This window comes from Clostridium punense (assembly GCF_017874425.1).
GTDB lineage: Bacteria > Bacillota > Clostridia > Clostridiales > Clostridiaceae > Clostridium_J > Clostridium_J punense.
On sequence record NZ_JAGGLL010000027.1, the window covers coordinates 1 to 57,439 of the forward strand.

A 57,439-nucleotide genomic window follows, 5' to 3' on the forward strand; every position below is an offset into this window, starting at 1 on the left:
ATCGTCTAGGAGACAAGTATTTTTTTGATAGCAGGCTACGCCTAAGAGCTGGAGGCAAAAGAGAGAGCGTGCCGAGGCACGCCTTTTTTATTTTATTTGGAATTATACTATTACATTGATTTTAGAAAAAGGAAACATGCTAAATGGTTTATTGGATTTATTAAGAAATAGCTTACAAATAAAAATGGATAAAAAGTAATACATTGACAATTGCACACTTATCACTTACAGTTAGATTAGATGGAATTTTGAATTGAGTTTCAAATATTATCTAAATAGACATTCTTTATTTATACACCAATTATTGAGGGGATTGAAAGTATAAATGTGTTAAATTCTTATTATTAGCTAGGGGTGAGAAGCTATTGAAGGAAAATGATTTTTTAAAGAAAGTTATGGTAATTTCAAAAAATATAATGGAAAATGATAAAAAGTTTCATGATTTTGTTCATGTAAAAAATGTATATTTTAATATAGTAACATTATTAAAATATGAAGAGGGCGATAAAGCCGCATTATTGACGGCTGCACTTTTACATGACATAAAAAGAGAGTGCAAAGAACATGGAACAAAAGGGTCATTATATGCAAAAGAAATATTGGAAAGCATTGAAGGAATTTCTAAAGAGTTTAGTGATAAGGTATGTGGAATAATCTATTCCCATGATAAGAGAGGATTTCAAGATACACATGAGAAGAAAATCTTTTATGATGCTGACAAAATGGATGCTTTTGGTGAATTAGGGTTAATTAGATCTTTCATGATGTATGCCCTAGAGAATATAACAATTAAAGAGTCATGCAGTAGGTATATAGAATATATAGACTCAACATATAATAATTTATTTTTTCATATATCTAGGGAATTAGTTTATGATGATTATCTAAAAAATAAAAATAGAGCTTTAAAAATGCTAATGAACTACAATAAAATTGATTTAATTTATGAATAATTAGGGGGAGAAAAACATGGGATGGTCAGTTTTTCAATATGAAAATAACTTTATTTCAACTACAAGAGAGGAAGCAAATGGTATTCCATTTTTAAAATTTAGACCGAAGGGATATGAAGGAGCGCTGCCAACAGTGATATTTTATCATGGGTGGCATTCAAGTAAAGAATTTATAAGATTTAATGCGATGACAATTGCAACTTTTGGATATCAGATTATTGTTCCAGATGCTTTGCATCATGGCGAAAGGGATGTCATAGATTATGATAATCCAGGAACTATTGAAAAATATTTGTGGAAAATAATACTTCAAAGTATTAGGGAGTCTAGGCAGTTTATAGATACAATTGTAAATCACCACGAAGCAGATGCTACAAGACTTGGGATTATGGGAAGTTCCATGGGTGCCATTACTGCAGGCGGAATTCTTGTTGAAAATCCAGATGTGAAATGCCTTATTGGGCTTAATGGAACCTTCGCTTGGCAGGAAGCTATTAAAAGAAAGTATATGCCAGAACCCAGTGAGGTGGACAAGGAACTTATAAGATGTTATGATCCATTAAATAATAGGGATAAAATAAAAGAAAAAGCTATTTTAATATTGCATGGAGTAGGGGATACTTCAGTGCCAATTGAAACCCAAAGATTATTTTATAATGAAGTTAGGCCACTATATATAAAAAAGCCAAGCAATATTCAATTAATTGAGGTTTCAAATATAAATCATAAGATAACCATGGGAATGATGGAAGATGCAGTTACATGGCTTAAAGAACATCTTTAAGAATTCTCCTTTTGGTAGACACAAATATAATAAGTATAAGGATGGTAAAGGATGGAGATAATTTTTGAGCCCGAAGCTGGTAAGATTTATAGTATATTTACTAGTCTTTTTCTAGGATGGAATGTAAATATTCTTGAAAATCAACTAGAAATGTTTGGAGTAGATTTTAGGGAAGAGTTAAAAGAGGAATATTACTATATAAAAATGCTACAAAATAGTAAAAAAGAGCAAATGGATTTCTTTTTTAATAGTGAATCTGAGATTTTTAGGTTTTTTATAATTTTCGAAGAAATATGGGAATGTAAATCTATAGATAGATATGTTAACTTGATTGAAAATATGAGTAACTACTCTCTAAGAATAATGTTGGTGAAAACATTAATAGACAATAAATTGAAAAATGATGATAAGCATATTGAGGTTATTGCTAGTAGTGAAGAGAATATTTTAGATTTTATCAAAAAATTAGATATTAGTAAGTCATCAAAATGGGACCTTTACTGCTTTTTAGATGGTATTGAAAAATATAAAGGTGAATTTATTAACTTAATAAAAGATTATGTTCCCACATTCAACAAACTATTTAATAAACAAAAAGCGGTTATTAACAAAGTTAACAACACAATGATTAATGGAATTAATTCTAATGGAATTGATTTTGTCAAGGAATATACGAACAATTTTATCAGTTTAAATGGCTTTAAAAGAATATATATAACCAATTCTTATTTTGACAGTTATTTAATCTATTTTACTTTAAGAAACAATACTGAAGATTGCTATCTTGTGATAGGTCCATATTATAAAGAAGTGGTGAAGCAAAATGATTATATGGAAACATACTTAAAAATACTGAAAAATTTGTCTGAAAAAACCAGGTTCGGGATTATGAAGTATATTTTAGGGGAGGAAAGATATGGACAAGAAATAGCAGATAAATTTAATATATCAAATGCAAGCGTATCGTATCACATGAACAATTTGCTCATCTTAAATTTAGTGAAAATATCTAAAAAAGACAATAAGGTGTTTTACAAGTTTAATAAGGAAAAAATATTAGAAACCATAAAGTTTCTAGAAAAAGAATTAGAGTTATAAATGGTTTGAAAAATCTAAAGAATTACAATTCTTTCTTATCAGTGTTGGAAGCAATGCATTTATCAATAGAAAGCTTTAAATCATGAACAAGTTCACTTTGTTTAACGACTTTGGAAGGAGATTTAACTCTCACTAAAGATTAAGTTTTAGTAGAAACCTTCTACCCAAAGATGATGGAAAAGTTACCCTTTGAAAATGTCAGTAAACTGATGTAAACACTTATAAAAGAATCATGAAAATTTATAGATATGAAAAAAGGTGAAGGATAGACTATTTTAAGCTATCCTTCTACTTTATGCCAAAATTTAAAGAATATGAAGAATACAACAAGAAATGAATATTAATATTAGAGTTCGAGTTGGAGGATACCAAGTTACTTTGCAATAAAATAGATGGAATAGTCTTAAAAGTTAACAAATTGAAAATTGTCATTCATCACAGGTCATTTATGATTGATATCTTGCATAGTATATTATATAATAAAAGTATCACCAGTGGTAAAATATGACATAATCAACTTCAACCTATTTTAATAATTCTATGCTAAAGATGGACTTGGATATTACATAGCAAGAATTATATAAAAAAATTTAATAAATTAGGCATCTGAGAATAAATAAAAAGTCAAAGATGTGAAGGATATTTTGAGGTCACAAGCAAGCTTGTGCCGACAAGGAAACAGGTTCTAAAGATAGTGGAGCTATCTTGGGGTTCTGTTGACGCAGTATAACACAAAATAGACGAAGATACTGACTTATTTATTTTTTGAAGATGACTTATAGGGGGTAACAGTATTATGAAAGAAAATTTGAATCCATTTGAAAATGCTCAAAAAATGCTTAAGGAGGCTTGTGACAAACTAGGTTCTGAACCTGCAGTTTACGAAATCTTAAGTGAACCTTTAAGGGTAATTGAAGTGTCAATTCCAGTGAAAATGGATGATGGAAGTATTAAAGTTTTTAAAGGGTTTCGTTCACAGCATAATGATGCAGTTGGTCCAACAAAGGGTGGAATTAGGTTTGACAAGGATGTTACAAGAGATGAAGTAAAAGCTTTATCACTTTGGATGACTTTTAAGTGTGGTGTTACAGGAATACCTTATGGAGGTGGAAAGGGAGGAATTATAGTTGATCCTTCAACACTTTCCAAAGGAGAACTTGAACGATTGAGCAGAGGATATATTGATGGAATATATAAGTTAATTGGTGAGAAGGTTGATGTTCCAGCTCCAGATGTAAATACAAATGGACAAATAATGGCTTGGATGGTTGATGAATATAATAAACTTGTAGGTCATAGTGCTCTTGGAACATTAACAGGAAAGCCTGTAGAGTTTGGAGGTTCAAAAGGAAGAACAGCGGCTACAGGATTCGGGGTAGCAGTTACAATAAGAGAAGCATTAAATAAGCTAAATATTAATATAAATAGTGCTACAGTTGCTATTCAGGCATTTGGAAATGTTGGAAGTCATACAGCTACAATTATTGAAAAAATGGGAGCAAAAGTAGTTTCGATACTAGAATATGACAGAGTAGAAAAGAGAACCTATGGAATTTATAATGAAAATGGATTAGCTACTAAGGAATTAGCTGCATATTATGAAAAGAATCATACACTACTTGGTTTTCCAAATTCTAAAGAAATAAGTGCAGATGAGTTCTGGGCTTTAGCTGTGGATGTTCTAGTACCTGCAGCAAGAGAAAACCAAATTACTTTAGATAATGTAGATACAATAAAGGCAAAAATAATAGCTGAAGCTGCCAATGGACCGATTACTCCAGATGCTGACAAAATACTAAACGGTAAGGAGATATTAGTAATACCAGATATTTTAGCCAATGCTGGTGGTGTAACCGTTTCCTATTTTGAATGGGTTCAAAACCTTTATGGATATTATTGGAGTGAAGAAGAAGTTGAAGAGAAAGAAGAAAAAGCAATGATAAATGCCTTCAATGATATATGGAAGATAAAAGAAGAATATATGGTTTCTATGAGAAATGCTGCTTATATGCACTCAATAAAACGAGTAGCAACAACTATGAAGCTTAGAGGTTGGTACTAATAAAATAGTTATAAAGTAGTTATGTGACTTCTAAATTTAAAATGGATAGGAGTAAACAAAATGAATAATGAGAGCATTAAAGATTACAATGATAACTCATATTGCTTTGTATTTTCCAAAAGAGAAATTCTTCTTAAAAAGTATGAAGAAGAACCTAAATTTCTATCCCTAAATGAAGTTAAAAAGCTTGGAATTAGTAATACGGAAATCATATATGTAGGTACTGAAGAAGAGGCTGAGTATTATGCTGCAAGTTTGAATTCCAATGACAATATTGATGAGTATTATCTAAAAGATATAGGACAATTAAATGGAGAAGTTAATGAAAATATATTTTTACTTGCATTAAGGGGTTTACACTGCATAAATTGGTTAAAGAAAACTAAATACTGCAGCTGCTGTGGTGAAAAAGTGAAATTAGAGGTAAAGAAACCTTATATAGAGTGCTTACATTGTGGACATGAAATGCATCCCTTTGTAAATCCATGTATATTAGTTGCGGTTTTAAAGGAGGATAAAATTCTTTTAGCACGTTCGCCACACTTTCCTCCTAACCTATTTAGTCTTATAGCTGGCTTTGTTGAAGCAGGAGAGCATATTGAGAATGCAGTTAGAAGAGAAGTTAGGGAAGAGGTTGGAATTGAAATAAAGAATATTAAATATTTTGGCAGTCATCCATGGCCTTTTTCTAATTCACTTATGTTTGGTTTCATTGCTGAGCATTCTTCTGGAGAAATAAAAATAGATAATTATGAAATAGAAGCAGCTGATTGGTATTCATTAGATGATTTACCCCATATACCGGATTATAACTTCAGCTTCGCAAAGATCATAATTGACCATGTGCTAGAACTAAGACAAAAGTCACAATTGTAAACTGAATAAACACAGTAAAAGTTTAGGCAAGGGTGTAGCTTTTTATAAATAATAATACAAGGAAAAACTCTTATTCATCAATAGGATAAGAGTTTTTCATTTCTAGTTAAATGAAAATATCTAATATAAACCACCCACACATTTTTCTTTATGAAATAGAAAGACTTAAAAAAGTAAAGTAATGGTATTAGTTTATATGGTATAATCTTGAACATAGCAGTGAATTAAGTACTGCAATATTACTCTTAAGGAGAGAATCATATGAAAGTATCACGAGAATGTATTCACTGTCTTGCTAGACAAGCTGTTGAAATAGCTGAAGAAGCTACAAGTAATCTAGCAGTTCAGGAAGCAATAATAAAAAAGTCCTTGAAAGAATTAGGCGAAATGGACTTTAATGAAACTGCACCTGAAATAGCTTTTAGGATGCACCAACATGCGAAAAATATTACTGGTATAAATGATCCATATAAAAAACTGAAAAAGCAGTACAATGAAATTGCTAAAGAAATTTATGATAGAATTAATGAAGAAAAGTGGCTAAATAATGCGGAAGATTCTTTTGATATGGCTTGTAGACTAGCTATTGCTGGGAATATCATAGATTTTTCCGTTGGATTAAAGCTCAAACCATCAGATATACTTAAATCCGTTGAGGATAGCATTAATCATGACATTTTTGGGACAGGAACAGATGCTCTTAGAGAAGCTATAAAAAAATCAAAAAAGATTATGTATATTGCTGATAATTCAGGCGAGATTATATTTGATAAATTTTTACTAAAAAAGCTTCCTTTGGATAAGGTTACATATGTAGTGAAAGGTGGACCTATAGGTAATGATGCAACTATGGAAGATGCAATAAGTACTGGGGTTGTGGACTTAGTAAAAGTAATTGATAATGGACATTCAGCTCAAGGAACTATATTAAAGGATTGCTCAAGTGAATTTATTAATGAATTTAATGAGGCAGACCTTATTATAAGTAAAGGGCAAGCAAATTTTGAAACTTTGAGTGATATTGGGGATAAAAATATATTCTATTTGCTTAGAGCTAAATGCTCTTCAGTGGCAACTTCCATCGGCTGCAAGCATATGGATTATGTCCTTACTAATTATAATTGTAAGTAGTATTATAGATTTTTGTATTAAAATAACCATGGGTAATCATATCCATGGTTATTTTAATTTAGAAATTAATCTTTATACAGCATGAAAGTGTCATTGAATGAAGATATTGGTGATAAATTAAGTGAAAATTGCATTTGGTAATATACTTATAAATACTACGAAGGAAAGTGTAAGAGTAGTGGCTATAAATTTTTCAGCTGTATTGGTGGAATTATAACGCCATAGCCTATAGTGGTAGCAGTTATAATATTCAATAAAAGAACAAAGTTGAGAGAAGTAGGGTTATTACTAGGATAAAATAGAGATTGGAAAATACAAATCACATTCACAGTATTGTTTATTACATTTTGCATAATTTATATACTCAAATCTAAATTTCTCTCTTAAATCAAAATCAATTGTTGGCATCCAAGTATTAAATACATAATTAAAGATGTGGGATAATTTATTTGAGTTTATTTCTTCAGGACGGTGAAGTCCCATATAAGTAAAAACACCATATTTGTGTGGGACTACATTCTTAACCTTCATGTCATCTGGTACAATACTATTTTCATTTATTTGAATAGATGGCTGGTAGAGAGTGTGGGTAAGTATTTTATTTTGTATTGAGGTAAAACCAATATACACATCTTTTTCTATGGGGTTAAATACCCTTAGTCTATGATTATAGAAAAAATCCAAGCCGTATTTATTAGCTATTTCATTCTTTAAGTTTTCCTCAACACTAACCTCATATTCAAGCCCTGCAATTGAAAAGCCAGGAGATACTACAATAGAACGGAAAAAAACAAGCCCATCTCCACAACAATTCATAAAATCGGCATTGAATTTATCTAAAATTTTCAAAGGAAAGGGGTTCTTGCGCCATTTTGCGGGAGTAGTATTAAACTCTTCTTTGAAAACTCTGTTATAGGTCCTTTCGCAGCCAAAAGAGTACTTTGAAGAAATAAATTCGATACTATTTTGATAATGCAACAAATCACTTAAAGATAATGCGATTCTTCTTCTTCTGACATATTCCATCAACCCTGTGGAAGTAGCACCTTTCCAAATTCTAAGTAAATGAAATTTTGATATATTTACATTTTCTGATATGTTATCAAGGTTTAGAGGTTCTAAAATATTTAGCTCTATATATTCAGTTGTGTTTTTAATTATTTCTAATAAATAGTTATCCATATTTCTACACCCCAGCAATTTTTGTCCTGTATTGATAAAAGTATACAAGTATAATTATATCATAAGCAAAAGAACGAGAACAATTACTCCTTTATTAATGGAAAGAAAGGATTTGAGAATATGGAAGAATTATTGCAGAAAGATTTAAAAGAGCGTTATGATGCAGCTGTAGAGAGCTTTGTTAGTAAAGTTAAGAAGGATCCTAATGTTATAGCGGTTATTGTATGTGGCAGTGTAGCCTATGATGTTGTATGGGAAAATAGCGATATAGATATGACAGTGGTTCTTCGGGATCAAACTCTTAATAATACCTCTTATTGCATTGTGGAAGACGGCATAACTATTAATGTTGATCTTGTACTAAGAAGCGGTTTTGTAAGATGGATGGGAAAAAGCATTGGAGGTTCCTTTTCTCAATCATACCTAGCCAAAGGCAAAATTATTTATACCACAGATGATAGTTTATATGAATGTTTTGAGGATATGAAAAAAATAGGAAGCGATGACATTGCCTTAACAGTATTTTATAATGCTTGTGAACTTGTGAGTATATATGATAAGTGCCAAAAATGGCTATATGCAAGGAAAGATCCCCTTTATGCGCAGTACTATCTGTTAAAGGCAGCGGAAGTTATAGCTAGGATAGAACTTTGTATAAATGGAGAACCCATTTCCCGTGAATCCATTCAGAAGGCGCTTAAGCTAAATCCAGAGGTAATTACACCCTTCTACCAAGAGCCAATGTCTCATCACTTTAGTGAAGAAGAAGTTTCAAGGACTATAAAAGCTCTTGATGAGTACCTAGAAAATCGTCTTGATATTATTACAAAGCCAGTAATTGATTTTATGGCGGATGAACAAATAAAAACTAGCACGCTTATTTCTAAACACTTTCATATGGAGGGACATTTTATTGTTTCTATATTTGAATATCTAGCTGAGAAAGGCGTTATTGAAAAGGTATCACAAACAATTCGAATAACCCCTAAAGGTAAGATGTCTGTGGAAGAACTAGGCTTTTTATATATTCCATAAGTAGATTTTAATTACTATGATTAAGTGGCAACAACAGTATTAAAACTTCAAGTCAGAGATTTCTTATAAGTACTAGGTGATTAACTTAAGTAAATTTCATTGATAGAAGTGCAAATTTGAATTTGATGTTGTTAAGCAAAACCAGCTTATTCATTATTTTAAGAGGGGAGAGAATTATATGTCTATTAGAACAAATATTGAAATTTCAGGAGCTAAGCAAAATAACCTGAAGAATATATCTGTTGAGATTCCTAGGGATAAACTTACTGTTATTACTGGTGTATCTGGTTCAGGAAAATCCTCCTTAGCCTTTGATGTTATTTACGGAGAAGGGCAGAGAAGGTTTCTAGACTCCATATCAACCTTTGCTAAGAGTCGTATTAGCCAGTTAAAAAAAGCTAATGTAGATTATGTTAGAGGTTTATCTCCTGTTATAGCTATTGAACAGAAGAAAGGGAACAACAACCCTAGATCAACTGTAGGCACTGTTACAGACATCAATGATTATATGAGACTTTTATTTTCAACTGCAGGAATTGGAAAGTGCCCAGAATGTGGAGAACCGCTTAAACAATTGTCTGCAGCCCAAATTGCTGAAAGAATTACCACATTACCTGAAGGAGCAGTTGTAGAATTACGAGCACCGGTATATAAGATGTTTGGAGAAGACTATGAATATACCTTTCATATATTAAGAGAAAAAGGATATAAGAATTTACTGGTTGATGGAAAGCCTTTTTCTTTAGCAGAAAAAGAAGAGCTAGATGAGAGTAAGGATTATAAAATTGAACTAATAATTGACAAGTTTACTTTAAAGAAGGATACCTATATTCAGCTTACAAAATCTATTGAAGCAGCTATGGTTTCTTTAGATGAAGATATTATGATAAAAGTAGAGGTTATTGGGGGAGTAGACCCTTACTTTTATGCTAACTTTGGATGCAAAGAGCATCATTATTTTCTTTGTGAAATGCAACCCTTTCATTTCTCTTTTAATTCTCCTGCAAGTTCCTGCCATACTTGCTTAGGGGTAGGAATGTCCTATGTTGTAGAGCCACGATTTTTAATTGTGGCACCAGAAAAAAGTATAATGAAGGGGGCTCTAAAAAATTCAGTGTTTAATCCCTCTGGTAAGGATAGCTACAAGACTGTAATAATGTATAGCTTATCTCAGAAATATGACTTTAGTCTTGATACTCCTTTTAGAGACCTTCCAAAACACATTCATGAACTATTGTTTTATGGAACAAAGGGAGAGGCTGTAGAAATGCTGCAACCCCCATTTTCTCAGAAAAAGAATTGGTTAATTGGTAAGGCAAGGCCTTTTAAGGGATTCGTACATGAGTTAGAAAGCTGGTACAGATATTACATAAGAAAAACCTCTACAACAGAAACCTTCGAACCAACCTTTATAAAAGATTGTATGATAGAAAAGATATGTCCTGAATGTCACGGTGCTAGATTAAAAACTCAAAGACTTCAGATTACCGTTGGTGGAAAAAATATAGATCAGCTAAGTAGAATGCAGTTGCCAGAGCTATTAGATTTTTTAAATACTTTAACCTTTCATGAAGATATTAGAGAAGTAGCTAACACTATTGTTCGTGAAATAAATTCCAGATTAAAATTGTTAGTGGACATTGGCCTTCATTATATAAATCTTGGAAGGAGGAGTGATAGTATTTCTGGTGGTGAGATGCAGAGAATTAAAATGTCAACACAAATTAGCAGTGAACTTATGGGAATGCTATATGTAATGGATGAGCCAAGCATCGGACTTCATCCACGAGATTCTATGAAGGTTATAGATACAATGAAGAAACTTAGGGATATAGGAAACACTGTCATTGTTGTAGAGCATGATGTGGATACAATAAAGAGTGCAGACCATATCATTGAAATTGGCCCCGGACCTGGGGTTCATGGGGGGAATATAGTTGCAGCTGGTACTCTTGAAGATATAATTAGTGAACCTCAATCAGTAACAGGAAGATATCTATCTGGTAAAGCTGAAATAGCTGTACCCAAGAGGAGAAGAATGCTTGGAGATGATTTTTTATCTATACAAGGTGCAAGAGAAAATAACTTAAAAAATGTGGATATTGATATACCACTGGGAGTGTTTATCTGTGTAACCGGCGTATCAGGCTCAGGTAAGAGTTCATTGATTAACGAGATACTATATAAGCAGCTTAAGGTTAATAAAACAGGTGCAAGAATTGTTTCTGGAGACCATGATTTTGTTTTTGGAGCTGAGCTTTTAAACAATGTAATAAATATTGATCAAAGTCCTATTGGTAGAAACAGTAAGTCTAATCCAGCTACTTATATAGGTCTCTATGATAAGATACGTAAGATTTTTGCTCAGCAGCCTGAGGCTATTGCAAGGGGGTATAAAGAGATAGACTTTAGTTTAACCCATGCTAATGGAACAAGATGTGAGCATTGTGCTGGAGATGGAATTATTGTGACAAATCTTCAGTTCATGGCAGATATTGAAACTATTTGTCCTGTGTGTAAGGGAATGCGTTTTTCAGATGAAGGTCTTGAAATTAAATATAAGGAAAAAACCATTGCTGATGTACTAGAAATGACAGTTGAAGAGGCTCTTAGCTTCTTTAGTGATAATAGATATTTAAAGCATAAACTAGAAATTGTAAATGAACTTGGGCTTGGATATATGAGACTTGGACAAAGCTCAACAACACTTTCTGGTGGAGAAGCTCAAAGAGTTAAGCTTGCTTACGAGCTTTCAAAAATAAAGCGAGGGTCTCAGAACCTATATATACTAGATGAGCCAACTACAGGACTTCATCTTTCAGATATTCAAAAGCTAATAGATTGCTTAGGAAGACTTGTTGATCAGGGACATACAGTGCTTGTAATTGAGCATCATTTGGACGTGATAAAATCAGCGGACTATATCATTGACATGGGACCTGAAGGAGGTAGTGGTGGAGGATATGTTGTTGCGGAGGGAACTCCAGAGCAAGTGTCAAAGGTGAAGGGCTCTTATACAGGGGAATTTCTAAAGAGTGTACTTTAACAACATTTTGGAAGCTTCATGTCTGCCAGCTTATACAAGTGGAGATTGCTCAGTCTAGACAAATAACTTTGGAGGCAATTTAAATATGCTTTCAAAGTTGCTAGACCTAAATAGCTTGCTACTACTATAATGTAAGTATATTTCAATTATAGGTATTTAATTAACTAAATCTAATTTAGTGTAAAAAGTGCTACAGGAGGATATTATGGAGATTATAAGTGTAACAGAAAAAAATATTGATAAGGAACATATATGCTGCGTAGTCTCTGATAAAAAAGGGGAAAATTGTGTTGCTTCTAAGAAAGCTTGGATGAAAGAACAGTTAAAGAGTGGGTTAGTTTTCAAGAAGCTAGATGTAAGAGGCAAAGTTTTTATCGAATATATACCAGCGGAAAATGCTTGGTACCCTTTTGAAGCAGAAGGCTATATGGTTATTAATTGCTTTTGGGTATCTGGGCAATATAAAGGAAAAGGAATTTCAAATTTACTATTAGATGAGTGCATAAAAGATAGCAAAGAAAAAGGCAAAAAGGGCATAGTTGTATTATCATCAAAAAATAAAATGCCATTTCTAAGTGAAGGGAAATACTTAAAATATAAGGGCTTTAAAGTGGCAGATACTGCCAATCCTTATTATGAGCTTTTATACTTTCCATTTAATGAGGGTGAGGTTATACCTAAATTTAAGGACTGTGCTAAAGAAGGTAAAATAGAAGAAAAAGAGTTAACTTTATACTATACTAATCAATGCCCCTACACAGAGAAATATGTGAGTAAAATAAAAGAAATATCAGAAAACAGAGGATTAGAGTTAAAGGTGGAAAAGTATACAAGCAAAGAACAAGCGCAAAATGCTCCATCACCGTTTACAACTTACAGTTTGTTCTTTAATGGCAATTTTGTAACCAATGAAATTCTCACTGAAAAGAAGTTTACTAAATTTCTTGAGGAAAATAATTTGTAGTTTAAAGATTTATATAACAATAAAACCCTGAACATTTAAGTTCAGGGTTTTTAAAGTTCAACTGTTAATGTATTTTGTTTCTCCATAAAATTTATAATATCAGTCACTACGATAATAAGTCCAGTAATAATAGGATAGATCTGAGGCCGAAAGATTGATAAAATACTAGTTCCTAATACTAATGAAATTACTTCGAGATTAATATTTTGTTATGGAAATTGATTTATAATTATAGTTTTTCAATCTCTATTAGTATCAATATGAAGTTCCTGAGAAACTAGAAAAGTAAGGAAGCAACTCCAAAACCTGTAGCCACCTGAATAACACAACAAGCTCTAAAAAAGCTAACAACATGACTCTTCTTTTTCTCAAGGCCATACTGGATATAAAATAAACTCATAAGTACACCAATAAGAAGGCTAAAAATACCAGAAACTAGAAACCCACCTATTATACTTATACCAACAAACATCCATACCCACGAAGGCACACCATTCATTGGTTCGTAAGGTTTCTTAGTTCCTAGGAAAGTACCATTAACTGCTAAATCAGCCTTGTTTCCAAGAACAACTAATTTGCAATCTGTATCATCAAAAGGAATTTCATAATCAATTACATTGATGATTGGATTTGATGATTTTACTTTATGAGTTACTCCATCCACAATAATTTTTCTTACAAAGCCTTGTTTGTACTCAATGATATGAGTTACACCCTCAGCTTGGATTTCCCACTTTCTTGTTTTTCCCATTTTTCTCATCCCCTTAAGTTAATAATTTGCATACATATTATACCATAAAAAGTTGAATTTTGAACTAATTTAAATAAATTAATAAGTTGTAAAGGACAAGTCTTACAGAAAAAACTTCATTAAATTTCTTGATGAAAATAATTTGTAGTTTAAAGATTTATATAATAAAACCCTGAACATTTAAGTTCAGGGTTTTTAAAAGCATAAAAAAAAATTGACTCAAAATAAGGAAAATGATACTATAATATAATAATGATATTATAGTAAACACCTATTCATTTTAAGCATAACATATATAAATGCAAATGTCAATAGGAAATCTTTAAATTTAGGAGGTTAATTTGTGAAAAATTATTTTATGGTTATTCCAAATTCTATAGCAGTTAATCAAATACTTTCTGAAATAGAGCAAATTAACGAAGATACTTTAGAATATGGATTAAAACTTTCTGAGCAAGATGTAAAAGCAATTGTGGAAACAAGAGATCAGTCCTTAAGCTCAACGGGCAGAGTTGAATTCGGAGGAGGAATAATCACAAAGATTATCTCAACTTTTTGTGATTCACCTTATATTTTACAATCAAATTATGTAGAAATAATTAATGAACTCATAGAAAACTTTTATTACTTTAAAAATGAAACTTTGGAAGAAATAAGTGATGATGAGCTAATCGAATTTATGAAGGAGTATTTTGATAATAAATGCCAGGGGGATTTAGATTTACTTAGATATAGGTACTTAGATAAAGTAGCCCATAATGTGAAGTATGGAGTGAAGGATTACTTAAATGTAGATGATTATATGGATGAGGAGGTAGAGGAAGAATGGTAATGAAAAAATATATTATTAACAAAGAGGAAATTATAGAAGGATTAATAAGCAAAGAGCATTATTTTCAATCGCTGTTGCAAGCTTCCTATTCCAATGGATTGTTAAATATAAGTGATATTCAAAAGATTCAACTTCAATTATTAAGTGTTATGACGGAAATTGTTGGTTACTTTACAAAAGGCGCAAGTTCTTCTGTTAGAGAGGAAGTAGCAGAGCAACTTATTTTATCTATTTATTACACCTTAGGGCTATCTTTAAAACATCAAAAAACAATAAAAGAAAGTATAGATTTAATTAAGGAAAAAGATATGAAATTGTTGTTTGCTGAAGGAGAGAAAATACTACAAGAAAAAGTGGATAAATGCAAGGGATTACTTGAAATCATAAATAGAACTAAATTAAACACTGAAAACTATGCTTATATTGACACCATTGATTATGGAGTACAACTATTCTTTGAAAAGTACGATAGAAGGTTTGCAAGTCATGAAACTCCAGGTTCTATAGATTACCCTCTAGCTATTGAGGAAATACATTTAGTAGGAATTGAATATATAGAAGATTATTTAAATAAGTTAGTTCTTGAAAATAAATTCTGTGAATACTTTGATGTTTTAGAGATTGAAGCTTTACTAGAAGGCTTTTGCAATAACTCAAAGCATATGTTGATAAATATTTTCAAGCTAGTTCTTACTAACTACTTAGGATGCATTCTAGTTGGAAACAAGGGGAGAGCCTTAGATATAACTAAGTGGAATAGAGAATATTTAAAGAGAACTATAGAAGATTTATCTACAGCAGAACTAGAAAGACTATTTTTTGACGCAGTAGAAAAGCTTTGTCATGAATTTTCTATTAAGGATAAAAAACTCATTGAGTATATACACAAGGTGATAGCTGAAGTCATACCAGAAGTAAGAAAAAATATGGAGAATAATACCTTGGATAGGGTATTTATTACTTTAAGTAAAAAAGATGAAAATTTAATTAAATATGAAGATGGTAAGATGTTAGATAATAATAAGTTTAGAGAGGTAACTGAAGAAATTAGAGTTTGTAGTAGCATAGAAGGTAAAATAAGGCTTATTAGAGAAGAAATTCATAGCCTAGAGGATTTATTAGATGTATTAGGAGCAGATTGTATATTTGAGGATGAATATATAGATATTTTTAAAGCACTAGATGCTTTTGAGAGGGCATTAATTGCAAAAAATATTTATAATGACGAAGAATTTAAGACTGATTATAGGATAGAAAACGAGAAGGAGTGGAATATAAAATTTAAGGAGTATTTTGAGAGTTTAAATGCTATAGAAAGAGAAAATGTAGTAGCTTTAGCTAAGAGTATTGAGTTATAGATTGTGTTCAAATTGTTGTGAACAATCTCTTCTTGTTAATTACCAAAGTAATCATGTTATTACGAAACTGAAAAATCTAAATTAATGTGGTGTATTTTATTCCTATGTTTTATAAGAATGTAGAAATATTAATATAAAAATAATTTTAGGGGGCAAAATTATGGATTGTGTTAAAGTCTCAACTAAGGAAGAATTACGAGAGCTAGAATTTGCTTATGAACTTCATGAATTTCAAATGAATAGATTGGAAAGAATTATCACTTCTTTAAGAGATAGATATGGTGATGAGGTCTTTGAAGTCTATAAAGAAATTAAGGTAAGTTACAATGAACTGCTTAGATGGTATTTAATTCATACATTTGATATAGTAAGTGCAATGAAGACTAGATTTGGTGGGGAAGTACTTAACGTTATTCATGATGCGGAGATTGAAGATGTAGTTCGAGAAGGAAAAAGCTTCGCAAAAAACTGTGGACAAAATACCTTAAATAACATTATTCCATTGTTTGGAGAACACAACTTAGTAAAAGAAGAAAGCTGTGAGAAGGCCTTATTATTTAGACAAGAAAATGGATGCCCAATGAGTAGAATATCCAAAGAGGAAGGCTTAGAAGAAGTAATGTGTAGACTTCATTGTAGTGTAGATCCTTATTTGGTAAAGGGGTTTAACGAAAATATTATATGTGAAGTTAGAAAGTCGCACCTTCTAGGTGATGAGATTTGTGAGTGGTACATTTACGAAAAATAGGTTGCTTAGAATTATAGAACAGGTTTATTAAGTACTGGTGTAGAGATTTGAAAAATAAGTATTAAATAGGTTGGTTGAAGTTATGACCTACAGAATATTTTAGAATTTCACAAAAAATTAACTAAAAATCCCTGTAAATATATTGATATATTGGAAAGAAGACTATATAATATGGGCGAAATGTATAGGTACAATGATATGTGTACCGATACAAAATAGCAATTATACATTTAGGGGGATTAACATGAATACGGTACATTCTAAGGAAAATAAAATTTCAACCCGTTCAATAGTTTTTATAGGACTGTTTGCTGCACTTTGCTATGTAGCTCTTTACTTTAAAATTCCTATTCCATCGCCAGTAGGAAAGCCATTTTTACACATGGGTAATATGTTTGTAATACTGGCAGCATTGCTTTTTAATGGAGTAGTTGGAGGGGCTTCAGGGTCCATAGGTATGGGTTTATTTGATATTATGAATGGTTATGGCTCAAGTGCACCTAAAACTTTTATTCTTAAGTTTGGTATAGGCATATTTACTGGCAAGGTGGCATCAAAGGGAAGAAAAGCTGAAGCTAAATCACCAGTAAAGTGGATTTTTATTGCTTCTATAGTGTTTACATTAATAGGAATACTTTTACTTATAGCTTCTATAACAAATGGAAATCAAATTGCTGTTGCGGGTATTGAAAAGAAGCTGGTTATTAATCCAGTTTTGTATATTTTCTCACTTATACTTGGAATTTCTTTAGGAGGGGCAGCAATATCAGCTAAGAAATACTCTGTTGATGTCCAGTACGCAATAATGGGAGCAGTGTCAGGTATAGTATTTAACTTAGTAGGAGAATTCTTATTTGGAGTATTTAACCTGCTAATTGCAGGTAGTGGTTTTTATCCAGCTGTGTTAACTTCAGCAGTAAGTCTTCCTGCTACGTTAATTAATGGAACCTTCTCAATAGTTGTGGCTGTAATTTTATATGTGCCACTTTCAAGAGTAGTTACGAGATCCAATATAAAAATTGAAGCCTAAAATATAATTTATCCATAAATTGGGCATCTGAAAATAAATGACAAGTCAAAGATGTGAAGGCTATTTTGTGTTCACAAGCAAACTTGTGCTGACAAGGAAACAGGTTCCGCAGGTGGGGTATCAGAGGATTATGTTGACGCAGTATAGCACAAAATAGACGAGCAGACTGACTTATTTATTTTTTGAAGATGCCTTAAAGCTATTCAGCAGAAAACTTTTAATAGGTTTCTGGCTGGATAGCTTTTGTTATATAATTTCAATGTGTACAGATTATGGTATAATATGTATAAGTAATACCATAAAGAAAGCAATGAAGGGGTTAATTATGAAGGAACAAATTAAAATTTTAATAGTTGAAGATGATAACAACATTAACAAACTGGTGGCAATCCTTATGAAAAAAAGTGGGTATGAGGTAGTACAAGCATTTTCTGGAACAGAGGCTATGATATATTTGAAAAGTAATAACTTTCACCTAGTGTTAATGGATTTAATGCTACCTGGAATGTCAGGAGAAGAGTTAATAAAAAATATACGAAAAACTAAGACCATGCCAGTTATAGTGATTTCAGCAAAACTTGATAAACAAGTAAAACTTGAACTCTTTAAGCTAGGAGCCGATGATTATATTACTAAACCCTTTGATATTGAAGAACTATCTGCAAGAATTGAGGCAAATATTAGAAGATATATTGAGTTTAGCAGTCATAATTCAGTAGAGCAGATTTTAACTTATAAAGATGTAACTTTAAATAAAGAAACTAAAGAAGTTAGGGTAAATGATATAGCCTTAAATCTAACAGCAAGGGAATATAATATCCTTGAGCTACTTTTGACACATCCTAAGAAGGTATTTAGCAAGGCAAACATCTTTGAAAGTGTATGGGAAGAGGAATATCTTTGCGATGAAAACACAGTAAATGTTCATATGAGTAATTTAAGAAATAAGCTACAAAAGGCAAATCCAAAGGAAGAATACATAGAGACTATATGGGGTATGGGTTATAAACTTAAAGGATAAACTTAAGATTTTCTTAAGGATTCCTTTAAGTTTTTTTATATTTCACTTTATAGAATAATCTCATAGGAGAAAACAAAGAGATATTATTTTGAAATGAGAAAAGCTTAACTAAAAACTTCTTAACAATAAGGAAAGTTTTCATTCTTAGTTTAAGTTATTCCGTAATGGAAAAAAGAAAAATAAGATTTTGAATTTTGGAGGAGATCATTTATGAGTGAAATTTTAAAGGTTAATAATGTTACTAAGTTTTATGGAAAACAAAGGGTATTAAATGGTGTTGATTTATCAATAAATCAAGGAGAAATTATTGGACTTGTTGGACCAAATGGAGCGGGAAAAACTACCTTAATGAAGATAATCACAGGACTTATTCCTAAATATGAGGGGCAGGTTTTTATAGATAGTAGAAATATAAAGGATAGAAAACACTTAAAAACAAAGGAAATTGGTTGCGTAATTGAAGTACCAGGGTTTTATCCAGAACTCACTGGTTATGAAAATTTACTATTCTTCGCAGAAATATCAGGTTTAAAGGATAAAAGTGAAATTAATGAAATAGTTAAAAGTTTAGGCATTGAAGATTATGTAAATAAAAAAGTAAAAAAATATTCTTTAGGAATGAAGCAAAGACTTGGTGTTGCACAAGCTGTGCTAACCTATCCGCCAGTTTTAATCCTAGATGAACCAACCAATGGATTGGACCCAGCTATAGTTCCACAGCTTAGAAAGTTTATAAAGCATATAGCAAAGGAAAAAAACACTGCAGTTTTAATCTCAAGCCACATTCTTTCAGAAATTGAACTTATGTGTGATAAGGTAGTGTTCATACAAAAGGGAGAAATTATTAAGGTTGAAAACTTGGAGCAGGAAGGAAAGTCCTCATCAAAGGTAGCTTTTGTAACTAGTAAGTTAGATAAGTTAGAACAGTTCTTTAACACTAAAAATATAAGTCACCAAGTTACATCTAAAGAGGAACTTCAAGCAGAAGTTGATATCAAAGAGTTAGAAGATTTAATTTTAAGTATTAGTAAGGCTGATATACCACTTAGAAGTGTGCATGAGGTAAAAGAGTCCTTAGAAGAGAAATACTTAAAAACTATGGGGGAATAGGAAAATGGATAAGTTAGCAAAGATATCTTATTTAAATGTAAAAAATATAGTAAGGTCTAAGGAAATGTTAATAGGAATTATTGCAGCCTATGGTTATTCAATGCTCTGGATTCTTTTTGTCCATCCACCCAAATATGGACTTAATGAATATGGATTTGAATTTTCAAGATTTTTATATGTGATAATATTATATGCATCAGTGTCTATCTTAAGAAATGATATAAGATGGAATACAACAAAAACTATTTTTACAGGGATATATAGCAGAGTAGAAATAATGGTTTCAAAAGCAATATCTTTAATTCTACTAGGTGGTGTTTTTTATATACTTGCAGAAATAAATAATGTTTTAGCTACAATGGTTTTATTTAATAAAATTGGGTTTTCTAGTTTTTTAACCTTTAATCATCTACAATTATTTATTTCTTATATTTCTATAACTCTTGCCATGGGAAGCCTTATGCTTTTAATAGTTTCCCTAAAGTTCAATGATAAAAAATCTATATTATTTTATATTTTATTTTTAAGCATGGTGAACTTTTACACCGCTGCCATTGTAGTTTTAACAACTACCAAGCCAGAACTTGTAGAAACTTTTTCTTCATACATGAAAACACCATTTTATAATGTGGTGGCTATGTCTCAGGGGATAATTACCCTAGAAAGTGTAGTAATAAATTTCTTGTGGTCAGTAGGTTTTCTTGTAATATCTTTCTTCGTAATTAGTAAAAGAGAAATTAAATAATCAGGGGGTGAGAATAGTGGATAGAGCTTTAAAAGTTATAACCTTGGAGCTTAAGAGAAAAAAGTTTATAAAGGATATAATATTTTCTTTAACTGGATTAACTGTATTATCTTTCTTTAGTTATTTACTCATAAAAACTCTTCAAGAAGCTGAGTTTTCTGTGGTTCCAATGACCTTCTTACAGTTGGTTCCATATATAATTTTAGTTATTTGTAGCTTTTCCTTAACTCAAGAATTTGCAAATAAAACAGATAAAGTTGTTTTTACAGGAATTTTTACTAGAAATGAAATAGTATTTTCTAAGCTTATAAGCTTTTTAACAACCTCCTTAATATGCTATGTATGGTATCAACTTTTGAATTGGATTGCAGGTGGGGTTAAATTAGAGTTACTGTTAGTTAATTTAATAACCTTTTTAATTTATTCTTTTACTTTAGGCTCATTTATACTATTAGTTTCCATTGTAAGTTCAAATTTTATTGTTACTGGAATTGTAACCTATGTACTCTATTTTGATTTGATTTTGGCAATCTTTAAGCAAGTCTTAGAATCTGACAGAAGTGAAGAAGTAAAACAATTTATAGTAAATTTACCTTTTTATATAGCTAACACTGGGTTTTCAATAGGTAGCTATACTGCTAAAGAAACTATAATTATGCTTATGTGTGGAAGCTTATTTTTAACGTTAGCTTGTGTTATAATTAATAGAAAAAACATGTAAAGGGATAAAATTATGGGAAATGATATATTAAAGTTAATAGGCATTTCAAAAAAATATAAGAATTTAAAGGTTTTAGATAGTGTTAGCATGACAATAAAAAAAGGCGAAATATATGGACTCATAGGATTAAATGGGGCTGGGAAGAGTACCCTACTTAGAATAATAACTGGACTTTCTATTGCTGATAAGGGAACTATTCAGCTTTTTGGAGAAAGTGAGCAGGATAAACTTCAATATGAAAGAAGAAGAGTTGGCGCTGTTGTGGAAGCACCAGCTCTTTATGACAATAAAACTGTATATGAAAATATGCATATTAATAGATTACAAAAAGGAATACCAGGAGAGTTAGCCATTGAAAAACTACTTAGATCATTGGAATTAATAGGTGAAAAGAATAAAAAGGTAAAAACCTTATCTTTAGGAGGAAAGCAACGATTAGCGATTGCAATGGCACTGCTAGGAGATCCTGAACTTATTATTTTAGATGAACCTATTAATGGACTTGATCCGGTTAAAGTTATAGAACTTAGGGAACTACTTAAAAAGTTAAATAGAGAATACGGTATTACTATCCTTATTTCTAGTCATATACTAGGGGAAGTTTATCATTTAGCAACTAGGTTTGGAGTAATTCATAAGGGTAAGATTGTAGAGGAACTGCCCCTTGAGGAACTCAATAGTAAATGTAAAAAATATGTTCATATTAAGGTAGATAACGCAGCGAGTGCAGCAGTTGTAATAAATAAGGAGTTAGGAACTTTAAATTATAATATTTTGCCTAATGAAGTTATAAATTTATATGATTATGTAGATGAAACTGAGTTAGTTACAGAGGTTCTTGTTAAGGCTGGAATAAAAGTTAAGGAGATTATGCCAAAAGGAGAAGAACTTGAAGCATACTTTAGTAAGATAGTAGGAGGAGAACAGAGTGTTTAACTTACTTAAAATAGAGTTTTATAAACTAAGAAAATCAAAACTATTTTACTTTTTTGTATTTTTATCTCTACTTCAAGCACTTGTAATCTATTCTTTCTCTGAGAGTTTAAAAGTTGATGGAGGAAAAGATGCACTAATGTATATGCTTTTTATGCAAAGTAGTTTGGCTTCAAATATAATTGGTGGAGTTTTTGCGGCAGATTTTATAGTGACAGAATTCACTTCTGGCTATATAAAGAACTTAATATCCTATGGACACAAGAGAAGTCATATATTTTTATCTAAATCCATAGCTTATTATGTTAGTATCCTTGCCTTTAACTTTAGTCCACCTTTAGTAGTTTTCCTTATAGCAACAATAAAGCGGGGCTATGGAGAGGTATTTACCTTTAGAGCCTTCTTATCTTTACTAGGAATGCTTCTTTTTACAGCAATTGCTCAGGGTGCAATAGCTAGTATTAATGTTTTGATTGCTTTTGTCACAAAGAATATGAATCTTACTATAGGTATAGTAGTCGGGATTGATTTTGCATATAGAATTATAAGCTTTATGTCTATTCGTAATTCTTCAATAAGATGGGTTTTCCAAAAACTTGCAATATCACAGCCATATGTTATTGCTGCAAAAGAATCAGGCGTTTATGAAGTACTTCAAATCCTTGCTATATCTTTATTAACTATAGCTTTATGTATAGTTATAAGTAATCATATATTTAAGAAAGCAGATATAAAATAAGAAGATATTGAGAGGTAGAAAGGCAAATGGCATATTTAGTTGTATTCTTATTAATTATAGTATTTTTACTAGGTTTTCGATTATTTTATATGGGAAACCAAATTAAGAGCTTATCAAATCAACTTGCATATATTAATGCAAGCAAAACAAATAAGAAGATTACCATAGGGCTTTTAAACAAAAACATAGAAAAGCTGGCAGAAAAAATAAACAAAACTATAGAAATAAAGCTACAAAGTGAAGCTAATAGGATAAAAGTTGAAAATGATTTAAGGCAAACCATTGCCAATATGTCTCATGACTTAAGGACCCCTTTAACATCAATTATTGGGTATATTCAATTTTTAAAGCTAGAGGGTATTAGTGAGGAAGAAAAAGCTGAATATTTAGAAGTTGCTGAGCATAGGGCAAAGTCCTTAGAGATTTTACTTAATGATTTTTATGAACTGTCCTTAATTGATTCCTTAGATTATGAGTTAAAAATGGAAAAATTAAATATAAATAAAGTATTAGAGCAGGTTGTTTTAGATAGATATGCAGATTTTATGGGAAGAAACATTAACCCAAGCATTAATATACCAAGCGAAGACTTGTATATCATAGGAGAAAAGAAATCTGTAGAACGGATAATTGATAACCTGCTAAGCAATGCAATAAAATATGCAAAGGATGCTATAGACATTTCTCTTCAGGTTAAAAAGGATAGTACTATACTTAAAATTAGTAATACCTTTACAAATTTGACCCAACAGGACTTAGAGAGTGTCTTTGATAGGTTTTATATGGCTGACAAGACACGGTCAGGAAAAGGAACAGGTCTTGGGCTTGCTATAACTAAGGGTTTAGTAGAAAAAATGGGTGGGAGTATAAACTGCCATATTGAAGGAGATATGTTTATTATTTATTGCAAATTTGGACTTATGAATAGTTAGGTTAAGTTTTAAACTAGGTAAACTTCACTTAAATGTGATAATAGGAGAGATGATAAAATGGGGATTCGTATAGGGCTAATTGAAGAAATGCAAGAGCTATGGGAAAATAGTAATTCACCTACATGTAGATATTTTACTAAAGGAATGCAGCAGGGAAATATTGAGTTTTGGACAGTTGAAGATGAAAATAGTAAAGAGCTAGTTGGTGAGCTTTATATATTTTGGGACTCTGAAGATAAAGATGAGGCAAATGGAAAAGGTAGAGCCTATCTTTGTGCATTTAGAATACATAAGGATTATAGGGGCTTAGGCTATGGGAAAAAACTTATGATGAGGGTGTTAGACAGAGTGAGAGAACGTGGATTCAATGAAGTTACAATTGGGGTTGATAATGATGATGTAGAAAGATTAACTTCAATGTATAGTTGTTGGGGATTTTCAGAGCTTATTAAGTATCAATATACAGATTATCATTATATTGGTAAGGATGGCAAACCAGTAACTTATGAAGTTCCCTTCGGACTTTATTTAAATAAATTAGGTAAAGGTGAAAAGTAAATATATAATAACTGTAAATAAAATTAAAGCTAAGCTTATTATAAAAAGTTTAGCTTTAATTTTTTCTGAAGTTTTTATTACAAAATCGTAAGAAAGATGTAAGGATTATGCTATATCAAATATTCCATCAAGGGATTATAATTAGTTCATAAGATAAATCAAAGGAGCTGATTTTTATGAAAAAGTTTGTTGAAGTAATAAAGGTTATTGTATTAGTTTTATTTGCAGGATGTAATGAAGAAAACTTTGAAATAGTACAAGGATAATTTTTTAGTGTTTATATAAATTATAAGTAGTCTCTAAATAGCTAAATTTATAGCCGACCCACTTGCTAACATTTATAGCAGGAGTATTGTCAGGATGATGACATACAAGGGCTTTTTCAAAATTAACAGTTTCAAATAGTCTTTTATACATGGAAGCATAAAGCCACTTCCCTAGATTCCTTCCTCTATAAGGTCTTTTTACACCAATCATAAATTGATAGGGGAAGCGAGGATCATTATTGTTTATAGACACATTTGATTTAGCAACTAGCTCATTATTTGAGTTGAAAATCATATAGCAAAAGTGAGAAAGATTCCTTTTTTTATTAGATTCATTAATTTGTCTTTGCTTTTCAGGAGTTATAACATATTGAACATAACCATCTTCCTTAACATCTGTCATGTCTTTCATAGTTTCCATAAATAAATTACAATATGCTTCAATTAAATCCTCAGAAATAATATCTGTGAATCTAATGGATAAATCTGAGTTTTTAATTTCTTGTTCTGCTATATATTTACTTAGAAAAGACACATCAATTTCACTCTTATTTAAAGTATAATAGTTACCTCGTAAAGCTACCTTATGAGTATATTTTTCTATTGTTTGTTGAAGCTCATTATTATAAGTAACTACTGAAAGTTCATTGTACTTATCTAGCTTATTCTTAATTATTTCGTCAATAAAACTTACTAAAGTTTCATCAATTAGAAGCTCACATAAAGATATTGTTAACTTATGCTGTTCATTACCATTCCAATCAAAGGTTTTAATTAAAGTCAAAATTCCACATATTCTAGAATCTTTTTCTATAAGAAGTAGTTGATTATCAATGTTTGTAAAGGATGACAAAAATATATTCTTATAATCATTAACATTATTTAAACGGTGTAGAAAGTTATATTTGTGCTCTAAAATGCAATTTATAGAATATAGATTGTTAAATTCACTTTCTGTTAAATCATTTGGATTAATTTCATAAATTCTATACATAATGTTTACCCCCTAAAAAGTTCCTATAGTTATTCATATGGTATAAATTATACCATTTTTAGGATGAAAAGCCATTAAGTTAATCATTATCTGAACATTAAATATTAAAGCTTATACATATTACTAAAAGTTATGAAAAGTTCTAAGGATTTAATTGTATAAACTTTTGAGAGGGACTTATAAACTAAAAGAAAAAAATTATATTAGAGTAGGTAGAGGGACTTTACAATTGATAATACATACTTTAGGCAGGGTGTACCTAAATAGGGAACCAAAGTAGGGTTTCATTTAATATGAACTACATCGATTCCCTGGAATCTCATTAAGGTAATATATTATTATTATTATTTTAGTGTATTAGCAATCTATTTTTTCTTCCCACCATGAAAAATTAACTGTAGCACTGGCAGCCTCATTAGGTGCTTCGGGATTGGATAGGAATATTAAAATGAGCTACAAAGAGGGAAATAAATTTTCCAACGTCCACAGTTAAGATAATAAGAGCTAAGGCAGAAACGGTAATCTGTACAAGTCAAACAATATAGTCTGAAAAGGTACCCCAATTTTCTACTTTATTGTATTTAGCAATAGAAGAACTAAAAAATACTATTATCGGCACAGTATCAAGTTCCTTATTGGCATTAAAAAATTTCTGATCGCCATATCTGATAGCTTGTAGAGCCAGGGGCAATTCTCTTCTAAATATAGTATCTCTAATAGCAGCCGTGGTTTCATTAAATTTACCGTCTACAAGTAAGTATACATTATAATTATAGCTTGATTCTTTTTGTATCCACTCACCGAGAACTTCATCCCGCATAGAATAATTTATTTTGTTAAAGGCATAATCACTACCAATTGTCAGAAAAAGTTCTGCTGTTGAATCAGTATGAGTAAGGGTATAACGCCTAGGAATAATAGGCTCAGTTTCAGTAACTCCCTGTGTAAATTCTATAAATAATTTTTCAGGATTAAATTTGCTCATAATTCACTCCTATATAGGATTTTTAATAACAATAGTATATGAGATAAGATAATATCAGGTGCACATTTTTGAAACTTCGTATTAACACGTATGATGCTGAGGAGTATCTATATTATATATATTAATTTTTACACTTTCAGTAAGTATAACTAGAAAAAAATATTAGGCAGAGTTTAATAAGAAATAGAGATATAAATATCTTGCAGTCATTATAGTTGAGGAAACACAAAAAGGATGGCCGTGGGCGCATCCTTTTTAAACTACTTAATTGGAATATATATGTCAAATTCTCCATTGTTCATAAATCTCTCATCATAAACTTCTAGTTGAGGTCTATAATCCATTTCACATTGTGAAGCAGGAAACCACTTTGAAAATATGTTGTCATAAAACTCCCCAAGGTCTTTTATTGCACCACTATAAGTATATACAAGGTATTTGCCTCCTGGAATGACTTTAGTAACCATACCTTCAGGTACATCAGCAAAGGACTCTACTTCTACACAAGCTGAGTAGTGGAAATTACCTTCTGAATCCATATCACTATCACAGATACCATAGCATAGCATTGATTCACTCTTCTGCTTAATATCGCCATAACGAGAATTAAATACCTGCCAAAGTGCTGGGATTTCTCCATTAGCATTGTTTCCAAAGTAACTTAAACCTACAGCCTTAAATTCTTTTGTAGTTATAATTTTTTCATTCATGATTATTAACTCCCCTCATTGATTTTATATATTAATTATAACAAGTAATCCTTGCCAACATTATGTCAGGAATTTATTTGCATTTAGGCATTTTCAAAAAATAAATAAGTCAGTATGTTTGTCTATTTTTAGTTATACTGCGTCAACTGAACCCTTAGATAGCTCTACTATCTGCGGAACCTGTTTCCTAGTCGCACAAGCTTGCTTGTGAACTCAAAATATCCTTCACATCTTTGACTTGTTATTTATTTTCAAATGCCTTATATAAATTTAATATTTTGGCACTTTTTTCTACTATAAATTTTTGTAGTTCTAGAGGCTCTAAAACTTCTATTCTATCACTTAGGGGGAAAACCATATTACTGGCTGTTGTAAAACTAATCATATCAATAGTAAGAATCCAGTTATCTTCTTTTTTAAATGAAGAGGCTATTTTAAAGCCATCTAGGAGTTTTATGTTTTCTTCAATGAGTTTAACTTTAACAGGGTATATAATAGTTGGTGTATGAGAGGTAGCTTTTTTTACAAACTGTTCTTTGCTATTTTCCCAAAATTCTTCAAGAGAAAAGTTTTCAGCCATGGTGAAGCCGTCAGAAAGAACTTCAATAGAATCAATTCTACTACATTTAAAAACTCTAATTTCATTTTTTTTCTCACAAAAAGCTGCTACATACCACTGAGAGTTTTTTCTCACTGCACCATAGGGTCTTATTACTCTTTGAGAAACCTGTCCACCATATTTCTTATAATTAATTTTAAGCTTTTTTAAATCTAGTATAGCTTTTTTTATGATATCTATATTTTCATCTTCTATTATTTTGCCCCACCATGGAGAAGCATCAACAAAAAACCTATCCTTTGCCTTAAGAATTTCTTGTCTATGTTCTTCAGATAAACTGTTCTCAAGTTTTATAACAGCATTTTTAAGCTGTGCAGATGTTTCAGTATTTTTTTCAGGATTAATACCCATGGTTGAAAGTAGAATAGTAAAAACATCATCACTTTTTAATCCCTCAGCAGATGAATTTATTTTATACCCCTCCATGAAAGAATAACCTCCATTAGGGCCAGGAATTGACATAATAGGGAGACCAGCCTCACATAGTATATCAATGTCTCTATAAATAGTTCTTTCTGAAGTCTCTAATATTTTTGCTAAATTTACAGCTTTCATGATTCCACGAGAATCAAGAAGCATTATAATTCCTATAAGTCTATGAAGTCGCATAAAAACACACCCTTATCTTAATTTACATAGTATAAATGTATAGGGAACTAGACTAAATATTTAAAGTATACATCACCGCTATATTGATCCCCTTAAGGTTTTGGGAAATTGCCAAATTACATTTTCCTTAAACAAGCTTATAATTTTATAACTTTAAGGAATTTCAATTATAAATAGCACATATAAATGCTTTAATATCTAAAATATAAAAACTGTATCTGTAATTATTATAGGGAATTACATGAAGTAATTGAAGAGTTTTTTGTGATTATAAATCTTTTAATTTTTAACTCAATGTGGAAAGAAATGTGATTGCTTCTAAGAGCACTTCAGTTATTTAGAAAATCTAATTAGAATATTGCGAACAATTATATGGTATGAGGTATATTATTACAGTAATTATATGGTAAAATAATTAGTAAACAATATTGGAAAAAATATAAGTGAATTTATGGAGGTAATTATGAATTATCCAGTACATATAGTATCAGTGGGTGGATTAATAGAGAATAATGAAGGGAAAATTCTTCTTATAAAAAGCCCAGAGAGAGGTTGGGAAATTCCAGGGGGACAAGTTGAACCAGGTGAAGGACTCACAGATGCCTTAAAAAGGGAAATTAAAGAAGAAACAGGAATAGATATTGAAGTTGGTGAGTTGAAGGCAGTGCATTCTAATATAACCAAGAGAGTTCAACCAGACGGGATTACTCCTATTGGAAGCATTGTAAGTTTTGAATTTACTGGAAAGGCAATTTCGAGAGATTTAACAACTAGTGAAGAAAGCCTCGAAGTAAATTGGTTTCGAAAGGATGAAATACTAGCTGTAATTGATGAAGAATTTACTAGAGATAAGGTAAAGCATATGCTAAGTAGTGAGAAAAAAGTTGCTTATGTTGTGTTTTCTCGTAATCCATATCAGATTCATTCAGAGGAGTTACTTTAGCCCTATGACTTACTTATATGAAAGCATCAAATTAATAAAAAGGAGTTAATAAAAAATGGACAAGGTCTTAGTTTATGTTACAGGAAATGAAATTAAGTTTAATGTCGCCTCTAAAACTTTTAAAAATACTGGAATTACTCTTTTGCAAAAGAAATTGGATACACCAGAAATTCAAAGCAAAAGTGTACAAGAGGTTGCAAAATATTCTGCTAGTTGGGCGAGTGAAAAGCTAGGAAAAGCAGTTATAGTAACAGATGCAGGTTTTTTAATAGAAGCTTTAAATGGCTTTCCAGGACCTTTTATTAAGTTTATAAATCAATGGTTTTCTGCAGAAGATTATATGAATTTAATGAAAGGAAAGACCAATAGAAGAATTATTATTCAGGATTGCTTGGCATACTGCTATCCAAATAAAGAGCCTATTGTTTTTACTGGTTCTTATATAGGAGAGTTAGCAATGGAGCCTAGTGCAAAGCCAGGAACTCCAATAGATAGACTCTTCATACCACAAGGTTTCAGTGTACCTATTGCAGAAATTCCTGAGGAGGAAATGACAGCTTATTGGAGTAGTGGGGTGATAATGAGTAAATTCAAGGAGTACATTTTAAAAAAATAAAAGAAAAATGTATGAGAAAGAGAGATATAAAATGAAAAATGAAATATATTTAAAAAAGTTTTCTTGTGAAGTTGATTTTGAGTACTTTTTCAAGTTAGTTTCTAATAAAGAGATTATGGTGATGAACTATGGCAGAGTATTCACTTTGGAAGAAGCTAAAAAATACTATGAAAAAGTATTAAGTAGTAATGGAAAGCATAAAGACCTTGGGCAATTTAAGGTCTTTGAAGCTATTACCAATAATTTTATTGGATTAGGTGCTATTGTAGCCAATGAGGAAGTAACAGAAGCAGAAATTGAGTACTTATTACTTCCAGATTATTGGGGAAAAGGGTATGGAAGTAGCATTGCAGAAACTTTGATAAGTATGGCAGAAGGCATAAAGAGCATAAAGAAAGTTACTGCAACAGCAGATCCAAATAACGTTGGATCTAAGAAGATACTGCTCAAAAACGGTTTTGTATCTAGTAAGGTATATGAAATTGATGATGGTTCATTGGCAGAAATGTTTAATAAAACAATTAATGATATAAATTAAAGCAAATTTCAAAGTTTGTTAAGATATGTCAGCTTGAGTGTAGAAAGCTTATATAGTTAATGAAAAATGAAGGTAAAAGTCTGAATGTTGACGATATATGGATTTTACAAATGGGGGGAGAGTTATGGGGAAACTCATAGTAGTTAGACACGGAGAAACAGATTTTAATGTAGAGGGCAGATATACAGGAAGAGTAGATGTAAGTTTAAATATAAAAGGATTAGAACAGGCAAGGGTAACAGCAGCAAAGCTTAAGGATATGTCTATAGATATTATAATTTCTTCAACTTTAAAAAGGGCAAAGGAAACAGCTGAAATTATTAGTAGGGAATTACAAGTGCCAGTTATAGAAATGGAGGAATTCGTTGAAAAATATGTAGGGGTTTATGAAGGACTAACAAGAGAAGAAGCTAAAACTAAATATCCCCACATGTGGGAAGCTAATGCACCTGAGGGAGCAGAAACTTTAGAAGAAGTTAAGGAAAGAGTGTACAAGGGGCTAAATACAATTCAATGTAAGTATTTACATAATAAAAATGTTCTTCTAGTCACTCACGGTTATGTGTCTAAGGTCATCAATAGATACTTTGATAACTCTACTAATGAGGAATTTGCTAAATATGTTCTTAGAAATTGTGATTATCACGAATATTCTATATGTGTTAAAGAAAATATTTTTAAAGAATTAGAAGCTTTAGGGTTAAAAAGTAAGGAATATATAACGCTTGATGAAATTCGAAATAAAGATGGAATTTATTTATATAGAGTTAAATACAAAGATGAGAATTTTGTTCTAAAGTACTTCTTAAATCATGATTATAAGAGAGAAATAAGTAACTACAGTTTACTAGAACGACTCGAAGTACCAACAATTAAAGTGCTTAGCACTACTGATAATAGTTTGCTTCTTGAGGATATTGACAAAAGTTATGAGTATAGACTAGGAAGAGAAGAAGATTTATCTGATACTGAAGTGGCAAGAGCTATTGCAAAGTGGTATAAGAAGCTACACGAGAAAGGTTTGGAAAGACCAATTAAGGATAATGAAAGGTTTTATAGAGAAATAGACTGCATTACTAAAGAAAATCTACTGGTTGTAAAAAACAAATCTAATACTAAAAATAATAGCCTATGGAATTTAATAGAAGATAATTGGAACTTATTTTTAAGCACAATAAAAGGCTTAGAAGAAACTTTAAATTACAATGATTTTTATTGGACAAACCTTGTGGTGAGCAAGGACAAAAAAGAAGCTCTAATGTTTGATTATAACTTTTTAGGGATTGGAAGTAGATATAACGATATTAGAAACGTAACTGTTTCCTTATCAGAAGTTGCAAAAAATGCATTTATGGATGAGTATGGTGGTTTTAGCAAAAAGGAGAAAGTTATTGATGGTGTAACTTCACCACTTATAACCTTGATAAGTGCATACAAAAAAGATACATTTCCTAAATGGGCAGAGGAAGCACAAAAGTCTATTAATGATGGAACTTTAGAGAAAAACATAAGAAATTTGTTGGAATTAAACGGTTAATAAGCAATAAGGCTTAGTAAATAAAAGGAGTAGTAATATACAATTTGCTAACTATATAAGGTAATAATATTTTTGGAGTGTTTAAGTGGACCTTCTTCTATAAGGAGCTTTTATACAGCTTGCAGTTCTAAGCCTTAAGTAAATTATTTTCGAGGCTTTTTTAATATGCTTCTAAAGTTGTACTATAAAATGAGCTTGTTTAGTATTCAATAAATGATATGAATATATAGTTTATAAATAAGGGAGAGAAACAAATGTTAAAAGTAAATTTTTATGATTTAAATTCTGTGGAGGAAGATAAGCTGAAATTTGCTGTTATTGCAGCAGAATATAAAGATAAATGGATACTTGTAAAGCATAAAGAGAGAGAAACCTGGGAAATTCCAGGAGGACATAGAGAAGAAAGAGAAAATATATGTGTTACTGCATCAAGGGAACTCATTGAGGAAACTGGAGCAAAAGACTTTTCAATGATACCAATATGTATTTATTCAGTAGATAGGGGAGAAGGAGAGTCATACGGACAATTATTTTACTCAAAAGTTCATCACCTGGGTAAATTGCCAGAATTCGAAATTGATGAAATTAAATTATTTGATAACATACCTGAAAACTTAACGTATCCTCTTATACAGCCACACTTATTAAAAAAAGCAGAAGAATACAAAAGTAAAAAAATGAATGTTGAAACTATTGATAGGTTTAGTAACATACAAAAGGACATATTTGATAATAAGGTGCAAAAGGGGTTCAACATTACTAATGTTGAATTAGAGTTTTGCTTAACTAATGGAGAACTTGCAGAAGCCTTTGAGGCTTATATAAAAAAGTTACCCACAGTTGGTGAGGAATTGGCTGATGTTGCAATTTATTTATATGGAATTGCCGAAATCTTAGGCTATGATTTAAAGGAAGAAATCTTAAACAAGGTAACAAAAAATAAGAACCGTATATACAAAGATATCAATGGGGTAACCACTAGAATCAGTGAAGGCTAGCAACTAGAATTTTTATGGAGGAATTGGGATGATATATAGACAAGCAGTAGAAAAAGATTTAATGGAGCTTGCAGAGATTAGATGGGACTTTCAACATGAAAGTTATGATGTTTCTACATGTATTTCAAAAGATGAGTTTTTAGAACAGTGTGTTGACTTTCTAAAGGATGGATTGATTAAAGAAGAGTGGGTTTATTGGATAGCTGAAGACAATAACTTAATAGTATCCCAAATTTTTGTTCGAAGAATTAGAAAGATACCCAAGCCCCAACATTTGTATGATGAGTACGGCTATGTTACAAATGTTTACACAAGGCCAAATTACCGAAATAAAGGCATTGGCAAAAAATTAATGGAAGAGGTTAAGCAATGGGCAGTGAACTGTGACTTAGAAATATTAATTGTTTGGCCAAGTAAGGAAGCAGTTCAATTCTACGAAAGAGCAGAATTTAAAGGAGAAAATGATATCATGGAGTTAGTGATTAGAGAGGATTATTAAAGGTTAGCAGTGATCATTATTATGATACTGATTTAAGGTATAGTTTAAGAATTTTAAAGTACGGATAAAAAAATTAGAACATCATTGATAACAATGCTTATTCTAAAGGGATATATAAAATGCATATTAGCATGGAGGAGTTATGAGAGAAGTTAGTTTTGGTATGCCAACACTTATAGAGACTTACAGTATTGAGCAGTGTGTTGGTTTATGCAAGGAGCTAGGTTTGAGCTTTATTGAATTAAATATGAACTTACCGGAGTATCAAATTGATGCGATGGATATTCCTTATCTAAAATCAATTTGTGAAAAAGAGGATATCTACTTTACTATACATATTGATGAAGATAGCAATGTTTGTGATTTTAATAATGATGTAGCAAGTGCCTACACAAAAACCATATTGTCAACTATAAAGGCTGCTAAGGAGTTAAAAGTTCCTGTACTTAACATGCATATGCCAAATGGAGTTTACTTTACTTTGCCTAATAAAAAAGTATTTCTTTTTGATAAATATAAGGACATTTATATGGCAAAGTTAAGAGAATTTATGCATGAATGTGAAAAGGCTATAGGAGATAAGAATATAAAAATATGTGTTGAAAATTGCAATGAATTTAAAGGACTATAGCCAATAACAAAAGCTGCAAAAAATTATTTTAACTCGATTGTAGCTCCTGAAAAAGAATTTATATTGTATTTAGAACCAGCACACTATCCACAATTTGAGAAAGAAGAAAAATTTGATCAGTGGCTTGTGGAAAAGTTTTCAAGTTCTGTGATAAAACATCGAGATTAACCCAGTATAACATTCCATTTTGCAATAAGAAAAAATATATTGCAAAATGGAATGTTAATAATTATATTTTTGATTTTTATTAAGTTAATTTCTATAAAAGTAATATATTTGACTTTTCACACTCTAGGATCATATCCTCTGGCCATATTGCAGCGTGAACCTCACCTATATGTGCTTTTCTTAAAAAGAACATACATATTCTTGATTGACCTATTCCTCCACCTACAGTATATGGAAGGTTGCCTTGAAGTAGTAGATTATGATACTCTAGTTCCTTACGATCTTCACATCCCGCAATTTCAAGTTGTTTTATGAGTGCTTCTTCATCGACTCTTATACCCATTGAAGAAAGCTCAACAGCCCTATTAAGTATTGGGTACCAGAAGATTATATCTCCATTGAGTTCCCAATCATCGTAATCAGGGGATCTTCCATCATGTTTCTCTCCTGATTTTAATGTGCCGCCGATTTTCATAATAAATACTGCACCCTTTTCCTTAGCAATAGCATTTTCTCTTTCCTTTCCTGTAAAGCTTGGATATTTATCCTCAAGTTCCTGAGAGGTGATAAAATAAATATCCTGTGGAAGTATTTTACCTATATGTGGATAAATGTCACATATATACTCTTCACTATCCTTGAAAACTCTGTATATCCCTTGTACTATATTTTTTAACACCTCTTCATTTCTTTCATTCTTATCAATGACTCTTTCCCAATCCCACTGATCAACATACATAGAGTGAAGATTATCGAGGTCCTCATCTCTTCTTATAGCATTCATATCAGTATAAAGACCTTCGCCAGTTTGAAATCCATATCTTTTTAGAGCTATTCTCTTCCATTTTGCTAAGGACTGTACTATTTCAAAGTCATAACCTTTAATAAACTTTGAGTCAAATGTCACAGGTCTTTCTACACCGTTAAGATTGTCATTGATGCCTGTATCTTTTCTAACAAAAAGTGGAGCAGATACTCTTGTAAGATTAAGTTCCTTTGCAAGTTTTGTTTCAAAATAGTCCTTAAGCTTCTTTATGGCTATCTCTGTTTCTCTAATATTTAGTTCAGTTTTATAGCCTGATGGTATTGTTAATAATGATTTGTAGGTTTGTTTCATGACAACCCTTCCTTTCAACTAGATGATGTAGTGTGTGTACAATTGTACTGATAAAATTACTATATTAAGGCATCTTGAAAAAATAAATAAGTCAGTATCCTTGTTTATTGTGCATTATACTGTGTCAACAGAACACTTAGATTTAAGAATCAGTATCCTTGTTTAACCCAAAATATCCTTCACATCTTTGACTTGATATTTGTTTTTTTGTGCCTAATATAGAAAAATAGGTAAATAAAAAAGCCTTTCATCCCTGTAAGGGACGAAAGACTAAACTTCCGCGGTACCACCCAAATTAGCAAAATGCTCTTCTCAATCAGTACGGAATAATGCTTCGATACTGTCCAATCTATAACGGTTTGGCTCCGTCTAAGCCTACTCTCCAGAAGGATTTTGGTTAGAAACTCCGAGATGTTCTTCATTACAATCATCATATCAGGATTCCACCATCCCTGACTCTCTAAAAATCTTCTTGTAATTACTCTTCTCATCATAGTTTTTGCTTTAAATTATTAATTATTATAAATCCCTTGAAAGAATAAGTCAATATATTTTTGGGGAATTTTGCAATTTAATATTTATAAAGTTTCATTTTTCAAAAGTATCTTAAAAAGTGGAAGGGAGTTAGTTAAGGTATTTTCAAGGATGATATATTAAGAAATAAATTATTTTGAAAAGATACCATCATCATATTGCAATATAAAGCATTATTTAATGTGAAATCTGGGAATATAAGAGAACTTATTGATATTATTACAGTGAATATATGGTAAAATAGATAGGAGATTGTAAAAGATTCCATTATAAAGATAAGTATCAATCCTTATAAAAAGTTTGGGTTTGAAGAGTTTAGTTTATAAATTTTATAAAGGAATCATTAGATAGCTGAATAACGAAGGTATGCGAAAGTTGCAATAAAAATTATTGGAGGATACAAAATGAAATTTTGCCCCGACTGTGGATCTCTATTAAAGGAACATTTAGAAAATAAACAAGTTGTAAAGAAATGCAATTGTGGCTTTATTGATTGGGACAATTGGGTAAATGTTGCAGTAGTTGTGACTTGTTATAATAGTAAAAATGAATTTGTAATGGTTAGATTAAAGGGCAATGAAAATGGAAAAGTAACTTTTCCAGGTGGGTATCGGGATTTGGGTGAAACTCTAGAAGAAGCAGCAAAACGAGAGTTTTTTGAGGAAACAGGGTATGCAATAGATAACTTAAGTTTATTTAAGGTTTATACACGAGATGATTTAAGGCTTGTTTGGGTAGTATTTACAGCCCAATTAGGATGTGGAGAGTTTATTGAGAATTCAGAAACTGATGAAATGTTACTTTTTTCGAAACAAAACCTGCCGAGGATAGCTTACTTCAAAATTATTGCAAGATTTATTAGTGTGTAACAATGGAATATAGAAATTTTAAAGAATTATATTTTATGGGAGGGAATACAGATGGAGGTTTTTGCTAAACCAGCTGTGGGAGCAATTATTGAGAAAGAAATTAATGGAGTTTTACACATTTTAATTCAAGAAAGGTGTAAAGAAGAACACTCTGAAGATAATGGATTAATTGAAGTTCCAGCAGGAAAGATAAGAGAATATGAGAATATTTTTGATAGTTTACGTAGAGAAGTATGGGAAGAAACAGGATTAAAACTAACAGAAATACAGGGTGAAGAAGAGACTATAGTTACTAACTGTAATGGATATAAAGTAATGAGTTTTAATCCCTTTTATTCATCACAAAACATAAGTGGTACTTACTCTATAATGCTTCAGACTTTTATATGTAAAGCAACAGGAGAATTACTAGAGAACTCTGATGAATCAATAAATCTAAGGTGGATTTCACTTGAAGAGCTAAAAACTATCATGGAAGAAAATGAAGGTGCTTTTTACCCAATGCATATCAATGCTTTGAAAAAATATCTAAATGAAAAACTAAATTAGAAATTAAGTAGCTATAGACATTGAAAGTAACTTTAGTTTATTTGTTTTAGGATATTTTCATAGACATAATTATTAAAAAGTGAGAGTGAAAAGGATGTGGTAAGACCACATCCTTTTATATTGAATAATTTATTGAATTATCATATGGTAATTAAGATTTTCACCATAACTTACTAAGCACCAAGAATTAAGGTGTATTTTTACAGTAAACATATGGTAAAATTAAAAGGTGAGTTATAAAAATATTATGTAAATAGTATTGGGTTGCAAATCAGGTATTAGTTTTATAGAGTTTATTATGGGGGAAAAAGAATGAGATTTAGGATTAATAAAGATGAGTTTTTTCAGGGTATACAGGAAGCTCAGAGGGTTATATATTTAAAAGGTGGGTTTACAACACTTCAAGGAGTTTTAATTAAAGCAAAAAAAGATTATCTGTTGATTGCAGGAGGAGATAAAAACTTATACCTGGAAACAGAAGTAAAAGCAGAGGTTTATGAGGAAGGCTCCATTGTAGTAGAGTCTAAATTGTTAGGAGATATAATAAGAAAGTTACCCAATGCACCAATAGAAGTAAGTACTGTCAGTGATAGAAATATTAAAATTATTTGTGATAAAAATATAATAAATTTAGTTTATCAAGATGAAGATAGTTTTCCGAAGATGCCAGAAATTAAAGAAGATATTAAAGTATCAATACCACAAAAGGTAATGAAAAGGATGATTAAGGGAACTACATTCGCAACAGATCAAAGTGGACTAAGGCCAATATATTCAGGAGTTCTTTTCCATTTAAAAGATACTAGGCTCAATATGGTGGCATTAGATGGTATTAGAGCAGCTATATGCTATTACTTGAATGGAAGTAGTGGAACTGTTAGTGCTGTAATACCAGGACGTACACTAAATGAAGTAGCTAAAATAAGCGAAATTGAGAATCATGATATTAAGATTACATTTACTTCAAATCAAATATTATTTACTATTGGTAAAACCAAAGTAATATCTACCTTACTAGATGGTGAGTTCGGAAAATATGAAACTTTTATACCAAATGAATACACTTTAAAGGTTACAGTAAACAAACAAAGTTTAATTGATAACTTAGAAAGAGCATCAATAATTGGAAGAGAGGGAAGTTTTAGTGCAGTTCTATTAGATATACTAGAGGATAAGATGCACATTACTTCGAATTCACAAATTGGAGATATAAAAGGCGAGATAGATGTATTAGCACAAGGACTGCCAATGCGTATAAAAGTAAATTCCAAGTTTTTATTAGAGGCACTAAATGCCATAGAAGATGAGGAAATTATGCTTAAGTTTACATCTAGTCTATCTGTTTTTGTAATTACGGGAAAAAGTAATGATAATTCTACATATTTAATATCACCCGTGAGAATGTAATTTTCATTAAGAATCGCTGAAACCCGCATGAATGCTATATCTTCTTATCTTTTTATAAAGATAAAAACACTACAATATATCAATAAATATTTATATCAATACTTATTGATATAAATATTTATTGATAAGAATATGTATTTTTGTATTGATATTGCCTAGGAAATTTGTACATTGGAGGCTAATAACTATTTATGTATTAGCTCTTAGGCTAAGGAGTTTAAGTAAAGACCTATAAAATCTTATCTTAGATCATAACAATAAGTTTATTAAATAATGAAGGAAATGATAACATGAATAAAAAGCAAATTGTTTTTGTTACTTCTAATTCAGGAAAAGTGAAGTCAGCTGAGAGAGAGCTAAAGAATGTAGAAGTTATAAGATATGAGGCGGAACTAATTGAACCTAGAAGTGATAATATTAAAGAAATTTCAAAGATTAAGGTAATGCAAGCATATAAAATAGTGGGTAAACCTTGTATTGCTATGGATGCAGGCTTCTTTATAGAAGAACTAAAGGGGTTTCCTAGAGCCTATGTAAATCATGCATTAGATACAATAGGTATTGAAGGAATTCTAAAGTTGATGGAAGGCATGGAAAATAGAAACTGTAAGTTCCAAGAGTGCTTAGCTTATTATGATGGGAACAGTATGAGATTTTTTGAAGCCGAAACAAAAGGAACTTTATCGAGAGAAATTAGAGGAAATGACAACGAAGAAAATTGGTCAAAACTTAGTTATATCTTTGAAGTTGAAGGAGCAGGAAAGACTATTGCTGAATTAAATAAGGAAGATAGAGAAAAACATTTGAGCAGTGAAGAACAATCCTGTTTTAAAAAGTTTGTTAAGTGGTATTTAAATGATGAAAATTGAGAGGAAAAAATAAGCATATAAAAGTTAATGGGGTGAGGATTTGAGAAGTGAAAAGGAAATCATGGATTTAATAATAAGGATAGCTAAGGAAGATGAGCGTATTAGGGCAGTTTATATGGGTGGATCTAGGACAAACCCTATGATAGAAAAAGATATCTATCAGGATTATGACATAGTGTACGTGGTAACAGAAACAAAGCCTTTTTTAGAAGACAAGAATTGGATTTCTGTTTTTGGTGATATAGCGGTGATGCAGGAACCTGATTTGTTTGATATGGCTTATGGGAGAAAAAATAATTTTCATCAGTCCTACACCTGGTTAATGTTATTCAAAGATGGAAATAGAATTGACTTAGGAATAAAAACCAAACAAGAAATGTTAGAGGACTATTTAGGGGATAAACTTACTTTGCCTCTTTTAGATAAGGATAATTGCTTACCTAAAACACAGGCGCCAACTGATGAAGATTACTGGGTAAAAAAACCTACAGAGCTACAATATATTTGTTGTTGTAATGAATTCTGGTGGTGTTTAAATAATGTAGCAAAAGGAATTGCCAGGGATGAACTACCCTATGCCATGTGGATGTATAATGTAATCGTAAGAAATATGGTTGAAAAAATGATAGAGTGGCACATTGGAACAAACACAAACTTTTCTGTGTCACCAGGAAAGCAAGGTAAGAATTTTAAAAAGTATCTTACTAAGGAACTTTATGAAATGTATTCTAAAACCTATACGGATAGTAATTATGAGAACTTTTGGGCTGCAGTATTTACGGCTTGTGAGCTATTTAGAACTATAGCATTAGCTGTAGGGGAAGAGCTTGGGTACAAATACAATAAAGATGAAGATGAAAATATGACAGAATACTTACTAAAAGTAAAAAATAACTGCGTTGTTTAGGGGGGATTAGTCATGGAAAATTTAGAGTTTATAACTGGGGGCAGGGAACTATTAGATTTTGTAGAGCCCCTATGGGAAAAATTAAATAAGCACCATGGAGAGAATTCAAAACACTTTTCACATAAATTTAGTAACTTAAATTTTCAGGTTAGAAAAGCTAAGTTTATAAATGCTGAAAATATGCAAGTTAAAATTGATTTAATTAAAGATAAGGAACAAAAGAAATTTATTGGATATTGTATTAGCACAATTAGTTTAGATTTAACTGGAGAAATTGATTCATTGTTTGTAGATAAGGCATACCGTAAATATGGTATAGGGGATAAGCTAATGACAAGTGCATTACAATGGCTAGACGATAATAAAGTTAAGACAAAAATAATTGGTGTAGCAGAAGGAAACGAGAATGTATTGGAATTTTATAAAAAATATGGCTTTTATAAAAGGAGAATAATTCTAGAACAAATTGAGAAATAGAGATTAAGTTAGGTCATATTCAAGAGCAAAAACCTGCAGTTTGGACTAGGATAACAACAGAATGGATTACTTCATCTGGATACGAGAGGTCCACAAAATATGAAATTGAAGTTTATCCACCAGGAAATACAGATAGTGATGATTATATATGTGAAATATGGGTTCCTGTGAATAGAAAAAAATAAATTTTTGGAATATAAAATCATGGAGTATATAAACAATTTATGGTAGAATATTACCATGTCCAAATATGGTTTGAAGATTCTGATAAGTATTATAACTAATGTAAAAGTTAATATCTTTAATAGAAAATATAAGTTAAAAAACAATAGTATTGGATTCTAAAGTGATAATATAATTTATTCATACAGAGATTCAGGGAAACTAGGGTAGAAGCAGGTTATAAGCAAAATCTGATCCTATCTGACCATAACCCGATAAAAACCAGTTTAAAGAATAAAGGCTAGAGTTTGAAAGATTTATAATAAAACTCTAGCCTTTTGATAAAGTAAAATAATTAAGTTTATTAAATTAATAACTAGTTGTGAAGGAGAATAATTATGAAATTGATATATAAGTTATCCTTTGGATTACATCTATTTGTTGGAATAGGTGCCATGGCTGGGGGACTTGCAGCTATTACTAGCCCATTAGAGCCTTTAGGAATGCCACTTGAACCTCTAAAAAATTCACCGTTTACTAACTATTTAATACCTGGAATTATTTTGTTTACTGTTATAGGACTGGGCAATGTAATAAGCGCTCTCACACTTTGCTATAAAGCAAAATATCAGGGTTATATAAGTGGTACTTTAGGAGGAGCTTTGGTAATTTGGATAATAGTGCAGTGTATGATGCTAAGGGCAGTGGCTTTTTTACATGTTTTATTTTTTATTATAGGCGTAATTCAGGGCTTACTAGCAATTACTATTTTATTTCATAAGAGCTTATTTCCAACAAACATAGTAATGAAACTCTATAAAGAAATGAAAAAAGAAGTTTAGGCTAATATTAGAATAAATATTTTAGGAGAAGAATTAAATGGACACATGTTTAAGAAAAGCAGAGTTAGTAGATGCACAGAGTATTCATGAAATGCAGGTTAAAGCTTTTAAAAGCTTATTGGACGAATATAAAGACTATGAAACCAATCCTGGAAATGAACCTTTAGAAAAGGTAATTAGTAGAATCAATGAAGAAAAGAGTGACTACTACATTATTAATATGGACAAGGCTAATGTTGGGGCAATTAGAGTAGTAAAGATTGAAAACAGGATTTATCGTGTTAGCCCTATTTTTGTATTACCAGAATACCAAGGAAGAGGGATAGCTCAAAAGGTTTTTGAACTAATTGAGACTCTGTATAGTGATGCTATAGAGTGGCGATTGGACACCATATTACAAGAAAAAGGAAACTGCTACTTATATGAAAAGCTGGGCTATAGAAAAACAGGAGAAACAAAAGTAGTTAATGATAAATTAACTATAGTTTTTTACAGTAAGCAATGTTTGGCACTTGAATATAAATAATAAATCAAAGATGTTAAGGGTATTTTTAGTTCACAAGCAAGCAGATTATTTACAAAGTAGAGATATCTAAGGGGGTTGTTAACATAATATAACACAAAATAGATCAGCCTACTGACCTATTCATTATTTCAAGATGACTTAATGCATTGGGTTAAATTTTGGACAAGGAGTGATACCTATGAAAAACATAGAAATAAGCAGACCGAGGACTGAGGATATAGAAGAGATCAATAAGTTTTTTGAACTTGTGCTTAGAGATACCTTTGAGAAAAATGGAATTTTAGATTTAGTTGATACTTTTGAAAATGAAATTATTGATAAGAGAAGATGTTTAAATCAGGATATAGAAAGCCATGGTAAGAATCGGTTCTTTCTTATAGCAAAAGAGGGCGAGAAAATAGTTGGTTCAATTGAATATGGTCCTTCCAATGAACTAATAGATACCTGCACTAAGGGAGAATTAAAAGCTATAGTTGAAATAGGAACAGTGTTTGTTCACCCTGATTACCAAAAGCAAGGTGTTGGGAGCAAAATGCTAAAAGCCATATTCGAAGAGCTTCATAGAAAAGGAATAAGGGAATTTTGTTTTGACAGTGGTTATAAAAGTGCCCAGAAAATATGGATGAATAAGTTTGGAAAGCCTGAGTATCATTTAAAGGATTTTTGGGGTAAAGGTGAGGACCATATGGTATGGCGAATAAATATAGAAGATGTATTAAAATAGGTAAGTTACTTAAAAGTAACTATTCTGAAGCAATATACCTATGAAAATAAGAGAATATTAAGGTGAGAAGTACATGGAAATTGAGAAGATTTCAACTGAAAATCGTAAAGAAATTAATGATTTTATATTTAAGCAATGGTTCTCAACAGATATGGTAGTACGAGGAAAGATTATAGATATGACAACACTAGATGGTTTTGTTGTTTATAATAATGGAGAAATTCTAGGATTAATTACATACAAAATTGAAAGTGCTGAATGTGAAATAATGTCGTTGGACAGTTTGAAGGAAAAGAATGGTATTGGTACTTTACTAGTTGATAAGGTTATAGTATTAGCACGTAAAATTGAATGTACAAAGGTAAAGCTAATTACTACCAATGATAATCTCAACGCTATGGGGTTTTACCAAAAAAGAGGTTTTGACATGGTTAATATATATCACAATGCAGTTGAAGATGCGAGAAAGCTGAAGCCGTCGATTCCATTGATGGGGGAATATAATATACCTTTAAAACATGAAATTGAATTTGAAATGTACTTATAATATATAAATAATAGTAAAGTAAATTTAATATTGTTAGAAGCAAAGGAGTAATAATGAAAGAATTAGAATTAGCAATAGATTTAAAAAAACACGGAGATTTAAAGCAGGCGAGTGATATCTTGAATAATCTTGTGCAAAAATATCCAAATAACTCAATAATAAATTACCATTGTGCTTGTACTTTTGATTCAATGGGATTAGAAAATCAAGCTGTGCCTTATTATGAAAAAGCTATTGAAATAGGCTTACCAGATGAGGAGTTACAAGGTGCTTTTCTAGGATTAGGAAGTACTTTCAGAACTTTAGGTGAATATGAAAAATCAAAGAAAGTATTTGAATATGGATTAATAAGATTTCAAGATAATTACGCAATTAAAACCTTTTATGCTATGACTTTATATAACCTAGGGGAGCACTCAAAGGCTATGGAAATATTACTAACCAGTTTAGCTGAGACAGCTTCAGATGAGAATGTCAAAAGATATAAAAGAGCAATTTCTTTTTATGCTGATAAACTAGATCAAGTATGGTAAGCGGAAAATAAAAATGAAATTAACTAGCGTTAAATCTGCATAAATAACAAGTTTTACATTGTTGCATTTAGATATAGAGTTACCTCATGAGGTAGATTTTGGTTTATGTGGAATAAATTATTAATAAGAAAATTGAGCTTGAAAAAGTTGAAAATAGGGGATTAAATACATGAAAGAAAATTTAATGATTATAGTTTCAGGGGCTCCAGCTGCTGGAAAAACTACCTTGAGTAAGGATTTAGCTGAAAGATTTAATCTACCAGTGATTAATAAGGATGAGATTAAAGAATTACTTTTTGATACTATAGGAGTAAGAGACGAAGAATGGGGACTTAAGCTTGGAGGTGCAAGCTTTGATATTACCTATTTATTTGCTGAAAAACTTTTACAAACAGGGAAACCCTTTATTGTAGAAGGTAACTTTGATAATAGGTATTCAACAAAATCTTTCTTAGATATAAGAAAGAGGTATCCCTATAAAGTAATTCAATTATATTGTTACTGTGAAGCTCATATTCTCTATGAAAGATTCATAGATAGAAATAATTCAGGAGAAAGACATATAGGGCATATTAGACCCATAGAAAGTTTTGAGGAATATAATAAAAATATAAACAATAGAGAGTTTAAGCTAAGTATAGAAAATAGCATAACTATAGATATTGATACCACAGATTTTAATACAGTAGACTTTGAGGAAATTTATAAAATAGTGGAGAAAAGTTTAGCCTTGTATTAATTTTGAACTTATACTTTGGGGGGATAATATGTTAAATGGAAAAAATATTAGTCTTAGATTGATTCAAGACGAAGATATACCAGAAATGTTAGAGCTAATGAATGACTTAGCTCATAGGGGAGATTATTTAGGGGTTCAGTTACACCATGAAAGTAAAATAAGAAAGTATCAATCTGATACAGGCTTTTGGGAAAAAGATTTTGGAAGAATGTTGATAATAGACAAGTCTCATAGAATTTTAGGGGTAATCACATTCTTCAAAGGATTTGGAGACTGTGAAGGCTATGAGATTGGGTGTCAGATTTATAGGAAAGAAGACTGGGGTAAGGGCTATGCTACAGAAGCAGTTAAGATATTTTCTGCTTATATATTTGAACTTAAACCCATACAAAGACTTCAAATATGCACAGCAAAGGAAAATATAGCGGCAAGAAAAGCTGCAGAAAAATGTGGCTTTATTTTTGAGGGAACTATGAGAAAAGCGTTCTTCGCAAGGGGAAAGTACCATGACTTAGATGTTTTATCAATGTTAAGAGAAGAGAGTAGTCCACTGTCAGTGAATTATCATACTAAGGAATAAGGTTATTAATCATGGAAAATAAAAATGTTGAACTTATTCTTTCTTCAATTTTAAAAAATATAGAAGAAGGAAAAGAGAATTATATAATTGGTATTGACGGATATAGTTGTGCTGGGAAGACTTCTATAACTGATCAATTAGTAAAGCACATTAAAGAAAGATATCAAGCCCAAGTTTTTCACATAGATGATTACATCACTACTAGAAAGCATAGATACAATACGGGACGTAAGCAGTGGTACGAGCTTTTTTATTTACAGTGGGATGAAAATTATATCAGAGATCACTTATTTAAACCACTTAAAAGTAATGAGATAGAGTTAAAATTAAATTATTATGATAAAGAAAAAGATATGATAACAGAAGAAAGTTATAAAATAGCTTCAAAAAGTATAATAGTTGTTGAGGGAGTTTATCTTCAAAGGAAATGTTGGAGAGATTTCTTTGATTATATGATTTTTGTAGATTGCCCAAGAGAGGTGAGGTTTCAAAGGGAAATCATCAGAAGCAATCATAAAGGTGACCTTAGTCAGGTTATTGAGAAATACAAGGAGCGCTATTGGGCAGCTGAAGATTATTATGATAAAACTTTTGAACCTTTAAAGTCAGCTGATTTGATTATAAATAATTGCTAATAACGTTTAAATTCTCACAAACACTATATAATGACATGATTTTTATCTTTCAAAAGTTTATACAAATTATTCTCACCATGTTTTTACACTAAAACTATGCTAAGAAAGTTTTTGTATTTGAGAAAGTTGTTGATAAATGACAATTATCAATACATTTTATGCATATATGCAGGAGGCTGTTCTTATAATTTACTATAAGATTTATTGGGGGTGATAAAATGAGATTTGAATTAGCTGTAAGGGAACTACTCAAAATACTCTGTGCAAAGTCTGTAGGTATGACTTTTGGCGACAATTTGCACAGAGACAAATAGTATAGTCGCCCTCGCTAGGGCATGTTTCTCGAAGTTAATAAATTGGTTTTTATATTTTCGAGTTCGTGTATAAGCAAAATTAATACCTTTACGGGCTTTGCTTCCTTAATTTGAATAAAGATTTAAGGAGCTGAGCTTTGTGAAATATGTAAAAGTTGAAAATGTTTTACCTGATAATTTAATTAAAGAAATTCAAAAATATATTCAAGGTGAATATATTTATATTCCATCTCCACCCAATACACGAAAAAAGTGGGGGGAGAGTTCAGGTAATAGGGAGCATATAAGAAAGAGAAATGAAGATATATGCAGCAAATATCGCAGTGGATGTAAAATTAAAGATTTAGCTGAAGAATATTATCTTTCAGTTGAAAGTATTAAGAGAATTGTATATAAAAAAAGTTCATAGATTAAAGCTACTACTCATTTTTGAGTAGTAGCTTTATTATATTAAAATAATATGAAGATATTTATAACACCTCTATTTGACAAAACTAGAATATATAAGTTATTGTTTTATAAATTCAATTTGGCAGCTTGGTTGTAAATCTAGTAAAGCTCCATATCTTTGAGAAGCAGTTATAAAACATATAAAAGCTAAAAGTTCTGAGATTTCTTCATCACTAAATTGAGATTTCAATTTGCAAAAATCTTCATATTTGATAATGCTACCTTTTGAAATTATATCTGCAATTTCTGTGGCTATGATAATTTTACTATCTGTTATATTATCTGAAGGGTTGCCTTTAGCCATGCAATATTCACAGCGGTTATTAAAGGCAAGGGTGCGTCTCACTTCTTCTTTTAACTCAGGTGTAAAAGTAGTGCTAGTGAAAAAGCGGTTTTCTAAAGCTGACCATGCCATTAGAATATTTTCATTATGACCTAGTAATTGTTGAAAGGGTGTAGCTCCGAATTTGGAATATTTGATCTTTGCCATGATAATCCTCCTTTAAATATGCATATTAATCACTGACACTGATTTAATATGTATTCTTCAATAAAAACTAATTTAATATTAACTAATATGGGTTCTAAGTAAATTATGATAAATTTACAACTTAGTGAAATTTTAATATTATCTCAAAATAAAAAAATATTATCTAAAAGATTTAAAAAAACATAATAAACAATAAAAATTTACCTGTAAGATAAATATGAGCTTTGTTTTCGTATAATAAAATTATAATTGCTATTGGAATAAAATTGTATTTCAAGTAAAATATAATTTAAAAATAAATATATCAAATAAAATAAATTTTAGGAGAATAAATTACAAATGAAATTTGATGAAATCGATATGATGATTTTGAAAGAATTACAAGAAGATAGCAGATTATCTATAAGAGAATTAGCAAAGAGAATTAACCTATCACCTCCATCGGTTACTGAAAGGGTTAGAAAGCTTGAAGATGAGGGAATAATTGAAGGTTATACAATTAAGATAAACAAGAAAAAGCTTGGACTTTCAGTAGATTGCATAATTAAGGTTACCATGAAAAATGGGGGTTATGAAAGATTTAAACAGTTTATCAAGGACTATAAAAGAAGCGAATGGTGTTATAGGATTGCCGGAGATGGGTGCTTTTTAGTTAAGCTATCTGTTGGAGAACTAAATGAAATAGAAGATTTTGTTAATATAGTTTCTGAATATGCAATAACTCAAACTATAGTAGCCTTTTCTGAGGTGGATATTAACAACAGTATTGCTAAGTTTATAGAAAAATAAAAATGTCATAAGCAATTAATTTACTTTATTATAATATAATTAATATGTTATGTGAGAAAATATTCAAATTTGGGGGAATGATGAATATGGGGTTTATTGAGTTTAACCTGAAAAAATGTATAAAAGTTAATGTAGTTACATCATTAATACTTATTGTTATTTCATTACCAATATATTTTCTAGTTAATTTAATGGAAACTACTAAAAGAAGAGAATTTTCAAATGGCGAGGTGTGCCATATTTCACCAAACTTGCTAGTAGGTGCTTTAATAGTGTTTCTATTGTTTATATTAATACTCGTATATCTAGCTAGAATCCCAAAGAAGATAAATTTATATAAGAATTTTTGGAGGAATTTTAAGTATTATATTGGAGTAATTTTATGTAATATATTTTTAGGATGGTATATGCAAAAATCTGCTATAGGTTTTGAAACCAGTGTAGCTTATTTCTTCATATCTTCAGCAACAATTTTCATTTCTTTATTAGACCGTCATATGCTAATTAAGGAAAAACATAAAGATAAAGTTTCCTCGTAATTTCAATCTTCACGTGAAATATTTATGCTTTGAAAATTAAATTCACCTAGAGAATTTATTCTTTCTCTAAGTGAATTATATAGTATCAATTATTGAATAGGCATTACTACATTTTTTTATTGTAGTACTTGAAGCTAATAACATAGGTTATTAAGAAACAAGAAACTATAAACATAGGAACTTGAAATAATATTGGATAAAATATGCCTCCTATTAATGCAGTGGCATATAAGATAATAATCATTACATAAGAAGCAATGCGAAAAGCTTTATTTCCTATTTCTTGAATTCTTTCATCTGTATTACTTAAGCGACTTTCCTTTAACTTTATATCATTACCAAGCAAAAATTTATTTTTTATCCATAATCCAGCACCGCATATAAACAGACCTACTCCTACCCCAGAGTATACACCTAACATGTGGTCATTAAGTGATAATTTCCAGTAAAATTCTGAGGCAAAACCAATTGCTGCTGTTATAATTCCTATTACCATAAGAATAACCATGATTTTCATACGACTTTTAATAACTTCTCTAAATTCTTCATTAGTTTTTGCTGTAGTTCCAGTTAAAATTCCCTTCATAAATTCTCATCCTCCTGATCAAAAATAAATACATCTTCAATGGACACTCCAAAAAATTGAGCAATCTTGTGTGCTAAAACTAAGGAAGCATTGTACCTGCCATTTTCTAGAGATATAATTGTTTGTCGGGTAACATTCACTGCGTCTGCTAGTTCACTTTGAGTTATTTTTTTTGCTTTCCGTAAATCTTGTATTCTGGTTTGCAATTAATCACTACCTTTCAAAAAGTATAGTAAGCTTTACAATTTAAGTATAGTATGCTTTACTCAAAATGTCAAGCATGCTATACATTTATTTTGTCATAAGCAAAAACTTAACCAGTGGTTAAGTTTTTGAATCTATATTGAACTATGAGTCCATTGGTATATAGGTAAAAATAATATATACTAAAGCTATAGGATCCTATAATAAATTTATGGAGTGATATAAATGGAAAAGTTATTAATAGGAGAAGTTATCTACAGGTTAAGAAAAGAAAAGGGAATTACGCAAGATCAGCTTGCTAATTTTATTGGTGTGTCGACAGCGGCAGTATCAAAGTGGGAAAGTGGAATTTCCTATCCGGATATTACTCTACTACCTATCTTAGCCACCTTCTTTAATATCACAATTGATACACTTTTAAACTTTAAAGTTGAACTTTCTGATGATGAGGTTATGAGCTTATTTAGTGAATGTGAAAAGCTATTTAGTAACGGAGCACTAGAAGAGGCTATTAGTAGGAGTAAAGGTTATGTATCAAAATATCCTAATAGCTATTATTTAAAATTGAGAATAGGCTTTTTATTTACAATGTACTCTTGGAAAAGTTCTAGCGAAGAACAGGGAATGAAGATGATAGGTGAGGCAATTGAGTTATTTGAAGATGTTTCTAAAAATTGTTCTAACGTAGAACTGTGTGAGCAAGCCCTATTTCAACTAGGTGCACTATATCCAATGGTAGAAGAAGAAGATAAGGCTATAGAGTGCGTAAATAAAATTAGAAAAAGCCAACTTGATCCTAATTTAATACTTACAAGCATTTATATTGAAAAAAAGGAACTCAAAAAAGCAAGGGAAATATTGCAAAGCAGTTTGTATAAAAGTATTAGTGATATTTCTATAACCTGTTTAGGACTGGTGAATTCCTACATGAAGGAAGATAAGAGAGATTTAAATATTGTAGAGAAGTATCATAACTTAGCTATTAATATTAAAAAAACTTTATCACCAGAAGGGGATTCCGTAATAGGTCTATCCTCTGAGTACTTATACTTTGCAATAGATTATTTAAAGTTTAATGAAACCTCTAAGGCAATAGAAATGCTAGAGAAAATGTTAGAAGACATGAAAAAAAATGATATTAATAATATGACGGAGTTTTCTTCCATATGGTGCTTTAATGAGATTCCACAAGGTAAGCGTACAATAACTATGAATTTGTATGAGAATATGTTTAAAATCTTTGAAAGCACTGAATTTGATTTAATTAGAGATAAAGAAGAATTTACTAAAATACTTAAGGAGTTAAAGAATCTAGAGAAAAATTCCTTAACTAATGAGTAAAAACTATACAATAATAAATAAACTAAGAAAATAGAAGTATTTCTATAAGGAAGTACTTCTATTTTGTTTATTCATATTAGTTTATAGTCTAGTATAATGATATAATTTTATTATGAAAATATTTAAGCACTCTTAGAAATATATTGTTAATGAGGAGCAAAAAAGGAGTATATTTAATTTTAAATAATATAGATTGGATTTTCGGGTTTTTATTTTCAATGGCTTTATATAAACTCTTTAAGAGGTTGGCAAAAGTTAGTTGAGAATAAAATTAAATACATAAAGGCATAAGATTAGAGGGATTGAAATTGGATAATTTAGACATAAAAATAACTAGTAGGATTAAACAGAAGATGAGTGTAAGTAAAATTACAACAGAATCGCTTAGATTAGGAATACTATTAGCTATAGTAGGAGGATTTCTAGATGCATATACTTACGTTGGATGGGGAGGCATTTTTGCTAATGCTCAAACAGGAAATATTGTGTTAGTGAGCATAGAACTTTCAAAAGGGCAGTGGATGCAAGCTCTTCTTCATATGCCACCAATTTTGGCATTCATAGTAGGGGTAGTGGTAGCAGAATCTATTAAAAAGTCTCCACCTAAACTTTTCATTAAGGATTCCGTGAGAACTATTTTATTACTTGAAATTATTGTGCTTTTTATTATAGGTTTTGTGCCAACTACTGTGCCCAATAGTTTTGTAACAGTTACTATTTCATTTGTGTCTTCAGTTCAGATTTCTACCTTTAGAAAACTTCATGATTACCCTTATAGCACTACTATGTCCACAGGAAACCTATACTCTGCCTCACAGGCAGCTTATATTGCTGTGGTTAATAAAGATAAAAAGTCAGCTTTGAAGGCACTAGGGTATTTTACTATTATTTTTTCCTTTATAATAGGAGCTTTTCTAGGTGGACTAATAACTTCTTCTATAGGAGTTAAAGCAATATGGGGAGCTGCGATGGTATTAACAAGTGCGGTAGTACTGCTTAGTGCAGGAAAAAAGTATGTAAGTAAAGAGAATATAACTTTAAATAATTAGGGTGAGACGAATATGTTTGGGGAGTGAGTTAATGTGAATTGGATTTTGAGTGTTTTATTTATTACTATTATTATAAGGGACTATAGGATTAGTAGACAGTTATTAATAAAGGCTAGAAAAAAACTAGTGACAAAGTACTTATTCTTATAGCAGGTGTAGTTTTCTTTTACTTGTTTTATAAATATGCAAAAATTCCAAGTCATTACCTAGTTGGAATTCTAGGTGTAACTGTACTTATAGTTGGATATTTTAAGAATGGAATAACAGCAATGGGGATTGCTTCTATGTATAGAGGTGCACAGTTTATTCCTTGGAATAAAATAAAAGAAGTTAATGTATATAAGGGGAAAATTATAAAAGTCTCTTATGGTGGAGATAGATTTTATAACAGTCTTTATTTTCAAGATGAAGAGTATTATAGGGTGATAGAATTATTAAATGAAAAATTACCTAATTTAGTGATAAAAATAGATTATGAACCTGTATAAAACTCAATAAACTGAATCTAAAATCTAAATTAAATTCTTCACTAAAAAATACAGGCTACCTTCAATTTTTCTTAAGATTTAAATAGAGGGTTATCTTAAAGAAGTTTAAAAGTTAAAGCAATGTAAGGTTAAGGTTTTATGAGTTCAAAGATTTGAAAGGATAGCAATTAAATATGAGAATAAATAAGCTACTTAGTAATTACGGAATTTGTTCAAGGAAAGAGGCTAATAGAATAATAGAACAGGGAAGAATAATTGTAAATGGAAGGCTTTGTGAACCAGGTCAATGGGTAGAGGAGTACGATAGCATTCTTTTGGATAATGAGGCTATTAAGCCAAAGAAAAAAGTATATATGGTTTTAAATAAACCGGTGGGAGTTACATGTACCTTATCAAGGGATGTGGAAAATAACATAATTAATTTTATGAACTATCCAGATTATGTATTTCCAGTGGGAAGATTAGATAAGGAGTCTCAAGGCTTAATACTCATGACTAATGATGGGGACCTTGGAAATAAAATTTTAGAATCTGATAATCACCATGAAAAAGAATATATAGTAACTGTCGATAAGTCCTTCGAAGATACATTTCTAGATAAAATGGGTGAAGGTGTTGAAATCTTAGGAGTTAAAACTAGACCTTGCATTGTAAAAAGAATAAGTGCAGACACTTTTTCAATTATTCTTACTCAAGGGCTAAATAGACAAATAAGAAGGATGACTAAGGTTTTTGGCTATGAGGTTATTCGATTAGAAAGAATTCGAATTATGAATGTGTCACTAGATGATTTACAAATTGGAAAGTGGCGCAACCTTACAGAAAAAGAAGTAAGTGAGCTAAGAAGCTATAATTAAATAAATAGAGGTGTTGGTGCATGTTATTAGATACATTAAGTTATATAGGTAGTAAATTAAATGAAGAAAATATTACGTGGGCTGTAGGAGCATCTATTCTATTAAACCATTATGGATTAGTTGATAAACCAAATGATATAGATATTATGATTAATATAAAGGACATTGAAAAAGCAGATAAGATTTTGACTTCTTTAGGCAAGAAAAAATCGCAGGAAAAAGTATCAACCTATAATACAGAGTACTTTTATGAATATGTAATTAATGGTATTGATGTGGATGCGATGGCAGGAATGATTATTAATCATGAGGCAGGAGCATACGAGTATAGGTTTGATGATGAAGCAATAACAGGACAAAGACAAATTAATGGAGTTAATATACCACTAACCTCTTTAGAAGACTGGTATGTTTTATATCAAGTAATTCCTAATAGAGATTTAAAGGTAAAACTTATAGAAGATTATTTGATAAAGAATGGGGTGAAAAATCCAGAGTTATTGAAAAGAACTTTAGAAGGATGTTTGCCCATAGAAGTGAGAAATAGGATTAAAAATTTTATATAAATAAGAGATAAGGTATAGTTTTGTATACCTTATCTCTTATTTCTCAAAGGAGTATAATATTTCTAGAGGAAGGTATGTATTTAGTGGTTATTAATAGAATAAGAAGAGTAATAGAAAATAATGAATTTAGATGGTTGTGAGGATAAATAAGAGATCATAAAGGAGAAGTGAAAATGGAACTAAAGGTTCAGTATGATTGTTCAAATATAGATTTTCAATATATAACTGATACACTTAAAACTGTTGGTATGGGGTACTTTGATGCCATAACTCATAAAAAAGCCTTTGAAAATAGCTATACTGTAGTATTTATTTTTGACAACGAAAAGCTTATAGGGTTTGGAAGAGGAATTTCAGATGGAGCCTATCAGGCAGGAATTTATGATGTGGCTGTGATTCCGGAGTATCAAGGTAAAGGTATAGGAAAAATCATTGTAGATAGCATTTTAAAAACCATACCTCAATGCAATGTTATTTTGTATGCTGCACCAGGAAAAGATGCATTTTATGAAAAGTTAGGGTTCAGAAGAATGAAAACAGGAATGGCATTATTTCTAAATAGTGAGAGAATGCAAGAAAAGGGCTTTACTGATTAGTAGAACTAAAATAAAATGAGAGTTTAATAAGGTTTTAGTTGGGAGTAAGCAATATTGTTAGAAGAAACCAAGCAAAGATTAGCAGAAATGTAATATTAGAACGGGGGATATTATGTTAGAAATAATAAAGGATAAGCTACCTATAAGCGCTTCGCAGGAATACATAATTGACAATATAACAGAGGATTTTAAAGGTGATCTTTTTAACATTTATAGAAATGAAAATATTGCAAAGTATGTAGCAAGAAAAACCCATACCAAAATTAAAGATACTGAAGAGTTTATTGAATTAATGAGAGAAAGAATGAAAGCAAGTACTAATTTATATTTAGGTATTTATACTTTAAGTCCTAAAAAGTTAATAGGTATTGTTAGATTACTAAAGAAAGAAGAACCTGGTATTTTAACTATAGGTTATGCACTTAGTGAAGAATATTGGGGAAAAGGAATTATATCATTAGCAGTAGGTAGTCTAATTCCACTTATAAAGGAAGAGGGAACATATTCGGCTCTTCGTGCAACCATAAGAGAAGAAAATATAAATTCTCAAAGATGTATTGAAAAAATGGGCTTTAAGTTAAGTGGAAAGTTTAAAAAAGTTGATAATGTTCAGGGAAAAGAAGAAGTGGAAAGTGAAAGGTTACTATATTATAAGGAGCTTTAAAATTAAGTTATAGACTAAACAGAGGTAATATTTGTATAATAATTATATAGGGTTATATCTTTACAAGTATAAGGAACTACTAAAGCTTAAGGTAGTTCCTTTTTTGGAATAGGGAGGGAGAAAATGAAAAATAATAAAAAATATTTATTTACAGCTTTAGCTACTCAGATGCTTCTAGTTCCTATAGTAATTACCGTGATGTTAATTGTACTTATGCCAATGCTAGGTAGTGTATTAGACTTATCAAAAACAGGAAAATATACAGTAGGCCTTATTGTTTTATTGGGCTTCTCTATAGCCATATTAATTATAAGCACAATTATTGGAATGATTTTCTCTAGGCTATGGTCAAAAGGAGGTATTGAACTAAAATACAAATATAAAATTTCTTTATTTCCTATTTGTTATGCTATAATTTTTGCCATTGGAATTCTATTATTTTCGAAAGGAAATTATAATTCTATCTGGTGGATAGTGTATATATACAAAAATCCAGCATTTTTTATGATAGGCCTCATTTTCTTCTTAATGGGGCGCTATTTTATGTTACCTGTAATAGAACTAATTAGCTATATTGGATTTGTCTTAGGAATTTTCCTATACCAAGTTATCAGTAGGAAAGAAATTAAGATAGAAACTTCAAGAAACTTTACGATAGTCTCTGCATTAATAGTAATTGCTCTTGTTGCTGTTTTAGCCGGCTTTACAAAGGATGTTATTAGTAATGGAATTACTGAGATTACTTATGGAAAAACTGATTTAAAGAATGATTTAAATGAAGATGATTTGATTAACATAGCACCATTTAAAGTAGCAAACGGTCTTGCCAAGCTCGGGGGTCCTGCAAGTCTTCAGTTTACTGACATTAATACCATGCCAAGATTAGATGGAGCTACAGCAGCGTACCCTGTTTATGCTTCCTTTGTAGAAGCTACCTATAAAGGGCTAGGAGAATACTATTTTAATGCTATGAAGAGCAGTACCCAAGAATTCATAGATAAAGATATGCATGTAGCCTTTGTTATTAGTGATCACTTTCCATTTAATATTGTAAAATGTTCAAAGACTGGAGAAGCATATGAAAGACTAATTAAAAAAGAAACGGATATAATATTTGTGGCAGAACCCTCAAAGGAGCATATAGAAAAAATAAAAGCATCAGGTGATGAATTTGCTTTAACTCCAATTGCAAGTGAAGCTTTTGTGTTTTTTACAAATAAACAAAATTCGGTTGAAAATCTATCAGTAAAACAAATTCAGGATATATACTCAGGTAATGTTAACAATTGGAAAGAAGTGGGTGGAGAAAATAAAACAATATTACCATTTCAAAGACCTGAAAATTCTGGTAGCCAAACTGTTATGCAAAATAAAGTAATGAAAGGTATTACTATGATATCACCTAGAAAGAAAATCTTGTCAATGGTATGGGTGGGATTATTTCTCAGGTTGCAGATTATAAGAATGCAAAGAATTCTATTGGCTATTCTTTTATGTATTATTCTTCTCAAATGTTTAAAAACAATCAAATTAAATACATTGCTATAGATGGAGTACTGCCAACAGCTGAAACCGTAAGGAATAAAACGTATCCTTTCACTGTTCCAGTTTATGCAGTAACTTTAAAATCTAATAAAAATGAAAATGTTGAAAAGTTGATACAGTGGATTCTTTCAGAGGAAGGGCAGAAATTAGTTGAAGAAACAGGGTATGTTCCAGTGAATAAAGAATAATTTCTAGAAATAATAAATTTAAAGATAATATAAA

65 protein-coding genes and 1 other annotated feature are annotated in these 57,439 nt (G+C 30.7%); of the genes, 55 read left to right on the forward strand and 10 right to left on the reverse strand.

Features of this window, described 5'->3' with window-relative positions; translation table 11 throughout:
- The first annotated feature begins 365 nt into the window (after positions 1-365).
- The 6 genes from J2Z44_RS15445 to J2Z44_RS15470 all read left to right on the forward strand — a co-directional run bounded on the left by J2Z44_RS15445 (position 366) and on the right by J2Z44_RS15470 (position 6,904).
- Positions 366-953, forward strand: a complete 588-nt coding sequence (locus tag J2Z44_RS15445) for an HD domain-containing protein (protein ID WP_021281095.1) — start codon at positions 366-368, stop codon at positions 951-953.
- Positions 954-969: 16 nt separating this feature from the next.
- Positions 970-1,737, forward strand: coding sequence for a prolyl oligopeptidase family serine peptidase (locus tag J2Z44_RS15450; protein WP_021281096.1), 768 nt, complete (start codon positions 970-972; stop codon positions 1,735-1,737).
- A 51-nt stretch (positions 1,738-1,788) separates the two neighbouring features.
- Positions 1,789-2,835: an ArsR/SmtB family transcription factor gene (locus tag J2Z44_RS15455; RefSeq protein ID WP_021281097.1), complete on the forward strand. Its 1,047-nt coding sequence runs from the start codon at positions 1,789-1,791 to the stop codon at positions 2,833-2,835.
- 793 nt (positions 2,836-3,628) lie between these two features.
- Positions 3,629-4,897: a Glu/Leu/Phe/Val family dehydrogenase gene (locus tag J2Z44_RS15460; RefSeq protein ID WP_035318817.1), complete on the forward strand. Its 1,269-nt coding sequence runs from the start codon at positions 3,629-3,631 to the stop codon at positions 4,895-4,897.
- Positions 4,898-4,957: 60 nt separating this feature from the next.
- The gene (gene nudC / locus J2Z44_RS15465; protein WP_021281099.1) at positions 4,958-5,773 is read left to right on the forward strand and encodes an NAD(+) diphosphatase; all 816 of its coding nucleotides are present in this window, start codon (positions 4,958-4,960) and stop codon (positions 5,771-5,773) included.
- Positions 5,774-6,034: 261 nt separating this feature from the next.
- Positions 6,035-6,904 (forward strand): damage-control phosphatase ARMT1 family protein, encoded by an 870-nt coding sequence (locus J2Z44_RS15470; protein ID WP_021281100.1) that lies wholly within the window; start codon positions 6,035-6,037, stop codon positions 6,902-6,904.
- Between the two features lie 288 nt (positions 6,905-7,192).
- On the opposite strand, the gene J2Z44_RS15475 is transcribed toward J2Z44_RS15470, so the two are convergent.
- The gene (locus tag J2Z44_RS15475; protein WP_021281102.1) at positions 7,193-8,086 is read right to left on the reverse strand and encodes a helix-turn-helix domain-containing protein; all 894 of its coding nucleotides are present in this window, start codon (positions 8,084-8,086) and stop codon (positions 7,193-7,195) included.
- Between the two features lie 120 nt (positions 8,087-8,206).
- Between J2Z44_RS15475 and J2Z44_RS15480 the strand changes: the two genes are divergently transcribed.
- The 3 genes from J2Z44_RS15480 to J2Z44_RS15490 all read left to right on the forward strand — a co-directional run bounded on the left by J2Z44_RS15480 (position 8,207) and on the right by J2Z44_RS15490 (position 13,131).
- Positions 8,207-9,121 carry a nucleotidyltransferase domain-containing protein gene (locus J2Z44_RS15480; RefSeq protein WP_021281103.1) on the forward strand — a complete coding sequence of 305 codons (915 nt, stop codon included), beginning with the start codon at positions 8,207-8,209 and terminating at the stop codon, positions 9,119-9,121.
- Positions 9,122-9,299: 178 nt separating this feature from the next.
- A complete protein-coding gene (gene uvrA / locus J2Z44_RS15485; protein ID WP_021281104.1) occupies positions 9,300-12,167 on the forward strand; it encodes an excinuclease ABC subunit UvrA in 2,868 nt (955 codons plus the stop codon).
- Positions 12,168-12,372: 205 nt separating this feature from the next.
- Positions 12,373-13,131 (forward strand): N-acetyltransferase, encoded by a 759-nt coding sequence (locus J2Z44_RS15490; protein ID WP_021281105.1) that lies wholly within the window; start codon positions 12,373-12,375, stop codon positions 13,129-13,131.
- Between the two features lie 277 nt (positions 13,132-13,408).
- On the opposite strand, the gene J2Z44_RS15495 is transcribed toward J2Z44_RS15490, so the two are convergent.
- Positions 13,409-13,882, reverse strand: a complete 474-nt coding sequence (locus J2Z44_RS15495; RefSeq protein ID WP_021281106.1) for a hypothetical protein — start codon at positions 13,880-13,882, stop codon at positions 13,409-13,411.
- Positions 13,883-14,225: 343 nt separating this feature from the next.
- Between J2Z44_RS15495 and J2Z44_RS15500 the strand changes: the two genes are divergently transcribed.
- From J2Z44_RS15500 to J2Z44_RS15555, 12 genes are all read left to right on the forward strand, one after another.
- Complete coding sequence (locus J2Z44_RS15500) at positions 14,226-14,714, forward strand: DUF6323 family protein (RefSeq protein ID WP_021281107.1); 489 nt, start codon at positions 14,226-14,228, stop codon at positions 14,712-14,714.
- Positions 14,714-16,072, forward strand: a complete 1,359-nt coding sequence (locus J2Z44_RS15505) for a DUF6179 domain-containing protein (protein WP_031270859.1) — start codon at positions 14,714-14,716, stop codon at positions 16,070-16,072. The genes J2Z44_RS15500 and J2Z44_RS15505 overlap by 1 nt, the downstream gene beginning before the upstream one ends.
- 160 nt (positions 16,073-16,232) lie before the next feature.
- Complete coding sequence (locus tag J2Z44_RS15510) at positions 16,233-16,820, forward strand: L-2-amino-thiazoline-4-carboxylic acid hydrolase (RefSeq protein ID WP_021281109.1); 588 nt, start codon at positions 16,233-16,235, stop codon at positions 16,818-16,820.
- Between the two features lie 244 nt (positions 16,821-17,064).
- Positions 17,065-17,850: an ECF transporter S component gene (locus tag J2Z44_RS15515; RefSeq protein WP_021281110.1), complete on the forward strand. Its 786-nt coding sequence runs from the start codon at positions 17,065-17,067 to the stop codon at positions 17,848-17,850.
- 325 nt (positions 17,851-18,175) lie between these two features.
- Positions 18,176-18,871 (forward strand): response regulator transcription factor, encoded by a 696-nt coding sequence (locus J2Z44_RS15520; RefSeq protein ID WP_021281111.1) that lies wholly within the window; start codon positions 18,176-18,178, stop codon positions 18,869-18,871.
- Positions 18,872-19,081: 210 nt separating this feature from the next.
- Positions 19,082-19,981 carry an ABC transporter ATP-binding protein gene (locus J2Z44_RS15525; RefSeq protein ID WP_021281112.1) on the forward strand — a complete coding sequence of 300 codons (900 nt, stop codon included), beginning with the start codon at positions 19,082-19,084 and terminating at the stop codon, positions 19,979-19,981.
- Positions 19,982-19,985: 4 nt separating this feature from the next.
- The gene (locus J2Z44_RS15530) at positions 19,986-20,726 is read left to right on the forward strand and encodes an ABC transporter permease (RefSeq protein ID WP_021281113.1); all 741 of its coding nucleotides are present in this window, start codon (positions 19,986-19,988) and stop codon (positions 20,724-20,726) included.
- A gap of 16 nt (positions 20,727-20,742) precedes the next feature.
- The gene (locus tag J2Z44_RS15535; RefSeq protein WP_021281114.1) at positions 20,743-21,447 is read left to right on the forward strand and encodes an ABC transporter permease; all 705 of its coding nucleotides are present in this window, start codon (positions 20,743-20,745) and stop codon (positions 21,445-21,447) included.
- 12 nt (positions 21,448-21,459) lie between these two features.
- Positions 21,460-22,383: an ABC transporter ATP-binding protein gene (locus J2Z44_RS15540; protein WP_021281115.1), complete on the forward strand. Its 924-nt coding sequence runs from the start codon at positions 21,460-21,462 to the stop codon at positions 22,381-22,383.
- Positions 22,376-23,119 (forward strand): ABC transporter permease, encoded by a 744-nt coding sequence (locus J2Z44_RS15545; RefSeq protein WP_021281116.1) that lies wholly within the window; start codon positions 22,376-22,378, stop codon positions 23,117-23,119. Before J2Z44_RS15540 ends, J2Z44_RS15545 begins: the two co-directional genes overlap by 8 nt.
- Before the next feature lie 26 nt (positions 23,120-23,145).
- Positions 23,146-24,051: a sensor histidine kinase gene (locus J2Z44_RS15550; RefSeq protein WP_021281117.1), complete on the forward strand. Its 906-nt coding sequence runs from the start codon at positions 23,146-23,148 to the stop codon at positions 24,049-24,051.
- A gap of 57 nt (positions 24,052-24,108) precedes the next feature.
- A complete protein-coding gene (locus tag J2Z44_RS15555) occupies positions 24,109-24,609 on the forward strand; it encodes a GNAT family N-acetyltransferase (RefSeq protein WP_021281118.1) in 501 nt (166 codons plus the stop codon).
- Between the two features lie 270 nt (positions 24,610-24,879).
- Here the strand turns inward: J2Z44_RS15555 and J2Z44_RS15560 are convergent, their stop codons facing one another.
- The 4 genes from J2Z44_RS15560 to J2Z44_RS15575 all read right to left on the reverse strand — a co-directional run bounded on the left by J2Z44_RS15560 (position 24,880) and on the right by J2Z44_RS15575 (position 28,792).
- The gene (locus J2Z44_RS15560; RefSeq protein WP_021281120.1) at positions 24,880-25,869 is read right to left on the reverse strand and encodes a GNAT family N-acetyltransferase; all 990 of its coding nucleotides are present in this window, start codon (positions 25,867-25,869) and stop codon (positions 24,880-24,882) included.
- Positions 25,870-26,401: 532 nt separating this feature from the next.
- A complete protein-coding gene (locus J2Z44_RS15565) occupies positions 26,402-26,854 on the reverse strand; it encodes a staygreen family protein (RefSeq protein WP_021281121.1) in 453 nt (150 codons plus the stop codon).
- 260 nt (positions 26,855-27,114) lie between these two features.
- Entirely contained in the window at positions 27,115-27,564 is a 450-nt protein-coding gene (locus J2Z44_RS15570) for a GyrI-like domain-containing protein (protein ID WP_021281122.1), read from the reverse strand.
- Positions 27,565-27,805: 241 nt separating this feature from the next.
- Positions 27,806-28,792, reverse strand: coding sequence for a helix-turn-helix transcriptional regulator (locus J2Z44_RS15575; RefSeq protein WP_021281123.1), 987 nt, complete (start codon positions 28,790-28,792; stop codon positions 27,806-27,808).
- A gap of 463 nt (positions 28,793-29,255) precedes the next feature.
- Here J2Z44_RS15575 and J2Z44_RS15580 point away from each other — a divergent pair, with 463 nt between their 5' ends.
- The 7 genes from J2Z44_RS15580 (at position 29,256) to J2Z44_RS15610 (ending at position 34,554) form a co-directional block, all read left to right on the forward strand.
- The gene (locus J2Z44_RS15580; protein WP_021281124.1) at positions 29,256-29,735 is read left to right on the forward strand and encodes an NUDIX hydrolase; all 480 of its coding nucleotides are present in this window, start codon (positions 29,256-29,258) and stop codon (positions 29,733-29,735) included.
- Between the two features lie 55 nt (positions 29,736-29,790).
- Complete coding sequence (locus tag J2Z44_RS15585; protein WP_021281125.1) at positions 29,791-30,351, forward strand: non-canonical purine NTP pyrophosphatase; 561 nt, start codon at positions 29,791-29,793, stop codon at positions 30,349-30,351.
- A gap of 31 nt (positions 30,352-30,382) precedes the next feature.
- Positions 30,383-30,889: a GNAT family N-acetyltransferase gene (locus J2Z44_RS15590; protein ID WP_031270861.1), complete on the forward strand. Its 507-nt coding sequence runs from the start codon at positions 30,383-30,385 to the stop codon at positions 30,887-30,889.
- A 124-nt stretch (positions 30,890-31,013) separates the two neighbouring features.
- On the forward strand, positions 31,014-32,426 hold the full coding sequence (locus tag J2Z44_RS15595; RefSeq protein WP_021281127.1) for a histidine phosphatase family protein: 1,413 nt from the start codon (positions 31,014-31,016) through the stop codon (positions 32,424-32,426).
- Between the two features lie 254 nt (positions 32,427-32,680).
- Positions 32,681-33,424 carry an NUDIX domain-containing protein gene (locus J2Z44_RS21985; RefSeq protein ID WP_021281128.1) on the forward strand — a complete coding sequence of 248 codons (744 nt, stop codon included), beginning with the start codon at positions 32,681-32,683 and terminating at the stop codon, positions 33,422-33,424.
- Positions 33,425-33,452: 28 nt separating this feature from the next.
- Complete coding sequence (locus J2Z44_RS15605) at positions 33,453-33,923, forward strand: GNAT family N-acetyltransferase (RefSeq protein ID WP_021281129.1); 471 nt, start codon at positions 33,453-33,455, stop codon at positions 33,921-33,923.
- A gap of 142 nt (positions 33,924-34,065) precedes the next feature.
- Positions 34,066-34,554, forward strand: coding sequence for a TIM barrel protein (locus J2Z44_RS15610; RefSeq protein ID WP_021281130.1), 489 nt, complete (start codon positions 34,066-34,068; stop codon positions 34,552-34,554).
- A 259-nt stretch (positions 34,555-34,813) separates the two neighbouring features.
- Here the strand turns inward: J2Z44_RS15610 and asnA are convergent, their stop codons facing one another.
- Positions 34,814-35,839 carry an aspartate--ammonia ligase gene (gene asnA / locus J2Z44_RS15615; RefSeq protein WP_021281131.1) on the reverse strand — a complete coding sequence of 342 codons (1,026 nt, stop codon included), beginning with the start codon at positions 35,837-35,839 and terminating at the stop codon, positions 34,814-34,816.
- 255 nt (positions 35,840-36,094) lie between these two features.
- Positions 36,095-36,342 (reverse strand) — a binding site (T-box leader).
- A gap of 435 nt (positions 36,343-36,777) precedes the next feature.
- Between asnA and J2Z44_RS15620 the strand changes: the two genes are divergently transcribed.
- The 16 genes from J2Z44_RS15620 to J2Z44_RS15695 all read left to right on the forward strand — a co-directional run bounded on the left by J2Z44_RS15620 (position 36,778) and on the right by J2Z44_RS15695 (position 47,462).
- Positions 36,778-37,242 carry an NUDIX hydrolase gene (locus J2Z44_RS15620; RefSeq protein ID WP_021281132.1) on the forward strand — a complete coding sequence of 155 codons (465 nt, stop codon included), beginning with the start codon at positions 36,778-36,780 and terminating at the stop codon, positions 37,240-37,242.
- A gap of 51 nt (positions 37,243-37,293) precedes the next feature.
- On the forward strand, positions 37,294-37,791 hold the full coding sequence (locus J2Z44_RS15625) for an NUDIX hydrolase (protein WP_021281133.1): 498 nt from the start codon (positions 37,294-37,296) through the stop codon (positions 37,789-37,791).
- 312 nt (positions 37,792-38,103) lie between these two features.
- Positions 38,104-39,198 carry a DNA polymerase III subunit beta gene (dnaN, locus tag J2Z44_RS15630; protein WP_209649789.1) on the forward strand — a complete coding sequence of 365 codons (1,095 nt, stop codon included), beginning with the start codon at positions 38,104-38,106 and terminating at the stop codon, positions 39,196-39,198.
- 290 nt (positions 39,199-39,488) lie between these two features.
- Complete coding sequence (locus J2Z44_RS15635) at positions 39,489-40,067, forward strand: non-canonical purine NTP pyrophosphatase (RefSeq protein WP_021281136.1); 579 nt, start codon at positions 39,489-39,491, stop codon at positions 40,065-40,067.
- Between the two features lie 40 nt (positions 40,068-40,107).
- Positions 40,108-40,974 carry an aminoglycoside 6-adenylyltransferase gene (locus J2Z44_RS15640; protein WP_021281137.1) on the forward strand — a complete coding sequence of 289 codons (867 nt, stop codon included), beginning with the start codon at positions 40,108-40,110 and terminating at the stop codon, positions 40,972-40,974.
- Between the two features lie 12 nt (positions 40,975-40,986).
- Positions 40,987-41,451 (forward strand): GNAT family N-acetyltransferase, encoded by a 465-nt coding sequence (locus J2Z44_RS15645; RefSeq protein WP_021281138.1) that lies wholly within the window; start codon positions 40,987-40,989, stop codon positions 41,449-41,451.
- Positions 41,452-41,468: 17 nt separating this feature from the next.
- The gene (locus J2Z44_RS22090; RefSeq protein WP_378109427.1) at positions 41,469-41,636 is read left to right on the forward strand and encodes a GyrI-like domain-containing protein; all 168 of its coding nucleotides are present in this window, start codon (positions 41,469-41,471) and stop codon (positions 41,634-41,636) included.
- Between the two features lie 375 nt (positions 41,637-42,011).
- Positions 42,012-42,455: a hypothetical protein gene (locus J2Z44_RS15655; RefSeq protein ID WP_021281139.1), complete on the forward strand. Its 444-nt coding sequence runs from the start codon at positions 42,012-42,014 to the stop codon at positions 42,453-42,455.
- A 37-nt stretch (positions 42,456-42,492) separates the two neighbouring features.
- Entirely contained in the window at positions 42,493-42,981 is a 489-nt protein-coding gene (locus tag J2Z44_RS15660) for a GNAT family N-acetyltransferase (RefSeq protein WP_021281140.1), read from the forward strand.
- 178 nt (positions 42,982-43,159) lie between these two features.
- Positions 43,160-43,705, forward strand: a complete 546-nt coding sequence (locus J2Z44_RS15665; protein WP_021281141.1) for a GNAT family N-acetyltransferase — start codon at positions 43,160-43,162, stop codon at positions 43,703-43,705.
- Positions 43,706-43,778: 73 nt separating this feature from the next.
- On the forward strand, positions 43,779-44,252 hold the full coding sequence (locus J2Z44_RS15670) for a GNAT family N-acetyltransferase (RefSeq protein ID WP_021281142.1): 474 nt from the start codon (positions 43,779-43,781) through the stop codon (positions 44,250-44,252).
- Positions 44,253-44,305: 53 nt separating this feature from the next.
- Positions 44,306-44,785, forward strand: coding sequence for a tetratricopeptide repeat protein (locus tag J2Z44_RS15675; RefSeq protein ID WP_021281143.1), 480 nt, complete (start codon positions 44,306-44,308; stop codon positions 44,783-44,785).
- Positions 44,786-44,954: 169 nt separating this feature from the next.
- Entirely contained in the window at positions 44,955-45,524 is a 570-nt protein-coding gene (locus J2Z44_RS15680; RefSeq protein WP_021281144.1) for a P-loop nucleotide/nucleoside kinase family protein, read from the forward strand.
- 28 nt (positions 45,525-45,552) lie between these two features.
- A complete protein-coding gene (locus J2Z44_RS15685) occupies positions 45,553-46,104 on the forward strand; it encodes a GNAT family N-acetyltransferase (protein WP_021281145.1) in 552 nt (183 codons plus the stop codon).
- Positions 46,105-46,115: 11 nt separating this feature from the next.
- Positions 46,116-46,739: a nucleoside/nucleotide kinase family protein gene (locus J2Z44_RS15690; protein ID WP_021281146.1), complete on the forward strand. Its 624-nt coding sequence runs from the start codon at positions 46,116-46,118 to the stop codon at positions 46,737-46,739.
- A 453-nt stretch (positions 46,740-47,192) separates the two neighbouring features.
- Positions 47,193-47,462 (forward strand): CD3324 family protein, encoded by a 270-nt coding sequence (locus J2Z44_RS15695; protein WP_209649791.1) that lies wholly within the window; start codon positions 47,193-47,195, stop codon positions 47,460-47,462.
- Positions 47,463-47,561: 99 nt separating this feature from the next.
- On the opposite strand, the gene J2Z44_RS15700 is transcribed toward J2Z44_RS15695, so the two are convergent.
- On the reverse strand, positions 47,562-47,993 hold the full coding sequence (locus tag J2Z44_RS15700; RefSeq protein ID WP_021281149.1) for a carboxymuconolactone decarboxylase family protein: 432 nt from the start codon (positions 47,991-47,993) through the stop codon (positions 47,562-47,564).
- A gap of 339 nt (positions 47,994-48,332) precedes the next feature.
- Here J2Z44_RS15700 and J2Z44_RS15705 point away from each other — a divergent pair, with 339 nt between their 5' ends.
- Both J2Z44_RS15705 and J2Z44_RS15710 read left to right on the forward strand, forming a co-directional pair.
- Entirely contained in the window at positions 48,333-48,782 is a 450-nt protein-coding gene (locus tag J2Z44_RS15705) for an Lrp/AsnC family transcriptional regulator (protein WP_021281150.1), read from the forward strand.
- A gap of 86 nt (positions 48,783-48,868) precedes the next feature.
- Positions 48,869-49,321: a hypothetical protein gene (locus J2Z44_RS15710; RefSeq protein WP_021281151.1), complete on the forward strand. Its 453-nt coding sequence runs from the start codon at positions 48,869-48,871 to the stop codon at positions 49,319-49,321.
- 106 nt (positions 49,322-49,427) lie between these two features.
- Here J2Z44_RS15710 and J2Z44_RS15715 read toward each other — a convergent pair whose 3' ends face one another.
- Positions 49,428-49,907: a hypothetical protein gene (locus J2Z44_RS15715; protein ID WP_021281152.1), complete on the reverse strand. Its 480-nt coding sequence runs from the start codon at positions 49,905-49,907 to the stop codon at positions 49,428-49,430.
- Positions 49,904-50,113: a helix-turn-helix transcriptional regulator gene (locus J2Z44_RS15720; protein ID WP_021281153.1), complete on the reverse strand. Its 210-nt coding sequence runs from the start codon at positions 50,111-50,113 to the stop codon at positions 49,904-49,906. Before J2Z44_RS15720 ends, J2Z44_RS15715 begins: the two co-directional genes overlap by 4 nt.
- A 223-nt stretch (positions 50,114-50,336) precedes the next feature.
- On the opposite strand from J2Z44_RS15720, the gene J2Z44_RS15725 reads away from it, so the two are divergent.
- The 9 genes from J2Z44_RS15725 (at position 50,337) to J2Z44_RS21635 (ending at position 57,405) form a co-directional block, all read left to right on the forward strand.
- Positions 50,337-51,452 carry a helix-turn-helix domain-containing protein gene (locus tag J2Z44_RS15725; RefSeq protein ID WP_021281154.1) on the forward strand — a complete coding sequence of 372 codons (1,116 nt, stop codon included), beginning with the start codon at positions 50,337-50,339 and terminating at the stop codon, positions 51,450-51,452.
- Positions 51,453-51,805: 353 nt separating this feature from the next.
- Complete coding sequence (locus J2Z44_RS15730) at positions 51,806-52,501, forward strand: YoaK family protein (RefSeq protein ID WP_051186090.1); 696 nt, start codon at positions 51,806-51,808, stop codon at positions 52,499-52,501.
- Positions 52,502-52,671: 170 nt separating this feature from the next.
- Entirely contained in the window at positions 52,672-52,989 is a 318-nt protein-coding gene (locus J2Z44_RS15735; protein WP_021281156.1) for a hypothetical protein, read from the forward strand.
- A gap of 173 nt (positions 52,990-53,162) precedes the next feature.
- On the forward strand, positions 53,163-53,846 hold the full coding sequence (locus J2Z44_RS15740; RefSeq protein WP_021281157.1) for a pseudouridine synthase: 684 nt from the start codon (positions 53,163-53,165) through the stop codon (positions 53,844-53,846).
- Between the two features lie 20 nt (positions 53,847-53,866).
- Positions 53,867-54,412 (forward strand): nucleotidyltransferase family protein, encoded by a 546-nt coding sequence (locus J2Z44_RS15745; protein ID WP_021281158.1) that lies wholly within the window; start codon positions 53,867-53,869, stop codon positions 54,410-54,412.
- Between the two features lie 173 nt (positions 54,413-54,585).
- Positions 54,586-55,008, forward strand: coding sequence for a GNAT family N-acetyltransferase (locus J2Z44_RS15750; RefSeq protein ID WP_021281159.1), 423 nt, complete (start codon positions 54,586-54,588; stop codon positions 55,006-55,008).
- A 112-nt stretch (positions 55,009-55,120) separates the two neighbouring features.
- The gene (locus tag J2Z44_RS15755; protein ID WP_021281160.1) at positions 55,121-55,672 is read left to right on the forward strand and encodes a GNAT family N-acetyltransferase; all 552 of its coding nucleotides are present in this window, start codon (positions 55,121-55,123) and stop codon (positions 55,670-55,672) included.
- A gap of 123 nt (positions 55,673-55,795) precedes the next feature.
- The gene (locus J2Z44_RS15760; protein ID WP_021281161.1) at positions 55,796-57,220 is read left to right on the forward strand and encodes a PstS family phosphate ABC transporter substrate-binding protein; all 1,425 of its coding nucleotides are present in this window, start codon (positions 55,796-55,798) and stop codon (positions 57,218-57,220) included.
- Positions 57,184-57,405, forward strand: a complete 222-nt coding sequence (locus J2Z44_RS21635; protein WP_242833371.1) for a PstS family phosphate ABC transporter substrate-binding protein — start codon at positions 57,184-57,186, stop codon at positions 57,403-57,405. The genes J2Z44_RS15760 and J2Z44_RS21635 overlap by 37 nt, the downstream gene beginning before the upstream one ends.
- Positions 57,406-57,439 lie beyond the last annotated feature (34 nt).

What these genes read in the sequence shown, in the direction of transcription:
- J2Z44_RS21635 (WP_242833371.1), top strand. Translation starts at nt 57,184, where the DNA reads ATGTTTAAAAACAATCAAATTAAATACATTGCTATAGATGGAGTACTG.
- J2Z44_RS15715 (WP_021281152.1), bottom strand. Translation starts at nt 49,907, where the DNA reads ATGAAGGGAATTTTAACTGGAACTACAGCAAAAACTAATGAAGAATTT.
- dnaN (WP_209649789.1), top strand. Translation starts at nt 38,104, where the DNA reads ATGAGATTTAGGATTAATAAAGATGAGTTTTTTCAGGGTATACAGGAA.
- J2Z44_RS15530 (WP_021281113.1), top strand. Translation starts at nt 19,986, where the DNA reads ATGGATAAGTTAGCAAAGATATCTTATTTAAATGTAAAAAATATAGTA.
- J2Z44_RS15605 (WP_021281129.1), top strand. Translation starts at nt 33,453, where the DNA reads ATGATATATAGACAAGCAGTAGAAAAAGATTTAATGGAGCTTGCAGAG.
- J2Z44_RS15565 (WP_021281121.1), bottom strand. Translation starts at nt 26,854, where the DNA reads ATGAGCAAATTTAATCCTGAAAAATTATTTATAGAATTTACACAGGGA.
- J2Z44_RS15760 (WP_021281161.1), top strand. Translation starts at nt 55,796, where the DNA reads ATGAAAAATAATAAAAAATATTTATTTACAGCTTTAGCTACTCAGATG.
- J2Z44_RS15580 (WP_021281124.1), top strand. Translation starts at nt 29,256, where the DNA reads ATGAATTATCCAGTACATATAGTATCAGTGGGTGGATTAATAGAGAAT.
- J2Z44_RS15725 (WP_021281154.1), top strand. Translation starts at nt 50,337, where the DNA reads ATGGAAAAGTTATTAATAGGAGAAGTTATCTACAGGTTAAGAAAAGAA.
- J2Z44_RS15585 (WP_021281125.1), top strand. Translation starts at nt 29,791, where the DNA reads ATGGACAAGGTCTTAGTTTATGTTACAGGAAATGAAATTAAGTTTAAT.
- J2Z44_RS15700 (WP_021281149.1), bottom strand. Translation starts at nt 47,993, where the DNA reads ATGGCAAAGATCAAATATTCCAAATTCGGAGCTACACCCTTTCAACAA.
- J2Z44_RS15475 (WP_021281102.1), bottom strand. Translation starts at nt 8,086, where the DNA reads ATGGATAACTATTTATTAGAAATAATTAAAAACACAACTGAATATATA.
- J2Z44_RS15740 (WP_021281157.1), top strand. Translation starts at nt 53,163, where the DNA reads ATGAGAATAAATAAGCTACTTAGTAATTACGGAATTTGTTCAAGGAAA.
- asnA (WP_021281131.1), bottom strand. Translation starts at nt 35,839, where the DNA reads ATGAAACAAACCTACAAATCATTATTAACAATACCATCAGGCTATAAA.
- J2Z44_RS15625 (WP_021281133.1), top strand. Translation starts at nt 37,294, where the DNA reads ATGGAGGTTTTTGCTAAACCAGCTGTGGGAGCAATTATTGAGAAAGAA.
- J2Z44_RS15515 (WP_021281110.1), top strand. Translation starts at nt 17,065, where the DNA reads ATGAATACGGTACATTCTAAGGAAAATAAAATTTCAACCCGTTCAATA.
- J2Z44_RS15540 (WP_021281115.1), top strand. Translation starts at nt 21,460, where the DNA reads ATGGGAAATGATATATTAAAGTTAATAGGCATTTCAAAAAAATATAAG.
- J2Z44_RS15670 (WP_021281142.1), top strand. Translation starts at nt 43,779, where the DNA reads ATGGAAATTGAGAAGATTTCAACTGAAAATCGTAAAGAAATTAATGAT.
- J2Z44_RS15480 (WP_021281103.1), top strand. Translation starts at nt 8,207, where the DNA reads ATGGAAGAATTATTGCAGAAAGATTTAAAAGAGCGTTATGATGCAGCT.
- J2Z44_RS15550 (WP_021281117.1), top strand. Translation starts at nt 23,146, where the DNA reads ATGGCATATTTAGTTGTATTCTTATTAATTATAGTATTTTTACTAGGT.
- J2Z44_RS15655 (WP_021281139.1), top strand. Translation starts at nt 42,012, where the DNA reads ATGAAATTGATATATAAGTTATCCTTTGGATTACATCTATTTGTTGGA.
- J2Z44_RS15505 (WP_031270859.1), top strand. Translation starts at nt 14,714, where the DNA reads ATGAAAAAATATATTATTAACAAAGAGGAAATTATAGAAGGATTAATA.
- nudC (WP_021281099.1), top strand. Translation starts at nt 4,958, where the DNA reads ATGAATAATGAGAGCATTAAAGATTACAATGATAACTCATATTGCTTT.
- J2Z44_RS15750 (WP_021281159.1), top strand. Translation starts at nt 54,586, where the DNA reads ATGGAACTAAAGGTTCAGTATGATTGTTCAAATATAGATTTTCAATAT.
- J2Z44_RS15635 (WP_021281136.1), top strand. Translation starts at nt 39,489, where the DNA reads ATGAATAAAAAGCAAATTGTTTTTGTTACTTCTAATTCAGGAAAAGTG.
- J2Z44_RS15745 (WP_021281158.1), top strand. Translation starts at nt 53,867, where the DNA reads ATGTTATTAGATACATTAAGTTATATAGGTAGTAAATTAAATGAAGAA.
- J2Z44_RS15570 (WP_021281122.1), bottom strand. Translation starts at nt 27,564, where the DNA reads ATGAATGAAAAAATTATAACTACAAAAGAATTTAAGGCTGTAGGTTTA.
- uvrA (WP_021281104.1), top strand. Translation starts at nt 9,300, where the DNA reads ATGTCTATTAGAACAAATATTGAAATTTCAGGAGCTAAGCAAAATAAC.
- J2Z44_RS15730 (WP_051186090.1), top strand. Translation starts at nt 51,806, where the DNA reads ATGAGTGTAAGTAAAATTACAACAGAATCGCTTAGATTAGGAATACTA.
- J2Z44_RS15455 (WP_021281097.1), top strand. Translation starts at nt 1,789, where the DNA reads ATGGAGATAATTTTTGAGCCCGAAGCTGGTAAGATTTATAGTATATTT.
- J2Z44_RS15490 (WP_021281105.1), top strand. Translation starts at nt 12,373, where the DNA reads ATGGAGATTATAAGTGTAACAGAAAAAAATATTGATAAGGAACATATA.
- J2Z44_RS15705 (WP_021281150.1), top strand. Translation starts at nt 48,333, where the DNA reads ATGAAATTTGATGAAATCGATATGATGATTTTGAAAGAATTACAAGAA.
- J2Z44_RS15620 (WP_021281132.1), top strand. Translation starts at nt 36,778, where the DNA reads ATGAAATTTTGCCCCGACTGTGGATCTCTATTAAAGGAACATTTAGAA.
- J2Z44_RS15470 (WP_021281100.1), top strand. Translation starts at nt 6,035, where the DNA reads ATGAAAGTATCACGAGAATGTATTCACTGTCTTGCTAGACAAGCTGTT.
- J2Z44_RS15690 (WP_021281146.1), top strand. Translation starts at nt 46,116, where the DNA reads ATGGAAAATAAAAATGTTGAACTTATTCTTTCTTCAATTTTAAAAAAT.
- J2Z44_RS21985 (WP_021281128.1), top strand. Translation starts at nt 32,681, where the DNA reads ATGTTAAAAGTAAATTTTTATGATTTAAATTCTGTGGAGGAAGATAAG.
- J2Z44_RS15590 (WP_031270861.1), top strand. Translation starts at nt 30,383, where the DNA reads ATGAAAAATGAAATATATTTAAAAAAGTTTTCTTGTGAAGTTGATTTT.
- J2Z44_RS15675 (WP_021281143.1), top strand. Translation starts at nt 44,306, where the DNA reads ATGAAAGAATTAGAATTAGCAATAGATTTAAAAAAACACGGAGATTTA.
- J2Z44_RS15645 (WP_021281138.1), top strand. Translation starts at nt 40,987, where the DNA reads ATGGAAAATTTAGAGTTTATAACTGGGGGCAGGGAACTATTAGATTTT.
- J2Z44_RS15660 (WP_021281140.1), top strand. Translation starts at nt 42,493, where the DNA reads ATGGACACATGTTTAAGAAAAGCAGAGTTAGTAGATGCACAGAGTATT.
- J2Z44_RS15510 (WP_021281109.1), top strand. Translation starts at nt 16,233, where the DNA reads ATGGATTGTGTTAAAGTCTCAACTAAGGAAGAATTACGAGAGCTAGAA.
- J2Z44_RS15680 (WP_021281144.1), top strand. Translation starts at nt 44,955, where the DNA reads ATGAAAGAAAATTTAATGATTATAGTTTCAGGGGCTCCAGCTGCTGGA.
- J2Z44_RS15755 (WP_021281160.1), top strand. Translation starts at nt 55,121, where the DNA reads ATGTTAGAAATAATAAAGGATAAGCTACCTATAAGCGCTTCGCAGGAA.
- J2Z44_RS15450 (WP_021281096.1), top strand. Translation starts at nt 970, where the DNA reads ATGGGATGGTCAGTTTTTCAATATGAAAATAACTTTATTTCAACTACA.
- J2Z44_RS15555 (WP_021281118.1), top strand. Translation starts at nt 24,109, where the DNA reads ATGGGGATTCGTATAGGGCTAATTGAAGAAATGCAAGAGCTATGGGAA.
- J2Z44_RS15495 (WP_021281106.1), bottom strand. Translation starts at nt 13,882, where the DNA reads ATGGGAAAAACAAGAAAGTGGGAAATCCAAGCTGAGGGTGTAACTCAT.
- J2Z44_RS15685 (WP_021281145.1), top strand. Translation starts at nt 45,553, where the DNA reads ATGTTAAATGGAAAAAATATTAGTCTTAGATTGATTCAAGACGAAGAT.
- J2Z44_RS15520 (WP_021281111.1), top strand. Translation starts at nt 18,176, where the DNA reads ATGAAGGAACAAATTAAAATTTTAATAGTTGAAGATGATAACAACATT.
- J2Z44_RS15665 (WP_021281141.1), top strand. Translation starts at nt 43,160, where the DNA reads ATGAAAAACATAGAAATAAGCAGACCGAGGACTGAGGATATAGAAGAG.
- J2Z44_RS15710 (WP_021281151.1), top strand. Translation starts at nt 48,869, where the DNA reads ATGGGGTTTATTGAGTTTAACCTGAAAAAATGTATAAAAGTTAATGTA.
- J2Z44_RS15595 (WP_021281127.1), top strand. Translation starts at nt 31,014, where the DNA reads ATGGGGAAACTCATAGTAGTTAGACACGGAGAAACAGATTTTAATGTA.
- J2Z44_RS15525 (WP_021281112.1), top strand. Translation starts at nt 19,082, where the DNA reads ATGAGTGAAATTTTAAAGGTTAATAATGTTACTAAGTTTTATGGAAAA.
- J2Z44_RS15575 (WP_021281123.1), bottom strand. Translation starts at nt 28,792, where the DNA reads ATGCGACTTCATAGACTTATAGGAATTATAATGCTTCTTGATTCTCGT.
- J2Z44_RS15610 (WP_021281130.1), top strand. Translation starts at nt 34,066, where the DNA reads ATGAGAGAAGTTAGTTTTGGTATGCCAACACTTATAGAGACTTACAGT.
- J2Z44_RS15560 (WP_021281120.1), bottom strand. Translation starts at nt 25,869, where the DNA reads ATGTATAGAATTTATGAAATTAATCCAAATGATTTAACAGAAAGTGAA.